The sequence below is a fragment of the Novosphingobium sp. B 225 genome, from assembly GCF_002198665.1.
Taxonomy (GTDB): Bacteria; Pseudomonadota; Alphaproteobacteria; order Sphingomonadales; family Sphingomonadaceae; genus Novosphingobium.
On sequence record NZ_MWLM01000053.1, the window covers coordinates 1 to 55,710 of the forward strand.

A 55,710-nucleotide genomic window follows, 5' to 3' on the forward strand; every position below is an offset into this window, starting at 1 on the left:
CACCCCCATGCAGGCCCCCAGCCGCAGCACGGCACCCACATTTCCGGCGATTTCGGGTTCAAACAAGGCGATCCGCATCGCGCGTGATTGGCGCGTGGCGGCGGCGGATGCAAGGGGCAGGAACGCTCTTTCAGATCAGACTGGCGCCGCCGATCCCGTTCATTCCTTGCGCGCCCAGCGCGGTGATCAGGCCGGGCAAGTCCAGCGCCTGCACCGGCACAGCCTGTGCCAGCGCCTGGGCAGCGGCAGTGCCCACCGCCTGGCCCATCGCCATGCATTGCGGCATGCCCCGCACCGATGCAAAAGCCACCGGATCGGCGCAGACCAGCCGCCCGGCAAACAGCAGGTTTTCCAGCTTGCGCGGCACCAGCGCGCGGAACGGGATGGTATAGTAATCCCCCGGCCCAACGATCGCATCGTGGATCATCGCGCCCTGCCCGCGCATCACATCGTCGATCGGATTGTCGCAGGCGACCACGCCATCGGCAAATTTGGTGGCACCGGCCAGATCATCGGCAGTGATCCGGTAGAGCGCCTCAAGCCGCCGGGTTTCGCGCACCCCCACTGTGGGGCCCAGATCGCTCATCCGCGCCTGTTCGAACCCGGGGACGGACTGACGCAGGAAATCAGCCAGCTGGTGGCAGCGGCGGCGGCCTTCCTGGGTGGCGCGGCTGACCTGCCCGGGGTCGGTCCCGTCCACCCCCCGGATATGGACCGAATTGCAGAACACACTGCCCGGATGCAGCCCGCGCATTAGATAGAGCTTGGCCAGATCGGGATGGAGCCGCCCCGCCGCAATCCCCTCGGCCGCCTCGCGCCGGAAATAGGGATCGTCATGCGCAAACACCTGCGCCCAATCCGCCCCGGTCATCATGAATGACAGGGTCACTCCCATCATGTTGCCCTGCGCATCGCCCAGCGTATAGGGCACCCCGGCCTTGGCAGCGATATCCCCATCGCCCGAACAATCGATCACCATGGCGGCGCGGATCGTGAAGGGGCCGCGCCGATCCGTGCATTCCACCGCTGCAATCCGCGCGCCGTCCATCACCGGGCTGGTTGCAATCGTGCCCAAATGCACATCCACTCCGGCATCTTCCAGCATCTGGAACATGGTGAAGACTGCTGTTTCGTGATCATAGATCACTTCGATCCCAAAGTTTTCCAGTACGCTGGGGCGCAGTTCCGCCGCAGGCGGCTCCATCGCGCTCAGCCGCGCGGTCAGCTCGCCAAAGATCCCGCCGATTGACCGCCCCACCGGCAGCCCTGCCCCCCACGGCATGCCGGGGCAAAAGGCCATCACCCCGCCAATCTTGCTCCCCGCCTCAATCAGCCGCACCTGCAGCCCCGCCCGGCCCGACGCCAGCGCCGCCCCGAACCCGGCAGTGCCGCCGCCGATCACCAGTACGTCAGCTGTCAGTTCGCGGTTCATTTCTGGCCTGATTGGTGGAGGATTACAGGACTTGGCTAACGCGAAAGTCGTCCCCCGGATAGCCGCAGCGGCGCGGCATTAGCAGGATTGATTCGGAGGATTGGCTGACCGCTGTGCGGGGGTTGGTGGCGCTGAGAAGAACAGCTGGACCCCGAGTCAAGCCCGGGGTGACGGGGATAGGGGGTTAGCGCACCTGTCAACGGAACTCTGGCCCCACAAGACCGGATGGAACTTTAACCCAACCAATGGTATTCAATCCACATGCAACGTCAGGAAGCCATCGATCGCATTCGCGCCCACGAGGGTGAACTGCGTGCGCTTGGCATCGCGGGTTGCGCGCTGTTCGGATCGGTCGCGCGGGATGCTGCGGGGCCGGAATCGGACGTTGATGTGGTGGTGCGGCTCGATCCGGCAAGGCGCGTAACCCTGTTCGATCTTGCCGAAGCCAGTCAGCGGCTTGAAACCTTGCTTGGCCACAAGGTCGATCTCGTGAGCGAAGGCGGCCTGCGACCGCGCTTTAGGGAACGGATCGCAACGGACCGCACGCATGTCTTCTGACGATCCGCGCGTGGGCGATTGGCTGCGCGACATCATCGACAATGCGATCGCTGCCGAAAACTATGTCGGTTCGATGAACGCAGAACAATTCAGCGCTGACCGCATGCGGATCGATGCCGTTGAACGCTGCCTGATGCGCCTGACCGAAGCCGCGATCAGACTGGGCGAAGAACGCCTGGCGCAAATCGTACCGGACATACCCATGCACCAGATTCGCGGATTGGGTAACATGCTCCGCCACGCCTACGACGGGATTGATCCGGCGGTTGTGTGGGCGACAGTGGTGGAGGATTTGCCGAAGCTGCGAGCGGCCTGTGAAAAGGCAGTCAAGGGTTGATCTGGACAGGGCAGAATACAACACTGCACCCGTTACTCACGTCGGCCCGGACTTGATCCGGGCCTGGGCTGCCTTTTTCCTGACGTTTACGGATCGCGGATTGCCTTGCGCAGAATAGCCAAGCACCGGGTCAAGCCCAGGGTGACGGGGTGGATTGGCGGTTTTGGCGCGCCGCCGCCGTATTCACGGCTCAATCCCCACTTCGTCACCCTGAACTTGTTTGTGCTCCGCACGTCTGTGACTCCAGGGTCCATCATGCCGGTAGCCCCGCCGCCCTTCGGCAAAGCGAGCCGCTCGGCCTGACGTGTCAACAACGCCTTGGGATGTGTCGGGAAATGGACCCTGAAACGCGTTCAGGGAGACGCGGCTTGGTGCAACTGTCACATCGGCCAAAAATTGAGCACTGTCTCCGGAAGCCTCGGAACCCCGGGAACCCCGCTAGACCAGAGTGACCAGAACAGGCCCACGCCTCCAATCGATTTTCATCTTAATTGCTCGTCCAAGGATTCCAGTTCGCTGTTCAGACTCTTGATCCGGCTCACCAGTTCAACCGCGCGATGGCGATCAATCACCAAGTCCTCGAACGGAAGGTTCAGCGCGTCTTGCAGGTCGCGCCGTAACGACAACTTTCCATACGCCGCAGCCTGTAGTGACGAGCGCAGGCGGAGCGGAAAGTGTGCAGCCGGCAAGGCATCAAAGTCTAACGATTGGGCAGCATTTTGAACTGCCCATTCGCCATCGTTGAACTCGATCAAAGCCGCACTCAGAAGGTCATGATCGGGTTTTTCTCCGTCCGCAATACACTTCAATACGCCTAGAATGCCATTGGGAGTGAAGTATAGCTTTTCCAAAGAATGCAGAACCGGCCTAATTCCGCGCTTGTCTACTCTGCCGGAATCAATCAGGTCCTTTACACCTTTGGTAACTCCGATGAACTCTCCAACGGTTGCCAAGGATGCAGCAAAAACCACCGGATAGGACCCTCAATAAACCCGCTTCTTCGGCTTGATGTACTCCACATCGTCGGTCAGCGTGAACTCATGCACCGGGCGGTAGTCGATCTTGACTTCACCGCCCTTGCCGCCCCAGCCTTCGAACCAGGCGGCGGTGTGCTTCATCCAGGTCTTGTCGTCGCGCTCGGGGAAGTCCTCATGCGCATGGGCGCCGCGGCTTTCCTTGCGGTTGTGGGCGCCGTGGAGGGTGACGCTGGCCTGTGAGATCAGGTTGTCGAGTTCCATCGTCTCGATCAGGTCGCTGTTCCAGATCAGCGAGCTGTCCGAAACGTGGATGTCTTGCATCCGCTGGTACGTGGCGGCGAGCTTGACCTTTCCTTCGGCCATCAGTTCGTCGGTGCGGAACACGGCTGCGTGGAGGCTCATCGTGCGCTGCATTTCGGTGCGGACTTCGGCGGTGGGCGATCCGCCCTTGGCATTGCGGAAATGGTCAAGCCGGGTCAGCGCGAGGTCGGCGCTGTCGGCCGGAAGCTCATTATGCGCGGTGCCGGGCTTGATCAGTTCCTTGAGCCGCAGGCCGGTGGCGCGGCCGAACACGACCAGGTCGGTCAGCGAGTTCGAGCCGAGGCGGTTGGCGCCGTGGACCGAAACGCAGGCCGCTTCGCCCACCGCGAACAGGCCGGAGACGACCGTTTCGGGATTGCCGTCCGCGCCGATCGTCACGACTTCGCCGTGATAATTGGTCGGGATGCCGCCCATGTTGTAATGCACGGTCGGCACCACTGGCAGCGGCTGGCGGGTCAGGTCCACCCCGGCAAAGATCTTGCCGCTTTCGGTGATCCCCGGCAGGCGCTGGGCCAGCACCTTGGGATCGATGTGATCGAGGTGCAGGAAGATGTGGTCCTTGTGCGGGCCAACCCCGCGCCCTTCGCGGATTTCCAGCGCCATCGAGCGCGACACCACGTCGCGGCTGGCCAGATCCTTGGCGCTGGGGGCATAGCGTTCCATGAACCGCTCGCCCTCGGAATTGGTGAGGTACCCGCCCTCCCCGCGCGCGCCTTCGGTGATCAGCACGCCCGCGCCGTAGATGCCGGTGGGGTGGAACTGCACGAATTCCATGTCCTGCAGCGGCAGCCCCGCGCGCAGCACCATCCCGCCGCCGTCGCCGGTGCAGGTGTGGGCCGACGTGCAGGTGTAGTACGAACGGCCATAACCGCCCGTCGCCAGCACGACTGCGTGGCTTTTGAAGCGATGGATCGAGCCATCGTCCATGCACATGGCGATCACGCCGCGGCACTGGCCGTCTTCCATGATCAGGTCGATCGCGAAGTATTCGATGAAGAAGTCCGCGTCGTACTTCAGGCTCTGCTGGTAGAGCGTGTGGAGCAATGCGTGGCCGGTGCGGTCCGCCGCAGCGCAAGTGCGCTGGACCGGAGGCCCCTCGCCCATGTTCTGCATGTGCCCGCCGAACGGGCGCTGATAGATCGTGCCGTCATCGTTGCGCGAAAACGGCATCCCGGCATGTTCCAGCTCAAGGATCGCTTGCGGCGCTTCGCGCACCAGATATTCGATCGCGTCCTGATCGCCCAGCCAGTCCGACCCCTTGACGGTGTCGTACATGTGCCAGGTCCAGTGATCGGGCGTGTTGTTCTTCAGGCTCGCCGCGATCCCGCCCTGCGCCGCCACGGTGTGGCTGCGGGTCGGGAACACCTTGGTGATGCAGGCGGTTTTGAGGCCAGCCTCGGCGCTGCCCATCGTGGCGCGCAGGCCCGAACCGCCCGCGCCGACGACCACGGTGTCATAAGTGTGGTCGATGATCTTGTAAGCAGGGGCAGTCATCTCAATTGGCTCCCAGCGCGATGCGCAGAATGCAGAACAGGCCGAACACCGATCCGGCCACGACAGCAAGGTTGAGCAGGATCATGCCGCCGACCCTGTTGGCTTCATTGGAAAGATAGTCTTCGACCACCACCTGCAGCCCCAGCCGGGCGTGCCAGAAGCTGGAAATCACCAGCAGGGCCAGGCAGGTGGCCGGCACCGGGCGCGCGGCCCAATCGTGCACCGTGGCGAAATCGTATTGCTTCAGCCCGACCAGCGAGAACACCAGCCACAGCCCCAGCACCAGGTTGCCGATCGCGGTATAGCGCTGCGACAGCCAGTGGTGTGCGCCCGAATGCGCCGAACCCAGCGCGCGGACGCGGCCGATGGAAGTTCCGTTACCCATCTTGTTGTTCCCTTCAGCGCAGCAGGATCGTCGCCCAGACGGCGATCGTAAGGGCAATCGCGGCGAGCGGCGCGATCACCGACCACACCGCATTGACCCGCAGTTCATAACCCGCGCCAATGTCCAGCACGAAGTGGCGCAGCCCGCTCATCATGTGGGAGAAGAACGCCCAGGTCAGCCCGATCAGCACCACCTGGCCATACCATTCGCCCATGTGGCGGGTGAAGGTCAGATAGCTTGCATCCCCACCAGCCAGCGCTCCCAGCCACCACAGCAGCACACCCAGGCCCACCATGGCCAGCCCATCACCCGTGATGCGGTGCAGGATCGAAACGGCCATGGCCGGACCCCAGCGCCAGATCTGCAGGTGCGGTGAAAGCGGACGGTTCTTCGCTCCGGCCATGCGGCACTTCCCCTTGGTCAACTTGCGCGGCCCATGCCGCCCTTGCCAAGACCCCTTACTCAAAAAAGGGGGGCTTGCAAGCGGGCGACGCCCCAAATTTGGCTCCATGTGCGCTTGTCTAGCGGCCAGTGCTGGGCCTAGAGCCGTTGCATGAGTCAAATCACTGCCCTCGTCACCGGATCATCGCGCGGAATTGGCGCGGCGATTGCTGCGCAGCTGCGCGCGCGCGGTCTGTCCGTCATTGGTCATGCCAGCCGCGCGGTGGATGACGCGACGATTGGGGCGGATCTGACTGATCCCACCGCCCCGGCCCGGATCTGGGAGCAAGCGCTGGAGCGCGGCGGCGGGCGGATCGATGTGTTGGTCAACAACGCCGGGCTGTTCGCAGCCAATCCGCTGGCCCTGTCGGACATCGCCTGGCTGGACAACTGGGAAGACACGCTGCGGATCAACCTGACCGCGGCGGCAGAGCTTTCTCGTTATGCGGTCAAGCACTGGCTGGATCGCGGCGCGGCCGGGCGGATCGTCCATGTGGCGAGCCGTGCTGGCTACCGGGGCGATTCGCCCGATCACTGGCACTATGCCGCAGCGAAAGGCGGCATGATTGCAATGCATAAGACGATCGCGCGGCAATATGCCAACAAGGGCATCATGAGCTATGCGATCTGCCCCGGATTCACCGATACGGCCATGGCCGGGGATTACCTCGCCAGCCGGGGCGGCCCGGCATTGCTGGCGGATATCCCGCTTGGCCGCGTCGCCAGTCCTGATGAAATCGCCACAATCGCCACCTTCTGCGCGCTCGACGCGCCTGAAAGCATGACCGGCGCGGTGCTGGATGCCAACGGGGCAAGTTATGTCCGCTAATACCCGCGCTGGAACCCACCACCCCCAAACCCCCGCCTCTAAGGAAGAGGGGGCTTACCCGGCTAATCCCTGGCTCCTCCTCTTTAGAGGCGGGGGTCGGGGGGTGGTGGCGGCAAAGCTCAACCCATGACCCAAAGCTGGAAAGTCACTCTCCACGCCCCGCGCCCGGTGATCGAAGCCGCGCTGCTGGCGCATGAGGATGCGTGGGACTGGGATCCGGACATGGTCCTGTCGGGCAGCGAAGTGGCCGAAGACCGGCCCGATGACTGGCGGCTGGAAGTGTGGCTGCCGCGCAAGCCGACCAAGGCTGACACGGCCGCGATTCTGGCGCTGTTCGCCGGCCCCGCGCCCAAGCTGGAAATTGAACAATTGCCCGAAGTTGACTGGCTGACCCAAAGCCAGCACGGGCTGGAACCGATCCGCGCGGGCCGGTTCCATGTTCACACGCCGGACCATCCGCCGCTTCACGCAGCGGGCGTGCGCGATTTCGAAATTCCGGCCAGTCAGGCCTTTGGCACCGGCCAGCACGCCACCACCGCTGGCTGCCTGACCATGCTGGACCATATGAAAGCGCAAGGGCTGGTGGTGCGCAATTGCGCTGATATCGGCACTGGCACTGGCCTGCTCGCCTTTGCCGCGCTGGAACTGTGGCCGCGCGCGCTGGCGACGCTCAGCGATATCGATCAGGTCTGCGTCGATGTGGTCCACGACAACGCCCAGCGCAACCACGTGCCGCTGGGCGCCGGGCCGGGGCAAGTGACCATGCTGGTGGCTGACGGGATGGACCACCCGCTGCTGCAGGCGCGCGGGCCCTATGATCTGGTGATCGCCAATATCCTGGCCGGACCGCTGATCCACCTGGCCCCGCATTTCGGCAAAAGTCTGATTCCGGGCGGGCACCTGCTGCTGGCGGGCTTGCTCGAAACGCAGGAAGCGCAGGTCCGCCGCGCCTGCCGCCGCGCCGGGCTGCGGCTCGCCGCGCGGCTGGTCAATGGTGACTGGTCGATCCTCTGGCTGAGAAAGCGCCTGACCAAATGACCTTGCGCGATTTCCTGATTCTGGTGGCGATCTGTCTGGTCTGGGCGGTCAACAATGTGGTCAGCAAGGTTGTGGTCGGCATGTGGCACGTGCCGCCGCTGTTCTATGCGGGCCTGCGTTTTGCCATCGTGCTGCTGTTTACCCTGCCCTGGCTGCGCCCCGTGCCGCGGCCAGTCTGGCGGGTAATGCTGATCGGTGTGCTGCTGGGCGGCGGCAGTTTCGCGCTGATGTTCATCGGGCTGACCACGGTCTCGCCCTCTGCGGCTGCTGTGGTCAGCCAGAGCGGGATTCCGATTACCACGCTGCTGTCGATACTGTTGCTGGGTGAACGGATCCGCTGGCGCCGCGCGCTGGGGATTGCGCTCAGCCTGATCGGCACACTGCTGGTGGTGTGGAAGCCCGGCTTCGCGGTGTCCACGGGCATGCTCTATGTCCTGGCCGCTTCGTTTGCCGGAGCGCTGGGCGCAGTGCTGATGAAGCAGATGGACGTGATCGCACCGCTGCGGTTTCAGGCCTGGGTCGGCATGATGGGCCTTGTCCTGCTTGCCCCGATCAGCGTGGCGACCGAGCTGCCGCAATGGCACTATGCCGCGGCGGCAGGCTGGCCCTTTGTCATCGCGGTGCTGTTTTCCGCGCTGATCGTATCGGTGGTGGCGCATACCGCCTATTTCGTGCTGGTGCAGCGCTATGAAGCCAATCTGCTGACCCCGCTGACCCTGATCACGCCGCTCGGCACGATCGCGCTGGGGGTGATGTTTACCGGCGACCAGTTCGACACACAGATGATCGTCGGCACCGGGATAGCGCTGCTGGGCGTGTTGATCGTCGCGGTGCGGCGGACGGGTGCGCCAACCTCGCTGGCGCAGGAGCATAGCTGACCGGAAAAGCTCTCTCCCCTTGAGGGGATAGATACGCAGGCTTGGCAGCATGCTGCCTAGCCGAAGTTGACGAGGGGCGAGGCTGCGCACTCCCCTCTCTGGGCCCTCTCCCCTCAAGGGGAAAGGGCTTAGCCCAACGCTTCCTCCAGCAGAGCCAACGCGGCCTTGGTAAAGTCCAGCATATTCCCGATCCGGTCATCGCTGTCCGTTTCAGTCACCCGGGTCAGTTCCACGCCCGGCCCGACCACCGCACAGCAGCTAATCCCAGAGGCAACCTGCATTGGATGCTTGCTGCCCCCGGCCGAACCGCTTTCCGCAATCCCCCATTGCGCGCCAAACTGTTCCCGCACTGCCCGCGCCTGCAGCAAGGCATAGTCCGCCGTGGCTGATCGCATCCCCTCGTAAGCTTCCGCCGGCAGGCCGAACAACACGTCGCGCGCCCGCAGCGAATAGACCACCCCGCCCCCGACATAGAATTTCAGCGCCCCCGGCACGGTCAGCAAGGCCGCACCAATCAGCCCGCCGGTCGCGCCATCGGCCACCGCGATTTTCTCACGCCGGGCTTTCAACGCCTCTGCAATCCGCAGCGCCTGGGGGTGGAGGGTGTGGAGCATCGCCCTATCCCGCCGCCTGCACGATCGCGGCCCAGTCCGCTTCGTCGATTACCGGAATGCCCAGCTCCTGCGCTTTTTTGAGCTTGCTGCCCGCACCAGGCCCGGCCACCACCAGATCGGTCTTGGCACTGACTGTCCCGGCCGCCCGCGCGCCAAGCCGTTCGGCCTGGGCCTTGGCCTCGTCGCGGCTCATCGTTTCAAGCGCCCCGGTGAACACCACAGTCTTGCCCGCGACTTCGCTGTCTTTGGTTTCGACCACGTAGGGCGGCGGGCTGACTTCGCTCAGCAGATCATCCCATACGATCAGGTTGTGCGGCTCGTGGAGGAAATCACCCAGCGCCTCAACCACGGCGGGGCCGATGCCGTCGATGGAAACGAGTTCCGCAAGCGCTGCTTGAGCCCCCTCCTCTTCAGAGGAGGGGGTTGGGGGTGGTGGCGGCACGACAGGTAGCTCTGTGTCGCCACCACCTCCCGGCCCGCCCTTCTGAAAAGGAGGGGGAGTATGGGCATGCGCTGCCACCGCCACTTCACGCAGCCGCTCCAAAGTCTCAAATCGCTTGAGCAAATCCCGCGCTGTCACCGCGCCGACATGCCTGATCCCCAGCCCGAACAGCAGCCGCGCGGCATCAGGTGCGCGTTTGGCCTCGATCGCTGCCAACAGGTTGTCCACAGACTTGTCCTTCCAGCCCTCGCGGCCCAGAATCTCCTCACGCCGCGCTTTCAGGCGGAAAATATCCGCCGGACTTTCCAGCCAGCCAAGGGCGAAGAATTCGTCGATGGTCTTCTCCCCCAGCCCTTCAATATCCAGCGCGGCGCGGCTGACGAAGTGCTTGAGCCGTTCGGTCCGCTGCGCCGGGCAGATCAGCCCGCCGGTGCAGCGCACATCGACTTCGCCTTCCTCGGCCACGGCTTCGCTCTGGCATTCGGGGCAATGATCGGGGAATTGGTAGGCCGTCCGCTCCTCCGCGCGGGTCAGGTTTTCGACCACTTGCGGGATCACATCGCCCGCGCGCTGCACCACCACGCGGTCACCGATCCGCACGCCGAGCCGGGCGATCTCATCGCGGTTGTGGAGCGTGACGTTGGACACCACCACCCCGCCAACCGTGACCGGGGTCAGCCGCCCGACCGGGGTCAGCTTGCCGGTACGGCCAACCTGGATATCGATCGCTTCAAGCGTGGTTTCGGCGCGTTCGGCGGGGAATTTATGCGCCATGCCCCAGCGCGGCGCTTTGGCGACAAAGCCCAGCCGCTCCTGCCAGTCGAGCCGGTCAACCTTATAGACCACGCCGTCGATGTCATAAGGCAGGTCCGCGCGGCCATGCTCAATGCTGCGGTAATGCTGCAGCATCTGCTCCAGCGTTGTGCAGCGGAGCAGCAGCGGCGAAACCGGCACGCCCCATGCGGCAATCCGCTGCATCATCGCAAACTGGCTCTGTTCCGGCACCCCGCTTGCTGCGCCCCACCCGTGCGCCAGAAAGCGCAAGGGCCGCGCGGCAGTGACGCTCGCATCCTTTTGCCGCAGCGATCCGGCTGCAGCATTGCGGGGGTTGGCGAACAGCTTGTCACCGCGTTGTTCTTGTGCAGCATTGAGTGCGGTAAAGTCCTGTTTGGACATGTAAACTTCACCGCGAATTTCGAACAGGTCGGGAGGCGTTGGAACGGCACCACCCCCAACCCCCTCCTCTGAAGAGGAGGGGGCTTTCAGGCCAAGCCCAAGCTGCCCCCCCTCCTCTTCAGAGGAGGGGGCCGGGGGGTGGTGGCCCCACAGCAATACCTGCGGGATGTCGGTGATGGTTGCGACGTTCGGCGTTACGTCCTCCCCCACCTGCCCGTCACCGCGCGTGGCGGCGCGGACCAGTCGTCCATGTTCATAGCGCAGCGAACACGACAGCCCGTCAATCTTGTCCTCCGCCGTCATCGCCACTTCGGCATCATCCGGCAGCGCCAGAAAGCGCCGCACCCGCGCGACGAAATCGGCCACGTCTTCATCGCTGAAGGCGTTGTCGAGGCTCATCATTCTGACTTCGTGCGCCACTTTGGACAGCGGCGAGGCGGCGACTTCGTGCCCGACCGTGCGGCTGGGGCTGTCAGCGCGGATCAGGTGCGGGAACGCCGCTTCCAGCGCGGCATTGCGCCGCACCAGCGCATCATATTCCGCATCCGAAATCTCGGGCGCGTCCTCCGCGTGGTACAGCCGGTTGTGATGCGCGATCTGCCTGGCCAGACGCATCAATTCATTGGCGGCTTCGGCTTCGCTAAGGTTGGCTGGATCTATCATGGCTCTCACTCCCCCTCCTCTTCAGAGGAGGGGGTCGGGGGGTGGTGTGCGCGGCGGTTCGGCCAGCGCTCGGGTTGCTGCTCAAGTGCCATTTTCAGGCTAAGCAGTACGCCGTCAAGGTTGGACATGACATCGTGATTGGAGAAACGGACCACGCGGAACCCGGATAACCGGAGAAGCGCAAGATCGCGGCGCGCATCCCGTTCTGGATCATGCGTATCGCCATCAATTTCGATGGCCAGCCCCCGCGCCGGACAGAAGAAATCGACGATGCGATTGCCGATCACATACTGTCGGCGAAACTTGAGTCCCATGAAGCGGCTGTCGCGCAGTTCCATCCACAGGCGGCGTTCGGGTTCCGGCAGATTGCGGCGCATGGCCGCTGCGCGTTTCAACATGACGTCGCGTGTGGGGCCACCACCCCCAACCCCCTCCTCTGAAGAGGAGGGGGCTTTCATTCTGGCTTCTCCAAAATCGTCGCCACCATCGTCCGGCGCGGGTTGAACCCGAGCGACTGGTAAAGCCCGATCGCCCGCGTGTTGCCTGCATAGGAGTGCAGGAAGGGCACTTCGCCGCGCGCGGTGATCCCGGCCATGACGCGGCGGATCAGGCGGGCAGCCAGCCTTCGTCCCTGAAATTCGGGCCAGGTGCAGACCCCCGACACCTCACACAGCCCTGCGCCGGGCAGCATCCGTTCCCCGGCCATCGCCATCAGCCGCCCGTCTGCATCGCGCAGGCCATAGAACGCGCCATAGCGCTGGGTCAGTTCGGCCCAGGGACCCGGTTCGGTGGCGAGCGCCAGCGCGGTCATCTCCGCCGCATCGCCGTCACCCAACAGCAGGGCAGTGTCATCCCCCGGCTGCATCAGCTGCGGATTGGGCGCGATCATCTGTAGCAGGGGCGCAGTGTGCAGCACGCGCATGTTTGGCGGGGCGGGCCATTCCTCAGCCTCGACCACCCAGACTTGCCCGCCCGGCCCGGCCAGCGCCGCCAGCGCCGCCTGCGCCTCGTCCCCGGCATCGCGCGCAGCCCCGAACGGGCCATACCGCGGATCGATCCGCAGCGCCGCGCCCTGCCCCTGGGCAAGGTGCTGCTGGCGGCCGGTCAGCATGTTCCAGACCGGGCGATCGAGCGCCTGCGCGGTCAATGCGTTCCCGCGACCGGGCGGATCTTGGCGCTGGTGCCGAACCCGGCGATCAGCGGCCGCCCCTTGGCAATCGCAGCCTTGACTGTGGGGAGCGAGAGGCTGGCCTGATGGCTGGCCTGATCTTTCCACATTTCGACAATCCAGATCGAATCCGGATCGTCGCGGTCCTCGTTGATCATATAGGCAAGGTTGCCGGGCATCTGGCCGGTCCCTTCCTTGAGAATCGCGATCAGATCAGCCCGTTTGCCCGGCTGCGCCTTCATCTGCCCGATCAGACCGAACAGATCATCAGGGTTTTCCAGTTCTTCCATATGTTTACCGCATCCTTGCAAGAGCAGCAGCGCCATCGCCCCGCCCAGAATTTCACGCCGTGCGAACATCACACCCCCTCCAGCAGCCGGTCAGCCTGCGCGCGGGCCTCGGCCGTGACTTCCGCGCCGGACAGCATCCGGGCGATTTCTTCCTGGCGCCCGGCGGCATCCAGCAGGTGGACCGAGGTGCGGGTGACCGTGCCCTCGCTGCTCTTGGCGATGACATAGTGCTGCTGCCCGCGCGCCGCGACTTGCGGGCTGTGGGTGACGGCAAGCAATTGCCCGCCCTCGGCCAGCCGGCTCAGCCGCTCACCAATCGCAGAGGCGACCGCCCCACCAACCCCGCGATCGATTTCGTCAAAGATCACCGTTGCCGCCCCGCCCTGTTCCGCCAAGGCAACCTTGAGCGCGAGAATGAAGCGCGACAGTTCCCCGCCCGATGCGATCTTGGCCAGCGGCGCGAACGGTGCGCCGGGGTTGGTGGAGATCAGGAATTCGACCGCGTCCATTCCCGCTGGCCCCCACCGATCATCGGGCAGGCGCGTAACCGAGGTGCGGAACTTCGCGGCATCGAGCTTGAGCGGAGCCAGTTCTCCCGCCACAGCCGCATCAAGCCGCACCGCCGCTTCGCTGCGCAAGGCAGACAGCGCCGCGGCCTTGGCGCGATAGCGTTCGCCCGCCGCCGCAGCGGCTGCTTCCAGTTCGGCCAGCCCGGCTTCTCCGCCTTCGATCAGGTCCAGCTCGGCCCGCATCTCACGCATCCGGCGCGGCAGGTCATCGACTTGGCACTGGTGCTTGCGGGCCATGGCGCGCAGTTCGAACAGGCGGGTTTCGATGCCATCGAGCGCGGCGGGATCGTGGCTGAGCGCTTCGCCCGCGCGCCCCAGCTTGTCCTCTGCCTCGCTCGCCTCAATCACCGCGCGGTCCAGCGCGGCCAGCGCATCGGCCAGCAGGGGGTGTTCGCCCGCAATCCGGTCCAGCCGCCGCGCTGCGCTGCGCAGGCCAGCCAGCGCCGAATCCGATCCGGTCCACAAATGCTGCAATTCGGCCAGATCGCCCGACAGCCGCTCACCCTTCTGCATCGTCGCGCGGGCCTCGGCCAATTGCTCTTCCTCGCCCTCGGCGGGTTCAAGCGCGGTCAGTTCGGCCAGATGCGCCAGCAGCAGATCGCGGTCCGCGCCCGCTTTGGTCACGGCAGCGCGGGCTTCATCCAGCGCGTCAGCCGCGCTGCGCCAGCCCTTCCACGCCGCTTCCAGCCCGGCAGCGTCGGCCCCGGCATAGCGATCAAGCAGCAAGCGATGCCCGCGCGGGTTGACCAGACCGCGATCGTCGTGCTGGCCGTGCAATTCCACCAGATGCCCGGCCAGTTCGCGCAGCAGGCCCGCGCTGACGGGTTGATCGTTGACGAACGCCTTGGACCCGCCATCGGCCTTGACCCGGCGTTTGACGATCAGCGGCTCGCCCGGTTCAACGTCCACTGCCGCTTCGCCCAGCACGGCCTGAATGCCCCCGGGCAGCCGCGCGAATTCAAAACTGGCGGTAACGCTGGCCTGATCTTCCCCGCTGCGCACCAGCCCGCTGTCAGCCCGGTTACCCAGCACCAACCCCAGCGCATCAAGCAGGATCGACTTGCCCGCCCCGGTCTCCCCCGTGAGCACGCCCAGCCCATGGCTGAAATCGAGGTCCAGCGCCTCGATCAGGACCACATTGCGGATGGAGAGTCGGGTCAGCATGTTCGCGTGGTGTTCTAACGAACAAGAAGACGCAAGTCACCAAGACTTGCACCTTGTTCTCCCCGACCGTTTACGGGAGGGGTTGCCGGCCAGCAGTTAGCCCGTGAGTTCAACCCCCGCGAACGGCGGTTCCAGCGTAATCTTGTCAGCCAGGCTGACCTTGTCGAGCATCGCTGCCATTTCATCGCGCAAGGTCAGCATCAGGCCGCGCAGGCGGCAATTGGCTTCGGGCAGGCAGTTCTGGCAGTGTTCGTGGGCGTTGCGGCTGGCGCAGGGGACCAGCGCCAGGCTGCCGCGGGTCAGCCGGATGATGTCGCCATAGCGGATATCGACCGGGGGCAGACCCAATTCATACCCGCCATCGCGGCCGCGCGTGGAAATCACCAGCCCTTCGCGGACCATTTCCGAAAGGATCACAGTCAGGAATTTGCGCGGAATGTTCTGCGCTTCGGCAATCGCGTCCAGCCGCACCGGCCCCTGCCGCCAGGTGTCGGCCAGGTGCTGCAGCGCGCGGATCGAATAGCGGGTTTTCTGCGAAAGCATGGCGCGGGCATTACAGCCCTGCCCTGAACGAAATGTCAACTTGGGGAGTAGAAATCGCTTTCCCGCCCCGGCCTGTGCCGGGCTGGATCAGCTGGCGCTGATGCCCGGCGCGTGCTTTTGCATCAGCTGATAGGCTTTGTCATACCATTCGCTACCGGGATAGTTCCGGCCCAGCACCGCCGCGGCCTTTTGCGCTTCTTCCGGAATTCCCAGCACCAGATTGGTTTCAACCATCCGGAACAGGGCCTCGGGGGCGTGGCTGGTGGTCTGGTAACGTTCGATCACGTTGCGGAACCGCAGCTGCGCGGCCAGCCATTTGCCTTGCCGTTCATAAGCGCGGCCGATGGTCATTTCCTTGCCCGCCAGGTGATCGGCGACCAGGTCCAGCTTGAGCCGGGCATCGGCGGCATAGCGGGTGTTGGGATAGCGCCGGGTCACTTCGGTCAGCGCGTCTTGCGCCAGCTTGGTGTTCTTCTGATCGCGGCTGACATCGCTGATCTGCTCATAATAATTGAGTCCGATCAGGTAATAGGCATAGGGCGCATCGCGGTTGCCGGGGTGGATTTCCAGAAAGCGCTGCGCGGCCTGCGTGCTCTTGGTATAATCCTTGGCGACGTAATAGCTGAACGCGCTCATCAACTGGGCGCGGCGGGCCCAGGGGGAATAGGGGTGCTGGCGCTCCACCTCGTCAAACAGGGCGGCGGCGACCTTTGTATCGCCATTATCCAGCTTGTCCTTGGCGGCGCGATACAGCGTATCAACGTCGCGCGCGACGAAGGCAGTATCCTTCACCTTGCCGCGTCCGCCGCAACCGGCAGTAAGCGAAATGGCCACGGTAGCAGTGGCGAGCAGGGCGAGCTTGATCGGCGAACGGGTCAGCATGGTGACACGCCTATAGCCAGCCCCAGCCTGAACGCCAAGTGAAGTTGGCAAGGCGGCGGTGGGCAAGCCCGGCAAGCGGCCCTTGCTTAACCAATATTTCAGCATGACTGGGTAGATTCCGCTAATGACCGGGCTTGGCCATGCCATTCGCACATTCTTTGTGCCGCACATCCCGGAAGCGATCCGGGATGAATTCACGGTGATGGCGGCCACACAGATGCAGCGCCATGCGCGGTTGCTGTTCCTGGCCTTGATGCTGACCACGCCGACGGCACTGCTCGCCATGGCCCCCAAAGCTGACTGGTGGGTTGCCCGCGCCACGCCGATTGCCATGGCGCTGTTCTGTCTGGCTGGCTTCCTCAATCTCAGTCGTGATCTGCGCCTTGCAACCAGCGTGCGGCGCGCCCGGCGATTCGTGCGCGAATCGACAATCGGTTCCTGCGCTATCGCGGTGATGTGCAGCGCCTGGTGCGTCTATTCATGGCTGGGAGCACCGCCGCACGAGCGGGTCTATTATCCGATCATTATCGCCCTGGGGGCCTTTTCAACCGCCTATTGCCTGTCCGCAGCCCGCGGCGCGGCAGTTGCCAATCTGGTGATCAATCTGGTGCCGATGCAGGTGCTGCTGTTTACATCGGGCAACCGGATGGATCTGGCCGTTGGTGTCAGCCTGGCGGTTGCGGCGCTGTTCCAGTTGCATATGATCGATACCTATCAGGCCCGCATTGTCGATCTGCTGAAAGTGCAGCGGCATTCACGGGAACTGGCGCTGACTGATCCTTTGACCGGACTGCTTAATCGCCGGGCGCTGCTGGATAATGCACTGGCGCTGGCGGATCAGGCTCCGCTGCGGCTGATGCTGCTCGACATCGATCATTTCAAGGCGATCAACGACAGCCATGGCCATGACATGGGTGATGCAGTGCTGATCCGCATCGCGGCACTTCTGGCCGAACGCGCCGAAATCCGTGCAAGCGTGGCCAGGATCGGCGGCGAGGAATTCGCCATCCTGGGCACGGCGGATGAACTGCCCGAAGCGCTGGCGCTGGCACTGCTTACCGACATCCGCACCGCCGTGATGCCGCACGGTGCGCAAGTGACCGTCAGCATCGGAGTTGCCGAAGCCCGGATCACCGATGAACCCGCATGGCGCGAGCTGTTCAACCGGGCTGACAGGGCGCTCTATTGCGCTAAGCAGTCTGGTCGCAACCAGTTCGCACTTGCCCGGCCCGCCATCGACTCAGAAGCCCGCGCTGCCGCGTAAAGCAGCGCTTGCGCGGGCCTGCGAACCGCCCCGGACAGGCCCGATCAGACTTGTTTAACCATCCCGCCTAAGCCGGGATTAGGGATATTCGGGCACAAGACTGCGATGATGTTCCGGGGGGCCAATCCTGCAACAGTGCTGCGGCGCGCCTTGCTGCGCGTGCTGGCGGTGTTGTGGTTGTGCGGACTGCCGGTTGCTGCACAGGCCGCTGCTTCGGCTCCGCCTGTCGCGGATCTGACGCCCTGCGTCACTCCGGTCAGGCCGGGAGACAATGCCGCCACGCTGTGGCGCGATGTGGCACGGTTCGATTGTACTACCCCGCAGTCCGCTTTTGGTCCGGGCGATTATTGGGTCCGCATCACTCTGCCCCCGGCGCAGTTACAGGCGCTCGATGGACCGCCACTGCTGACTTTCATGCCAGCCTGGCAACAGGATGCGCGGCTTTACCTGCATTACCGCGATGGCTCGATCAGCCAGCAAGCGCTCGACAACGTCAGCCTGTCCCGCTTTGGCCGGATCGGGGCGCATGTCGCGATCCCGCTCGACCGTATTGCCATGCCGCCTGATGGCGTGCTGCTGCGGATTGACGGAGCGATCAATGCCAGCGGCCTGCTGCAGGTGCCGCGCCTGCAAAGCGAGCGTCAGGCCGATCGTCAGCACCTGACCGAAGCCGTGATCTATGCCGCATTCGCCGGAGTGGCGATTGCGCTGCTCGCCTATAACCTGCTGATGTGGCTGGCTATGCGCGAACGGTTTCAGGTGTTCTATTGCCTGACCCTGGCGGCAATGCTGGCCTATGCCTTTTCGCACTCCGGCGCCCTGGACATGGCCTTTCCGCAACTGGGGGCTGAAACGCGGTTTCGTTTCTCCTATTTTGCACTCGCCGGGATTGCGGCAAGTGCGGTGGCGTTCCTGATCGATTGCATTGAACCGGGCATACTTTCGCGGCGATTGCGCCGGTTGGGCCACGCGGCCTGCTGGCTGGTGCTGGTGACCGGGCTGGCGGTAATGCTTGCGCCCGACAAATGGGCCCACACCATCGACCGGCTCTATGTCGCGTCATTCGTGCCGATCCCGGTTGTCGCTGTTCTGTTGGCCGCGCAGGCCTGGCGGCGGGGCAGCCGGATCGTTCGTCTGCTGGTGCTGGCCTGGAGCTTTCCCACCGTCATGGCCCTGACCCGGATCGCCCACGCCGGAAATCTGATCGGTTACAGCCTGTGGGTGGAACATTCCGCGATCGTGGCGCTGGGGGTAGAAGCCCTGCTTTCGGCGCTGGCCATGTCGTTCCGGATCAAGCGCATCGCGCGTGAGCGGGACGAGGCCCGTGCGGAAGAACGGGTTGCCCGGCGGCTCGCCGAAATTGACCCGCTGACCGGGCTCTACAACCGCCGTGCGCTGCTGGCAGGGGTGCTCGGTTGGGGTTCGGACGAGGACTTGCGGCTAGTGCTGATTGACATCGATCATTTCAAGGCGATCAACGATCACAGCGGTCATGACACCGGCGATGACGTGCTGCGTGAAGTGGCTGCTGTACTTGCCGCCACGGCAGAAATCCGCGCCACAGTCGCCCGGCTAGGTGGCGAGGAGTTCGCCCTGTTTGGCCCGGCGGACGAGATCGACGATGCGCTGGCTCAGTCCCTGCTGGATGCGGTGCGCAGCCATCCCATGCCCCATGGCTTGCGCGTCACCGTCAGCGCAGGAAGCGCCTGTGGGCGGATCGGCTGCGAGGCGGATTGGCGGGCGCTTTACCGCCGCGCCGACCAGGCCCTTTACCAGGCCAAGGAAAGCGGCCGCGACCGGCTTGTGCTCGCCGCCCCTGCCCTGGCCCGCGCTGCAGCCTAAGCGCTACTCCCAGAACGCCACGCAGCGCACTTCGATCGATTCGCGCACTTGTGTGCCGGGCAGACTGGTGTCGTGAAACGCGGTGTGCGGGCAGCGCCAGGTGACGGAGTGGTCGCTGTCATAGAATTTGAACAGCAGCACATCGTCACGGGTCATGTTGGAGAAATACCACCAGCGGTGTTCGTCGCGCTGGCGCAGGATCGTTGCGGCGATCATCTGGTCCTCACCCGCGACCGGGGCGGTCAAGGCATCGCCGGTCGGGAATTCGTCAACCACGAACAGCGTGTTGCTGGCCAGTTCATTCCCCTGAATTGAGCGTCCGTCCATCAAGGCCAGCGGCCAGTCCTGCGGCCCCGGACTGAAGGTGCGCCAAAAGCTGAAGCAGCAATGCCGCTTGAATCCCGGACCCTCCGGCCGCTGCGCCGCATAGATCCGCGCGCCCGCCGCCTCACCGGTGCGGGGATTATAGTCGATATGCGCTTCCCCCGCCTGCGGTTGCAGCCCGCCGGAATGCTGATAACCCGCTACTTTCTGCTGCGCCCGTTCGGTCAGATCGGCAGTGGTGCGCCGCATCCAGCCCTGCACCGCAACAAAGCTTGCACCCGAAAGCGCACAGACCGCCGCGGCGACTTCGGCATTGTACTTGGCGTCAACTTCGTCCCGGTCGGTAAAATCCGTCACGCCGGACGCGTGCTTTCCCAGCACAAAGCCGTGGGTATCGAGCGTAAAGTGATCGCGCAGCGGCATCCCATCGCGCATCGGCATCACGTGGTCGGTATAGACCCCCGTATTGATCTCTGCCCCCTGGCTGACATAGCGCCGGGTGACATAATCCCCTTCCCCCAGATAGCGAATCAACGCCTCAGACCGACGCGCGCGTTCTTCTATTCCATCGTCAGCCATGGTTGCCATCGGCCCTCTCCTTTGGTCCGGATGGTAACGATCGTTAGAATTGAGGCAAGGGTCTATTCCCCTTACTTCTTCCGCATTTTCCGCGCCGCATAACGTTCATCGCGCGCGGCCTTGCGTTCAGCCTCGGTGAGGACCGGGGTCGTAGCCGCTTCGGCGGCGGCCTGAGCCTTGGCTTGCTTCTCGGCCTTGGCAGCCGCAAGCTCAGCCTTGCGGGCGGCGCTCTTTTCGGCCTGGGCCTGTTCGCGGGCGAGGCGGGCGGCGGCGAGCTTGGCCAGTTCGGCCGGATCGGGGGCGGGTTTGGCGGCAAGCTTCTTGAGGGCGCGCTCACGGGCCTGCTGAGCCAGAGCAGCGCGCTCTTGAAAGCTCGGTTCCTTGTATGATGCCATGGTTGGGATGTTCTCTTTTCGCTGGGTAAAGAAGGGTTGCGAGAGGCCGTAGCACTCCTGCTGCTGTTCGTCGCCCCGGACTTGATGCGGGGTCAGGCCTGGTTTGAACGCCGGGCTGGAAGAGGTTGATAGCGCGGCGAAACCACTCAGCCACACTGCGCGCGGTCCCCCTCCCCCGGTCTGCTTCGAAAAAGAACGGGAGAATCGTGCGGAGTTATTCCTCACCCATCCGCAATGCTGCGATAAATGCTTCCTGCGGGATGCTGACGTTGCCGTACTCGCGCATCTTGGCTTTGCCCTTCTTCTGCTTTTCCAGCAGCTTCTTCTTGCGGGTGATATCGCCGCCATAGCATTTGGCGGTAACGTCCTTGCGCATGGCACTGATGGTTTCTCGCGCTACTACCTTACCGCCAATGGCGGCCTGGATCGGGATCTTGAACAAGTGGCGCGGGATCAGGTCTTTCAGGCGTTCGCACATGTGGCGGCCGCGGGCTTCGGCGGCGTTGCGGTGCACAATCATCGAAAGTGCATCAACCGGCTCGTTATTGACGAGGATGGCCATTTTGACGAGGTCGCCCTCGCGCAGACCGATCTGCTCGTAATCGAAGCTGGCATAGCCGCGGCTGATGCTTTTCAGGCGGTCATAGAAATCGAACACCACTTCGTTGAGCGGCAATTCGTATTGCACCTGCGCGCGGCCGCCAACGTAGGTCAGCCCGGTCTGGATCCCGCGGCGGTCCTGGCAGAGTTTGAGGATCGAGCCGAGGTATTCATCGGGCGTGTAGATCGTGGCTTTGATCCACGGTTCGTCGATTTGTTCGATCCGGCTGGGATCGGGGTAATCGGCCGGATTGTGGAGCAGAATCTCGCGCGCATCATCCGTGCGGCTGGCGCGCAACTGGATGCGGTAAACCACTGATGGCGCGGTGGTGATCAGGTCCAGATCATATTCGCGGGTCAGGCGTTCCTGGATGATTTCGAGGTGCAGCAGGCCGAGGAAACCCGCGCGGAAACCAAAGCCGAGCGCGGCGCTGCTTTCCATTTCGAAGCTGAAGCTGGCATCGTTGAGCCGCAGCTTGGCGATGCTTTCGCGCAATTTCTCAAAGTCCGCCGCGTCAACCGGGAACAGGCCGCAGAACACCACCGGCTGGACTTCCTTGAAGCCGGGCAGCGGCTCAAGCGCGCCCTGCTTGGTGGTGGTGATGGTATCGCCGACGCGGGCCTGGGCAACTTCCTTGATCTGGGCGGTGATGAAGCCGATTTCGCCGGGGCCCAATTCATCCAGTTGCTCGATCTTGGGGGTGAAGCAGCCGACGCGGTCAATCAGGTGTTCGGTGCCGCCGGCCATGAATTTGACCGAGAGGCCCTTTTTGATCACCCCGTCGATGATCCGCACGAGGATCACCACGCCAAGGTAGGGATCGTACCAGGAATCGACCAGCATGGCCTTCAAGGGCGCGGTGCGGTCGCCCTTGGGCGGGGGAATCTTGGTGACGATCGCTTCAAGCACTTCGGCAATGCCGATCCCCGATTTGGCGCTGGCGAGCACGGCTTCGCTGGCATCGAGGCCGATCACTTCCTCAATTTCGGCGCGGACCTTTTCGGGTTCAGCGGCGGGAAGATCGATCTTGTTGATGACGGGCACGATTTCGTGGTCGTGCTCGATCGATTGGTAAACGTTGGCAAGCGTCTGCGCCTCAACCCCTTGTGCCGCGTCGACCACCAGCAGCGCGCCTTCGCAGGCGGCGAGGCTGCGGCTGACTTCATAGGCGAAATCGACGTGGCCGGGGGTATCCATGAGGTTCAGCTCATAGTCCTTGCCATCCTTGGCGCGGTATTTGAGCCGGACCGTCTGGGCCTTGATCGTGATCCCGCGCTCTTTCTCAATGTCCATATTGTCAAGGACTTGTGCGCTCATCTCGCGCTCAGAAAGGCCGCCGGTGAACTGGATCAGCCGGTCGGCAAGCGTGCTCTTGCCGTGGTCGATGTGGGCAATAATCGAAAAATTGCGGATAGAAGCCAATTCAGTCATCGCGCGCCGTTAGCAGCGCAGCGCCATGCTGTCACCGCAGAACGTAGTCTTGGCGCGACGGGCTCAGGCCACCTTGTTCTTTGGCTTCATGTCGGCAGTAGAACCGAATTTGGGCAAGCTCATCGGGGCCCCGGCCTGCTGCATCAACTGCATCGGATACTGTCCCGGCGGCAACGCCTGCAACGGCATGCCGGCCTGGGCCATGATATAGGGTGAAATGCGGTGGCGGGTGCACAGCCCGCCTGCGCCGTCATCCACCAGATGCTGTTCGAATTCGAGCCCCTGCATCGCTCCGGCCGAGCGGCGGACCATCGCGACAGCCAGCTGCCCTTCCCCGAAATCAACCACAAACGGAGTGCCGATCGGCACATCGAGCAGCCCTTCGACCATGCAGCCAGTGCGCGACAGGTTGCGCATGGTGGCCTCATAGCGGTGATCCTCATGGATCAGGCCAACCTTGCGCAGCACGGTGCGGCGTTCCTGGCGGTATTTGCTGGGGCCGCTGGGTTCAATCACCCAGGTGCCGCTCAGCATGGCTTCGGTCACATCTTCGCAGCTGATCGCCGGGGCATAGATGTAGCCCTGAATCTGGCTCACACCCAGCTTCTGCATCGCCTGCAGTTCATCCAGGGCTTCGATCCCCTCGGCCGTGGTCTCCATGCCAAGGGCAATGGCCAGGCTGACGATCGCGGCGATGATCGCGTTGTTGCGATTGCCCGGCTGGGTCACGCCGGCAATAAAGCCCTTGTCGATCTTGATCTTGTCAAACGGGGCGTGCTGCAGATAGCCGAGTGAGGAATAGCCGGTGCCGAAATCGTCCAGCGCCAGCCGCACACCCAGCAATTTCAGCGAATTGAACATATCCGCCGTGCTCGATTCATCCCCCAGGAAGATCGATTCCGTCAGTTCAAGCTCAAGCCGTTCAGGCGCAAGTTCGGCATGGGCCAGCGCTTGGGCCACCACGGAAGTGAAGCCGGGGTTGGCAAATTGCGATGCCGATACGTTAACCGCCACCCGCACTTCGCCGGGCCAGGTTGCCGCATCCATGCAGGCCTGCTTCATCACCCAATCGCCCAGCGCGCCGATCAGGTTCGCTTCTTCGGCTACGGGGATAAACACGCTGGGCGGGATCGGGCCCATTTCCGGGTGGTCCCAGCGGCTGAAGGCCTCAAGCGTGACGACCTTGTTGGTCTTGGTATCGACAATCGGTTGATAGGCGACGCGCAGTTCACCGTTGCTAAGAGCATCGCGCAGATCGTCCTCGATCCGCTTGCGCCGCTCTGCCTCGCTGTGGAGATCACTGGAATAGAACCGGAACTGGCCGCGCCCGCCGCCTTTCGAAGCATAGAGCGCAAGGTCCGCGCTGCGAATCAGTTCTTCGCTGTCGAGCCCGTCATAAGGCGCAATCGCGATCCCGATCGAAGCACCGATGACACAACGGCTGCCTTCGATCTGATAGGGCTGCGATACCATGGTGATGATGGTCTTGGCGATTTCGCCCAGCCGCCCGCGATCATCAACATCGGGCAGCATGATCTGGAATTCGTCCCCGCCCAGGCGGCCGATCTCGCAGCCCTTTTCAGTGACCACGCGCTGCAGGCGCTGCGCCACCTGCTTGAGCAATTCATCGCCTGCCGGATGGCCCAGCGTATCGTTGACCTGTTTGAACCGGTCCAGATCGATCATCATCACCGCACAGGCGCGCTTGGCGGCCTTGTAGGCGGTCAGCGTCGCCGTGAGCCGCTTGCCCATGCGGTGGCGGTTGGCAAGGCCAGTCAGCGAATCGTACTGGGCGAGGCGCGATGCGTCTTTCTGACTCTGGCGGGTTGCGGTGACATCGGTTCCGTTGCCGTTATAGCCGCAGAAGTCGCCCTGGGCATTGAACTGTGGGCGCCCGGAAATTGACCACCAGACCTCGGTTCCTTCCAGCGCGGCGCGCACGGCCAGTTCAACAAAGGTCTTGCGGGCTGACAGCATCAGCGGAAGCGTGCGTTCAACCGTATCGTCTTCATCCCGGTCCAGGATGAACAGCGACTGGATCGGCTGCCCAACCAGTTCGCCACGCTCGCGGCCCAGGCTTTTGGCAACGCAATCCGAAATGTAGGTCAGATGGCCTTCGCTATTGCTGGCCCAGAACCAACCGATGCCGCTCTGTTCATAATCGCGCAGCAGCGAAATCGCGCGGTTGAGCTCTTCACCCTTGGGCATTGGGCCAGTTTCAGGCACACGCGGGCCTGCGTCACCCTTGCCGTTACCCAGCAGGTTGCGCAGCATTCCCAAACCTGAACCTTTTGCTTCAGCCATGCCGGTGGTTCCGTGGTGCTCCGTAAAGTTGCCGATCAAGCAGCAGGCTATAACTAAACGTAGTTGCCAAACCGCTAAGATTACCGCGGACGCAACTATCTGAACTTGCGGGAAATGCACTTATCAAGCGGCTTCTCCCGTCTGGCGCAGCAGGCCGCTTCGCGGCTTTGCGGCACCCGTGCCGAGCACTGCGATCCGGCCCGATTCGTCAAGCAGCAGCGGCGCGGCGAATTCAACGCCCATCCGGTCTTCCTGGCACCAGCGCGCGGTGGCCGTAACCACTCCGCCTTCGGCCAGCATGATCCGGAAGATCGTCCCCGGCGGGACATTCCACAGCCCTTCGACCATGGCCCCGGTGGTAGAGATATTGCGGATCGTGCCCTGATATTGCTGCGCGCCATGCTCCAGCGTGATCTTGCGTAGCATGGTCTGGCGCACGGCGCGGGCCGCGCGCGGCCCTTTGGCAATCGCGGTCAGCCCGGTCAGCAGGCGCTGGGTAGCCGCGGCGACGGTCAGCGGCTTCTCATAGATATAGCCCTGCACGTGGCTGCAGCCCAGCATGCGCACCAGATCCAGTTCGTCCAGCGTTTCCACGCCTTCAGCGGTGGTTTCCATGCCCAAGGCCTCGGCCAGGCTGACGATCGAGGAGATAATCGCGCCGTTGCGGCTGCCGACAATGGTGGCACCGCGCACGAACGACTGGTCGATCTTGATCTTGTCGAACGGCGCCTTCTTGAGATAGCCGAGCGAGGAATAGCCGGTCCCGAAATCGTCCAGCGAAAGGCGCACGCCCACCCGCTTGAGCGCGGCAAACATGGCGTCAGTGCCAGCATCGTCGTTCAGGAACACGCTCTCGGTGATTTCCAGTTCCAGCCGTTGCGGGCTGATCTGGGCACTGGCCAGCGCATTGGTGATGATCGCGGGCAAAGCCGGATTGGAGAACTGCAGCGGCGAAACGTTCACCGCCACGCGCACGCTTTCCGGCCACTGGCTCAGGTCGCGGCAGGCGGTGCGTAGCGCCCATTCACCGATCGGCGCAATCAGGCCAGTGTCTTCGGCAATCGGAATGAATTTGGCCGGCGACATCATCCCCCGGGTCGGATGGTTCCAGCGCAGCAGCGCCTCGAACCCGGTGATCCGCTCGGTCGAGGTATGAACCACCGGCTGGTAATAGAGCTCAAGCCCATCATGGGCGAGCGCATCGCGCAGATCCTGTTCCAGCTGCCGGCGTTCCTCGGCATCGCTGTGCAGGTCTGCGGCATAGAAGTGGTGCCGACCGCGCCCGCCATCCTTGGCGGCATAAAGCGCCAGGTCCGCGTTGCGGATGATGGCTTCGGCTGTCACGCCGTCAGCCGGAGACAGCGCGATCCCCACCGAAGCGCCGATCACGACCCGGTGGCCTTCGATCGTATAGGGTTCCGACAGGTCATGGATGACCCGTCGCGCCAGTTCGGCCAGATCCTCGCGGCGGTGATGTCCGGCCAGCACGACCTGGAATTCATCCCCGCCCAAGCGCCCCACCCGGCCTGCTTCGCCTACGGTGCGCTCCAGCCGGCTCGAAACCATCTTGAGCAGGGCATCCCCGGCGGGGTGGCCCATGGTATCGTTGACCTGTTTGAACCGGTCGAGATCGAGCAAGAACACCGAGCAGGCCCGGTGTTCGATGTGCGGCGCGGCCAGGATCTTCTCGAGCGTCTGCGCCATCTGCAACCGGTTGGCGAGGCCGGTGAGTGAATCGTAATGCGCCAGGCGGGTCGCGTTCTCTTCGGACCGGCGCTTTTCAGTCAGGTCATGGCCCGAGCCGCGAAAGCCCAGGAAGTTGCCGAAACTGTCATAGATCGGTCGTCCACTGATCGACCACCAGCGTTCCTCGTGCCCGATGGCGGCCCGGATCCCCAGTTCGCTGAACGCTGATCGCGCATTGAGGTGGAAGGCCAGGGTCCGCTCGCTGTCCTGCCCGGCTGGGTCGTTGACAAACAATTCGGTAAAGGGCCGCCCGGTCAGTGATTTGCTCCCCAGCAACTGCGCAACCGTGGGCGATACGTAAACGATCACCCCGCGGCGGTCGCTTTCCCAGAACCAGCCCTGGCCGGTCTGTTCGAAATCGTTGAGGATTTCCTCGGCGCGCAGTTGGGCGCGTTCCCGGTCAATCTGGGCGCGGATCGCGGCGGCGTTTGCCTTGGATTCGCGCTGACCGACGAAGATCCCGACCGCGACACCCAGGGCAAGCCCTGCCCAGGTCTCGATAGTCCCGGCCATCACGGTGACCCCGATCCACAGCCCGATCTGGCTGACGATCAGCGCGATCACCCGGCGATTGAGGATCACCGCAGCCAGAGCCGCGCAAATGATCAGCAGGCCCAGCGAATCGCTCCAGTCGACATCGCTGCCGACCTTCCACCGGGCGATGGCCAGGCCGAACAACAGCATCGGCAGGCCGACAACGGCCAGCAGCATGCCAAAATGCTTGGTCCCGGTATCGCAATGGTCACGTTCAATCCGCACCGCAATCGGGGTGAACGCGGCGACGGCAACAGCCATGATCCCGAGCAAGGCCGTGCCCAGTGGCGGCGTGGACCACGAAGCGACACCGTTGAGCAGCAGCGCGATCCCCAGGACCGGCGCCATCACCGTCCAATTGCGATCGAGCATATGGACGAGAGTGGCGTGATCCTTGGTCTGACGATGGCGCGCGGCACGGTCGGTGCGGGCGGCCTGTTGGCGCAACTGGCCAGGCGAACCGGTGGTGCTGACAGCAGTCCGGGGCGCTCCGCGCGGGGCAGCTTCCGCAGCCGCGCTGGTGGGCGCGGTCGGTCGGGGCGCGGGCTGCGCCTCGGGTAGCTGCCTGGCAGGCTGGGCCGTCATGGTGCTGCAAATGCCTGAAAACCGTTTGAGAAATGGTTAAATTTACCATTATGACTGGCAGAAATTCGCGCTCGGTAAGTCCACGGGGTCTGTGCTTGAATTGCCTCGCCGGGCAGTGCATGTTTCACCGCAATGACAGACCCAGGCGGGTTCGCACCACGCCTGCGGCACAACGATTGGGGATCCGGGATGGCCAAAGGCAACACCACGCTGGAAAACGAAGCTGCGCAATCGACCACTGCATTGGGCCCGCTGGTGGGTTTGGCGCGGGAAGACTTTGTCGGCGCCGTTGCGCTGCTGCTGCGTGAAACCGCCAGCGATCCGCAGCGATCGATGCGCCACATGCAAAGCTTTGGCGAAGACGTGGTCAAAATCCTGTCCGGCAAAAGCGATCTGGCGCCCGAGCCAAAAGACAAGCGCTTCATGGACCCGGCCTGGCGCTATAACCCGTTCTTCCGCGCCGGTGCGCAGTATTACCTGGCGATTCAGAAGGGGATGAAAAACTGGGTTGAAGAGCTTGAGCTGGACGAACTGGAACGGGACCGCGCCAATTTCATCTCGCAGATCATCATCGATGGCCTGGCCCCTACCAACACCCTGATCGGCAATCCCACCGCGCAAAAACGCCTGATCGACAGCGGCGGGCTTTCGCTGATCAAGGGCCTCAAGAACGCCTATAACGACATTGTCCATAACAAGGGCATGGTCAGCCAGGTCGATACCAAACCGTTCAAGCTGGGGGAGAATGTCGCCACGGCAAAAGGCAGCGTGGTCTACCGCGATGCGATGTTCGAGCTGATCCATTATGCCCCGACCACGGACACGGTTTACGAAATCCCGCAGCTGACAATTCCGCCGCAAATCAACAAGATGTACATCAACGATCTGTCCCCGGAAAAGTCGGTGGTCAAATGGCAGACTGATAACGGCATCCAGTGCTTCGTGATTTCGTGGAAGAACCCCACGAAGGAAGAAGGCGTCTGGGGGATGGACGATTACATCGCCAGCTGCATGAAGGCGGTGGACGTGGTCTGCGAGATTACTGGCGCGCCGCGCGTCAATATCTCAAGCGCCTGTTCGGGCGGCCAGACCGGCGCGATCCTGGCCAGCAAGATGTCTGCGGCCGGCGACAAGCGGCTGGGTGCCCTGACTTATATGGTCACCGTGCTGCACCCCAAGCAGAATGATATCGAGGCCGGTTCCTTGATGACCGCCAACGGACTGGAACTGGCCAAGAAGCGCGCCGCCAAGGCCGGGGTGATCGAAGGACACTCGCTGGCTCGCGGCTTTGCCTGGCTGCGGCCGAACGACCTGATCTGGAACTATGTGATCAACAATTACCTGATGGGCGATGATCCTCCGGCGTTTGACGTGCTGTTCTGGAATGCCGACGCCACCAACTTGTCGGCCACTTTGATGGGTGATTTCCTGCACTTGTTTGAAACCCTGGCCTTCACCAAGCAAGGTGAGGTCGAAATGGCCGGCCACGGGATCGACCTGAGCAAGGTCAAGAGTGACCTGTTCATTCTGGGCGGGACCACCGATCACATCACTCCGTGGCGTGCCTGTTATCGGTCCACCCAGCTGTTCGGATCGAAGGACGTGACCTTCGTGCTCAGCCAGGCCGGGCACATGCAGGCGATCCTCAACCCGCCGGGCAACCCCAAGGCCAAGTATTATGTGTCGAAAAAGGCGGGCCATCCCCCGGCTGACGTTGACGAATGGCTCAAGGGGACCGAGGAACAGGCGGGAAGCTGGTGGCCTTACTGGATGCAATGGCTGCAACAGCGCGCGGGGAAGCAGGTTCCGGCCCCTAAAGCGCTGGGCAGCAAGAAGCATCCGCCGATGGAAAATGCCCCCGGCTTGTATGTATTGACCTGAGCCGAAAGGGCGCGCGTGCAAGAACTGACCTGTGAATTTTCGATGGAAGTGGTCGGCGGCCGCACCCTGCGTGTCGCGCGCTGGCGTTGGGACATGGCCAGCGAGCATCTGCCGATCCTGTTCTTCAACGGCATCGGCGCCAACATCGAAGCAGTCGCCCCGCTGGCCGAAGCACTGACCGAGCGGCCGTTCATCATGTTCGACATGCCTGGCGTGGGCGGCAGCCCCGATCCGCTGGTGCCCTACAACACCTTCACCATGAGCTGGACCGCCAAGGAACTGCTCCGCCGCTTCAACTGCGATCAGGTGGACGTGATGGGCATTTCGTGGGGCGGCGGGATGGCACAGCACTTCACGCTGCAACACCCCGATTACGTCCGCCGCCTGATCCTGTGTGCCACCAGCGCAGGCATGTTCATGGTCCCCGGCAATCCCGGCGCGTTGACGAAGATGGTCAACCCGCGCCGCTATGTCGACGCGGCCTTCATGGAAGAGCATTTCCGCACGCTCTATGGCGGGCTGACCGGCGGCAAAGCAGAACATATCAGCCGCCTGACCCCGCCCAGCCCGCGCGGCTATGTCTATCAGCTGCTCGCCATGCTTGGCTGGACCAGTGCCCCTGCCCTGCCCTTCCTCAAGAAGGACACGCTGATCATGATGGGGGATGAGGACCAGATCGTCCCGCTCGCCAACGGCAAGATCCTGGAGACGCTGATCCCCAACAGCCGGCTCGAGATATTCGAGCAGGGAGGGCACTTGTTCATGCTGACCCACCGTGAACAGACCATCTCCTGTATCCGGGGCTTTCTGGACGGGCCGGAGCGTACGGACACGAAACGAAAGGCTGCCTAGAAACTATGCGCCACATTGCGATCATCGGCTCGGGACCAGCAGGGTATTACACGGCCGAGGCCGCGCAAAAGCAATTTGGCGAGGATGTGCGGGTCGACATATTCGACATGTTGCCCGTCCCCTATGGCCTGATCCGCACCGGGGTGGCGCCCGATCACCAGTCGATCAAGGGTGTGTCGCGGCGTTATGAAAGCACCGCCTTGTCCGAAAACGTCCGCTTTGTGGGCAACGTCATGGTCGGCAAGGACGTGACGGTAGAGGAATTGCAAGGCCTCTATGACGCAGTAGTACTCGCCACGGGTGCGCCACACGACCGCAAGATGGACCTGCCGGGAGAGGAACTGCCCGGCGTCTATGGCAGCGCCGCCTTTGTTGGCTGGTACAATGGCCACCCGATGTTCGCCAACCTCGATCCCGATCTGACCGGCGATACAGCCGTGGTGATTGGCATGGGCAACGTCGCGCTCGACGTCGCCCGGATCCTGTCCAAGACGCGCGAGGAATTCGCCGGGAGCGATATTGTCGCCCACGCGCTCGACGTGCTGCAGACCTCACGGCTCAGGCGGATCGTGGTGCTGGGGCGGCGCGGGCCGCACCAGATCATGATGACGCCCAAGGAACTGGGCGAACTGTCCCACCTGACCCGTGCCGCACCGCGCGTCGATCCGCAGGACCTGCCGGACGAAGGCGACGACGCCCTGCTGGAACCCGGCCTGCGCAAATCGGTCACCCACCTGCGCAGCTTCGCCGCGATCCCCGCCAGCCACTATGCCGACATGGGCATCGAGGTGGAGTTCGATTTCTTTGCCAGCCCCAAGGCGATCCTGGGCACCGACAAGGTCACCGGGATCGAGGTTGAACGCACCGTCGTCGAAGCCGGCCGCGCGGTTGGTACGGGTGAGGTTTACACCATTCCCGCCAGCCTGGTGGTGTGCTGCATCGGCTATCAGACCAGCCGCATCCCCGGTGTGCCGTTCGATGAGCGTGCCGGGCGCTTCCCCAACGATGAAGGCCGCATCTTGCCAGGCCTGTACTGCGTCGGCTGGGCCCGGCGAGGCCCGTCGGGCACGATTGGCACCAACCGTCCGGACGGCTTCAGCGTGGTTGAAAAGATCGCTGAAGATATTGGCCTTGGCAGTGGCAAGCGCGGCCGCGCCGGGTTTGACGAACTGGCAGCGGCACGCAGTCTGGATGTGGTAACCTTCCGCGACTGGCAGAAGATCGACGAACAGGAAGTTGCCCGCGCCCGTGACGGCGCCCCGCGGGAAAAGTTTGTCCATGTGGGGGATATGATCGCGGCGCGGGGGAATTCATAGGCAGAGGCCGCGCAAGGGGCTTCGGCAAGCTCAGCCTGGTCGGCGCTTGGCTCAGACCTGGTTCCGTTCGGGCTGAGCTTGCCGAAGCCCGCCCGCTACCCCGGCACCTAAACGCAACCCGCTTGCCCCTCCCCCTAATCCATGGCTTAATCGCCCGGTTAAGGCGCCGCGTGAGTCGGCTGCTGCGGGAGAGAAACCATGCCCACCTATGACCTGATCATTCGCAACGGTACGATTGTCGATGGTACCGGCGCACCGCGCTTTGCCGGCGATGTTGCCGTAAAGGACGGGCTGATAGCCGCCGTCGGAACCGTTCACGGCGATGCCGCGCGGGAAATCGATGCGGGCGGCAAAGTGGTCGCGCCCGGCTGGGTCGATATTCACACCCATTACGATGGCCAGGCCACCTGGGACGCGGAAATGGCACCGTCGAGCTGGCACGGGGTCACCACTGTGGTGATGGGGAACTGCGGCGTCGGCTTTGCCCCCGCCGCGCCGAACCGGCATGACTGGCTGATCGGGCTGATGGAAGGGGTAGAGGATATTCCCGGCACTGCCCTGGCCGAAGGGATGAAGTGGGATTGGGAAACCTTCCCTGAATACCTCGACGCGCTTGAGCGTATGCCGCGCGCAATCGATGTCGGCACTCATGTGCCGCACGGTGCGGTTCGGGCCTATGTACTGGGTGACCGTGAAATGCCCGGCGCGGTGCCTACCGCCGAAGATATCCAGCAGATGTCGACCATCGTGGAAGAAGGCGTGCGCGCCGGGGCGCTTGGCTTTTCCACCAGCCGCACCATCCTGCACCGCTCGATCGATGGCGAACTGGTGCCCGGAACCACTGCCACTGCCGAAGAGCTGGTTGAAATCGGCAAGGCGATGGGCCGGGTTGGCCACGGCGTGTTCGAAATGGCGAGCGACCTGCGCCGCGAATGGAATGAGTTTGAATGGATGGGCAAGCTCAGCCGCGAAACCGGCCTGCCAGTGACTTTTGCCGCGCTGCAGTCCATCGCCAAGGAGCTGCCACTGGATGAGCAGATCGCGACGATGCGCGCGGAGAACGACAACGGTGCCAATATCGTCGCCCAGATCGCGCTGCGCGGTAACGGCATCGTGATGGCCTGGCAGGGCACAATCCATCCGTTCCGTCTGCGCCCCAGCTACATGGCCATCGCCGAGCTGCCTTGGGCAGAGCAGCAGGCCAAGCTGCTTGATCCCGCTTTCAAGGCTCAGCTTCTGTCCGAACCCAGCGACTTTTCCGAGGTCAACAAGGACATTCTCCCGCTGATCATGGCAGTCTGCGGCGGTTGGATGTTGCAGTTCGAAATGGGGCCGGACTTCAATTATGAGCCTCAGGCTGATGAAAGCATCGCCGCACGCGCTGCGGCGGCGGGCAAATCGGGCGATGAATATGCTTATGATCTGCTTTGTCAGAACGAAGGCAAGGGCTTCATCTATTACCCGATCCTCAACTATGCCGATGGCAACCTTGACTTCCTTGAAGCGCTGCAGAACAGCGACGACTGCGTCAACTCGCTGAGCGACGGCGGGGCACACTGCGGCACGATCTGTGATGCCGCCAGCCCGACTTTCATGTTGCAGCACTGGGTCCGTGATCGCCAGCGCGGCGGCAAGATCAGCCTGGAAAATGCCGTCAAGCGCCAGTGCCACGATACCGCGCGACTCTATGGCCTCGATGATCGCGGTATTCTCGCGCCGGGATACCTGGCTGATATCAATGTGATTGATATGGACGCGGTCAAGCTTGGCAAGCCCTGGTTGGCGTTTGACCTTCCCGCTGGCGGTAAGCGCCTGCTGCAAAAGGCCGATGGATACATCGCCACGATCAAGGGCGGTACAGTGACGTTTGAAAACGGCACCTGGACCGGGGCCACCCCCGGCGGCCTGATCCGCGGGCCGCAGCGCGCGGCCATGCTGGAAGCTGCTGAATGAGCATCGCGCTGGTCCGCTGCGGATCACCTGCCAGTCTGGACAGCCTGACCCCCGGCACCGGAGACGATCCCGGCCAGCCGGGGCCGGGCCAGATCAGAGTGCGGCTGCAGGCCAGCTCGCTCAATTTCCACGACTATGCCGTGGTCGCCGGGATGATCCCGACCGCCGCCGGCCGCATCCCGATGTCCGATGGGGCGGGTGTGGTCGAGGCGGTGGGTGATGGGGTCAGCGAGTTCAAGCCAGGCGATCTGGTCATGTCGACCTTCTTCACCGACTGGCTTGATGGCCACACACCCGGCACCGGCTTTGCCAGCACGCCGGGTGACGGGATCGATGGTTATGCCCGCGAAGCAGTGGTGACACCGCAAGACTGGTTTACCCACGCCCCTGCTGGCTATTCGGCCGCAGAAGCGGCCACATTGACTTGCGCCGGGCTGACCGCCTGGCGTGCGCTGTTCGTTGATAATGCGATCCGGCCGGGATCGACCGTACTGGTTCAGGGCAGCGGCGGAGTTTCGGTTTTTGCGCTGCAATTCGCCAAGGCGGCAGGCGCGCGGGTAGTGGCCACTTCATCTTCTGACGAAAAACTTGAACGGCTTAAGGCGCTGGGGGCAGATCATCTGATCAACTACAAGGCCGTGCCGGAATGGGGCAAGCAGGCGCTGGAACTGACCGACGGCAAAGGGGTGGATTGCGTTGTCGAAATCGGCGGTGCGGGCACACTTGACCAGTCGATGCTGGCCACTCGGGTTGGCGGGCACGTCGCGCTGATCGGGGTGCTGACGGGACGTGGCGGCCCGGTTGAAACCGCTCTGCTGATGGGCAAGAGCCTGCGGGTGCAGGGTCTGGTCGTCGGCAGCCGCCAGCACCAGTTGGAAATGATCCGAGGCGTGGAAGCGAGCGGGCTGAAACCGGTTATCTCGGATTACTTTCCCCTCGCCCAGCTTGCCGATGCCTTCCGCCACCAGATCGCGGGCAAGCATTTCGGCAAGATCGTGGTTGATATTTAGAGCCTGATGACAAAAGGTTGACCCGCCCCGCAGGGGTTGGACGCATCAATCTTATGTCATCAGGCTCTAAGGCCGGATCACCACCCCCACCGCAGGATCGGCATCACCCTTGGCTGCGGAGACGAATGCTTCGGCTGCCGCCTCCAGCCCTTCGCGCGTATCGACTGTCAGCGCGCCGCTGGTCTCATCCAGGAAGGTCAGCCAGCTTGCCGCCACGGCCGCACCGAATGCTTTGGGGCCTTGCTCCTTGATCGCGGCGACCGCATGGTCGGGGGCGAAGAACAGGGTGGGTGTCGGTCCGGGGATCGGGCCGTTGTTCTGCCCAAACCCGGCCCCGACATGGGTCGCGCCGACGGTGCAGCTGTACTTCAGGTGATCGCCCAGCCGGGTATGGACTGCGTGCAGCAGTGCGGCGTTGCCCGCGAAATCGACCGAAACGCTGGCTTCCAGCGGCAATTCGCCCACCGCGTCATAGGCCAGAACTATATCGTAAAACCCGCCGCGCCTTACGAAATCGACGTTTCCGGCCGATGTCAGCCCGATCCGCTTGACCTGGGGCGAAAGCGCACGGGCGACACTGGCAAGGCCCATCGCCGTCTTGGATGAGGCAGAGGTAATCACCACCGTGCCCGCGCCGAACCACGCGTTTCGGCGGAAGAAGTTTTCAATCAGAAATCCGGTCTTGAACAGCGGGCCAAAGATCATCCGCTCCGCCTCGCGCGCGGGATCGTGTTCGGGATCGGCAGCAAGGCGGCTGTACTGGTTGTAGATCGGGCTCATCGGCTGGCGGTGGGCCGCAGCATCGCTGAATCCGCCGGCTGAGACATTGTCAGGCAGCACATCCAGCCATTCGGCCATTGGCAGATACCCATAGACGCGCTCACCCACGGCAATGTCCGGATGGCGCGATTCGGTCACCACGGCATGCCCCCACATCGGCACGACGCCCCAGTCCCTCTCCCCCGGGAAAAAGTTCCAATAGCCAAACGCATCCCCCGCGACGGCATAAGTGACGTTGTTGGCGGTGACCGAGAAGCTTTCTACCTGCAGCCGCACTTCTCCATCGCCCAGCGCGGGCAGTGCGTGGCCCATGATCCGGGTTTCGGTGATCGTATTGCGGCGGACCTGGACGGTGCGGCTCATTGGTTCTCTCCCTGATGTTGCGGAGGAATCTAAGCCCGGTTTGGATTTGGGCAAGAGCCGATCGAAGCTACACCAAAGGCACGCTTGCGCCGCCCAGGGCCAGCCGGGGATCGTCCTGGTGGACTTTGGCCGCGCCCCAGCTGCCGTCAGGGCGCAGGCCAGTCAGCACCACTTCGTCATCCGCGACAACGCCAAGATCGCAGTCACGATCGGGCAGCATGACGATCACCTTGCGTCCGATCCGCACCAGCACTTGCCTCTGCTCGGCAAAGGCCATTACGGCCATTGCCTTCACTTCACCGAACCAGGGCTGGTCGCGCCAGCGCGCGGGCGATGCGGGATCGATGGTAAAGGTGATGCGCGAACCATCGCTCACCACCACAATTCGGGACTTGGCCGGGAACCAGTGCTCGGGGACTTTGCCCCACACCAGCCAGCCGCACTGGAAATCGCGGCAACGCTGGGGCCGGTCAGCATAAATGCGGCAGCCCTGCCCTACATGGCAGTGCTGGCACCATTCGCCAGCCGGGCTTTCGGTTTCGGGCACGATCAGCAGCTTGCAGCACATCGTGCAGCTGCCGCAGGCGCGGCCTGCTACCGGATTGACGGGCCCTTCGCTCAAACCCGCATCGGCATCAGCACGTAGAGTGCCGGGCTCTTGTCATCCTGCCGGATCAGGGTCGGCGCGCCGGCATCAGCGAGATGCAATTCCACCGTGTCGCCTTCGATCTGGCTGAGGATGTCTTTGAGGTAATTGGCGTTGAAGCCAATTTCGAACCCGGCCGACTTGTAGTCCGCCGGAACCTCTTCCGCCGCGGTGCCATTGTCTGGCGAGGTGACCGAGAGCGTCACCCGATCCGGCTCCAGCGCCATCTTGACCGCGCGGGTCTTTTCGGTGGCGATGGTGGCAACGCGGTCGACGCCTTCGTAAAAGCTTTTGGGATCAAGCCGCAGCAACTTGTCATTCCCGGTCGGGATCACGCGGCTGTAATCAGGGAAGGTTCCGTCGATCAGCTTGCTGGTCAGCACAACCCCGTTCGCACCGCCCAGGGTGAAGCGGATCTTGCTGGCCGAAAGATCGATCAGCGCGTTCGTATCAAGCGATTCTTCCAGCAGCTTGCGCAGTTCGGCCACACATTTGCGCGGCACGATCACATCGGGCATCCCTTCTGCCCCGGCAGGCCGGGCAATGGTATAGCGCGCCAGGCGGTGGCCATCGGTGGCGGCGGCCTTAAGATCTTCGTCCGTGACGTGGAAAAAGATCCCGTTGAGATAGTAACGCGTTTCTTCGGTGCTGATTGCAAACCGGGTGCGGTCGATGATCTGGGCCAGCGTGGCAGCGGGCAGTTCAAAGCTGGTTGGCAGATCGCCTTCAACGATCACCGGAAAGTCATCGCGCGGCAGAGTGGGCAGCGAGAAGCGGCTGCGCCCGGCCTTTACCGCCATGCGGTTGTCCGCGGTTTCCAGGCTCACCTGACTGCCATCGGGCAACTTGCGGGCAATATCGAACAGCAAGTGCGCTGAAACGGTAATTGCGCCCGGCGCTTCAACCGAAACCGCGCTCATGGTTTCAACCACTTGCAGGTCAAGGTCGGTCGCCATCACCTTTAACGTCCCGTCCCCCGCGGCTTCGATCAGCACGTTGGAGAGGATCGGAATGGTGTTGCGCCGTTCAACAACGGACTGCACGTGCGACAGGCACTTGAGCAGCGTCGCGCGTTCGATGGTGGCCTTCATGGTCTTAACACGTCCCCTGCGGATCGCAGGCAGCCTGAATCGGCGCTGCGCCGTCGTTTCGGACTGTCTTTCTTAACGCCCGACCTGCCAGCGGCAAGGCTGGCAGGTCGGAAATGGCGCGAAACTGGGGATAAATGCGCAGGTTTTCCTGCCGTTTTACCGCGCCCGGCTGGCCCGGCTGGTCGCCTCGAGATAGCCGCCCACCAGTTGCCAGACATCCTCGCCCAGCGTTTCGACCTCGATCCCGCGGGCTTTGAGGGCCACCATCAACTGGGTAACCTGATCATCGCTCAGCTTTTCGAAGCTGGGGTTGGCCCGGCCAGGTCCGACATTCATGGCGCTGGCGAGCTGTTGCGGATCGATGCCGCGCGCTTTCACCTGCCGGCCAAGGCCAATGCTCGTCAGCTGCCAGGTTGCAAATTCAATATAGGGTTCAAGGCGGGCCTTGGCGACCTTGGTTTGCTTCGCGCAGCCCAGCGCCAGATTGGCCAGCTGTTCAGCGGTTTCATCGCTAATGTTTTCCTCGGTCGCACCGGGGAGCATCGACTTGACCAATTCGTCAGGCAAATTCTCGGCAGTCTGGTTCGCGGGGCATGAACGCTGCTGAGCGGTCCAGCCAGTCGGCTTGGCCGCGGCGGTGCTGGCCAAGGCAATCAGAATCATCGAAATACGGTGCATTGTTCCCCCGGGGTATGGTTGCTGCCCCAGCTAGACAGCCCCCGTGCGTGTCAGACTTGTAAAAATGCGACACGGGGGCCAACAAAGATCAGGAAATCATCGCCATCCCGCCGTTGACGTGCAACGTCTGCCCAGTGACATAACCCGCCTCACGACTGGCGAGATAGGCGACGGCGGCACCGATGTCCTCGCCCTCACCCATCCGGCCCATCGGAATCCGCGCATTCAGCGCGTCTTTCTGGCCATCGGGCAACACGTCGGTCATCGCGGTGCGAATGAAGCCGGGGGCGACGCAGTTGACGGTGATCCCGCGGCTCGCCACTTCCTGGCCAAGTGACTTGGACATGCCGACCAGCCCGGCCTTGGCGGCGGCATAGTTGACCTGACCGGGGTTGCCGGTGGCCCCAACCACGCTGGTGATGGTGATGATCCGCCCGTGCCGCGCTTTCATCATCGGCTTGCAGGCGGCGCGCATCAGGCGGAAGGCGGCTTCAAGATTGACCTTGATCACCGCATCCCATTCCTCATCCTTCATTCGCATCGCCAGGTTATCGCGGGTGATTCCGGCGTTGTTCACCAGAATATCGATCTTGCCCAAAGTATCGACCGTCGCAGGGACCAGGTGTTCCACCTGCTCGCTATTCGACAGGTCGCAAGTGATCTCGATGTGATCATGCCCATAGGTATCGTTCAGCTCCTCCCGGAACGAACGCAATTTGCCCGGATTGGTCCCGGACAGCGCCAACCGTGCGCCCTGCCGGGCCAAGGCATGACTGATCGCAGAACCAATTCCTCCGGCGGCGCCGGTAACGAGGGCGGTCATTCCGGTGAGGTCGAACAGGCGGTTTTCCATGGCTCAAAGTTCCTTGATGAGCGCTTCGATGTCGGCCATGCCGACCACGCTGGTTACAGAGACATCGCTCACGCAGCGGCCGATCATCGGGCCGAGGACTTTGCCGCCGAGTTCGACGAAGCTTTCCACGCCCACGCCCTGCATCGCGATTACGCTTTCGCGCCAACGAACGCGGCCGCAGACTTGTTCTACCAGCAAACGCTGCACTTCGGCCGGATCGATCACGACGTCAGCGGTGACATTGGCATAGAGCGGGACGGACAAAGCACCCGGCGGCGTTTGCCCCAGTGCCTGCGCCATGGCATCGGCGGCGCCCTGCATCAGCGGGCAGTGGAACGGGGCAGAGACTGGTAGCAGCACGCCGCGCTTGATCCCGTGGTCCTTGACCAGACCAATCGCCCGTTCGATCGCACCCTTATGGCCGGAAAGGACGACCTGGCCGGGATCGTTATCATTGGCGACGGTGCACACTTCGCCCTCGGCAGCTGCATCGGCCAGCGCCTGCGCCTTGTCGATATCCGCGCCGAGCAGCGCGCACATTGCGCCAACACCGACCGGCACCGCGGCCTGCATCGCCTGCCCGCGCAGCTTGAGCAGGCGCGCAGTGTCGGCCAGTCTGAAAGCCCCGGCGGCGCACAGTGCGGTATATTCGCCCAGACTGTGCCCAGCGACGAACTGCGCCTTGTCGGCCAGTGAAATCCCGCCTTCCCGTTCCAGCACCCGCAGCACGGCAATGGCATTAGCCATGATCGCAGGCTGCGCGTTTTCGGTGAGAGTCAGCGCATCGTCCGGACCGTCGCGCATGATGGCTGACAGATTCTGCCCCAGCGCATCGTCCACTTCCTGAAACACTTCGCGGGCCGCGGCGCTGGCTTCGGCCAGTTCAACCCCCATGCCTACTTTCTGGCTGCCTTGTCCGGGAAAAACGAATGCGCGCATGTGAATGACTCCTTCTGTCCGCATGTCCCCTGCCTGCCTGCGCATGGGGAGAAGAATGAGCCGCCTCTAAGGGCGGCTAGTCTTGTCCTGCAAGCCCGAACGGTACGATCCTGTTGGCAATATCATGCCCGATATCGGCAGCGCCCAGGAACGGGATCGCGTGGCGTGCGCACCAATGCCGGGCGATCTCCTCGGCTGTATGTCCGAACGGTGCGTCGTTTTCCGGCACTGCGCTTACCCTGCCCAGCCGCAGTCCGGCAATTCCGCCAAGATGTGCGGTGAGATGAAAGAACAGCCGATCCACGGCGTAAAGGTACTCGGCCACTTCCTCGACCAGTATCACATGGCCGGCCAGCCCTGGCATCATCGGCGTCCCGCACAACATGGCAAGCGTCATCAGGTTGAACGCGGCGCGTGGGTGGCCATCATCATTGAGCTCGATCCCCGACCGGTCACCTGAAAGGTAGGCCAGTGTCCGCCGAACCGCGGCTTCACCGCCATCGCGGCGAATATCGGTGGGCATCGGCGCATGGATCGGGTGCCCGATCCGTGCCCGGTAGAGCCCACCAAGCAGGATTCCGGCATCTGAATAGCCCAGAAACAGCTTGTCCTGCGCGGCGTGATCCAGCCGTGCCAAAGCATCCTGCGCAACCCGCGCTGCGCCATATCCGCCACGTGCATACCACACCGCATCGAAAGCGGGATCGTTGGCGCATTCAACCAGTGCGTCGCACCGCGCCTTATCGCTACCGGCAAAATGCCCTTCGCTGAGGAAACATTGCGGGTGGAACTGCAGCTCTACACCAGGAAACTCTTCCGCCAGAGCGAGGACGCGCGCAGCGTCCTCGTGCGTGAGGTTGCGGGACGGGGCACAGATCGCGACGCGGGGCATAGGCTTTCCTAACCCGGTTGCGCTGGCGCGCAAGGCCGCATACCGGAGAGCGGATGAATGAGCTGACGACACACCCCTGGTTCTTCTGCGGCATCGGCGGATCCGGCATGCTGCCGCTGGCGCTGATCCTCAAGGGTCAAGGCGCAGTTGTGGCGGGATCGGACCGCAGCCGCGACCAAGGCCGCACACCGGAAAAGTTCGCCTGGCTGGAAGAGCTTGGCTTCACCCTGTTCCCACAAGACGGCAGCGGGATCAGCAGTGCCAATCAGGTGCTGGTTGCCAGCGCGGCAGTGGAAGATACCGTCCCGGAAATGGTCCGCGCCCGCGAACTGGGGTGCGCGCGGATGAGCCGGGCGGAACTGCTTGCGCGGCTGTTCAATGCCGATACTTGCGGGATCGCGATTGGCGGGACCAGCGGCAAGAGCACGGTCACCGGAATGACCGGCTGGATCATGACCCAGGCCGGCCGCGATCCCACGATCATGAACGGCGCGGTGATGAAGAATTTCGTCTCCGATAGCGCACCTTTCGCCAGCGCCCGCGTGGGGCAAGGCGGAGTGTTCGTCTCAGAAGTCGATGAAAGCGATGGCTCGATCGCGCTCTATCGTCCCCGGGTAGCGGTGCTGCTCAACGTCAGTCTCGATCACAAATCGATGGAGGAACTGCGCGAACTGTTCGGCGATTTCCTGGGGATTGCCGATATCTGCGCGGTCAACCTTGATGATCCGGAAGCGGCTGCGCTGCTGCCCGATTCCACCCCGCACGTGACTTTCGCCGTAAGCAACCCCGCCGCGCAAATCGGGGTGTTCGCGGACAGCATCAGCGAAGGTGCGTTCCACATCTCTGCCACGGTGATCGACCGGCGCGATGGCTATTCGCATCCCCTGGTGCTCGATGTGCCAGGGCGGCATAACCTGTCCAACGCGCTTGCCGCGATTGCCGCTGCCAATGCCGCCGGAGTGCCGGTTCGCGATGCGGTTGATGCTTTGTCGAGCTATGCCGGACTGGCCCGGCGCTTCGATGTCATCGGCACCAGTGCCTCAGGCATCACGGTGATCGACGATTTCGGTCACAATCCCGAAAAGTGCGCGGCAACGCTGGCCACGCTGAAGGCAAATCCGGGCCGCGTGATCGCCTTTTTTCAGCCCCACGGCTATGGTCCGCTGCGCCAGATGGGGCGCGAATTGGCCGAAGTCTTTGCGCGATTGCTGGGACCGGAAGATGTCACCATCCTGTGCGATCCAGTCTATTTCGGCGGCACGGTGGACCGCAGCGAAGGCAGCGAACGGATCATCAAGCTGATCGCCGAAGCAGGCGGGCGGGCCGAATATGTCCCCTTGCGCGAGGTCTGCGCCGACCGGATCGTCCAGATTGCCCGGCCGGGGGACCGGATCGTGGTGATGGGTGCCCGCGATGATACATTGACGCAGTTTGCGCGGGACTTGCTGAACCGGCTTGGATGATCGGGCGCGGGCAGCCGCTTTTCGCTTGCAATCATGCCGTAAATGGCTAAGGGCCGCCACTTCCCGCGCTATGGCACGGGATACGAAGAAAGCCGGAGGGGCCCCGCAATGGTGCGGATCAGCCAGCGATCGGTTAGAAAGATAAAGGAAGCTGCCGTGGCTCTATATGAGCACGTGTTCCTGGCACGCCAGGACCTCAGCCAGGCGCAAGTTGATGCGCTTGCTGCCACCGCGACGGAAATCGTCGAAGCCAACAATGGCAAGGTGACCAAGACCGAGACCTGGGGTCTCAAGAACCTGGCATACAAGATCAAGCGCAACCGCAAGGCGCACTTTGTCATGCTCAACATCGAAGCCCCCGCCGGCACCGTTGCCGAGCTGGAACGTCAGACCGCGATCAACGAAGACGTGATCCGCTGGCTGACCGTGCGCGTTGATGAGCATGAAGCCGGCCCTTCGGTGCAGATGCGCAAGCAAGACCGTGAGCGCACCAAGCGCCGTGAACGCGAGGAGTTCTAAGAGATGGCCCGCGCATTTTTCCGCCGCCGCAAGAGCTGCCCCTTCTCGGGCAAGAACGCTCCGAAGATCGATTACAAGGACACGCGCCTGCTTCAGAACTATATGTCTGAACGTGGCAAGATCGTGCCGAGCCGGATCACCGCCGTTTCTGCCAAGAAGCAGCGCGAACTGGGCCAGGCGATCAAGCGTGCCCGCCACCTGGGCCTGCTGCCCTACCTCGTCAAGTAAGGGAGAGACGACATGCAAATCATCCTCCTCGAACGCATCGAGAAGCTGGGCACCATTGGCGATGTCGTAACCGTCAAGGACGGCTATGCTCGCAACTTCCTGCTGCCCAACAAGAAGGCGCTGCGCGCCAACGACGCCAATCGCAAGGTCTTCGAAGCCAATCGTTCGAAGATCGAAGCCGATAACGCCGCCCGCCGCAGCGATGCCGAAGCCCATTCGACCAACGTTGAAGGCAAGTCGGTGGTGCTGATCCGCGCATCGTCGAACGCCGGCCATCTGTATGGTTCGGTTTCGGTGCGTGACATCGTCGATGCGCTGAACGCTGATGGCGCCAACCTGTCGAAGTCGATGATCGTGCTGGAACGCCCGATCAAGACCATCGGCGTGTTCGACGTCAAGGTTGCACTGCACCCCGAAGTCGTCGTGACGGTCAAGGTCAACGTTGCCCGCTCGCCCGACGAAGCCGAGCAGCAGGCACAAGGCGTCGACGTTATCGCCGCGATGTTCGAAGACGAAGCTGCAGCTGCCGCTGCGACCGACTTCGAAGCCGGCAATGGCGAAGAACTCGAAGCGGAAGCCCCGGCTGCCGCTCCGGCCGAGGAAGCCGACGAAGCCTAAGCTTCCGGCCACCTTGCCAAACGATCAGGGGGTGCTTCGGCGCCCCCTTTTCGTTGGTGAACCAGAGGGGCAAGGGCACAATCCTTCCCCGTCATTGAAATTTCACGCAAGTCCCGCTATAGGCCTGCGATGGAAAGAACAGAAAACGTCATTGCGGAATTGGTCCGCATCTATGAAACCGCCGTCTCCACCCTGCGCAGCGACATCGCCGCTTTCGCCGCAGACGGCACCATCCCACCCCCCAGCCGCCGCGCCAATCGCGAATGGTGTTACCCTGAAGTTCGGGTTCACTATCAGGGCGAGGAGACCCGACCGGATCTTGCCCGCGCTTTTGGCCGCCTGGGCCAGCCTGGTACATTCGCCACCACGGTAACCCGCCCGGCGCTATTCGCAGATTATCTTACTGAACAGCTCGGGCTGCTGGGTGACGACTATGCGATCCAGATCGAGGTTGGACCTTCGGCGCAGGAAATTCCATTTCCCTACGTGATCGACGCCAGCAGCGGGCTTGGCGCGGTCAGTCCGCTGGAATTGTCCCGCCACTTCCCGGCGACCGAACTGGCCAAGATCGGCGATGAACTGGCCGACGGGATCGAAGTGCCTGATGCAGATGAAGCCAACCCGCTGGCCCTGTTCGATGGACTGCGCACTGATTTCAGTCTTGCGCGCCTGGCCCACTATACCGGTACCGCCCCCGAACATTTCCAGCGCTTCATCCTGTTCACCAACTATCACCGCTATGTGGATGAATTCGTTGATTGGGCAGCCCAGCAGCTGGGCAAGGATGACTATACCTTGCTGTCCGGCGCGGGTGGACTGCTGGTCGAAGAGCCGGTGGCGAACGCGCGGGCGATCCTTTCAGACACGGCCTGGCGGCGGCACCAGATGCCGGCTTACCATCTGGTTCGCCCCGATCGGTCAGGGATCACGCTGGTCAATATCGGCGTCGGCCCGAGCAACGCCAAGACAATCTGCGATCACCTCGCCGTGCTGCGGCCGGAAGCCTGGCTGATGATCGGGCACTGTGGGGGTCTGCGTGATACCCAGAAGATCGGTGACTATGTGCTGGCCCACGCTTACCTGCGCGACGATCACGTGCTGGACGCGGTCTTGCCGCCGGAAATTCCGATCCCGGCAATTGGCGAAGTTCAGATTGCTCTCGCCAAGGCGGCCGAAATGGTCAGTGGCGATGCCGGAGCGAACCTCAAGAAGCGGATGCGCACCGGCACGGTCGCCACGACTGACGATCGCAACTGGGAACTGCGCTATACCCATTCGGCCCAGCGCCTGTCACTAAGCCGGGCAATCGGGATCGATATGGAAAGCGCGACCATCGCTGCACAAGGCTATCGCTTTCGCGTGCCTTATGGAACGTTGCTGTGCGTTTCGGACAAGCCGCTGCACGGCGAACTGAAGCTGCCGGGCCAGGCCAACCGCTTTTACGAAGAAGCCATCGCCGCACACTTATTGATCGGCACCACCACTTGCGACCTGCTGCGCGCCGAAGGAGCCCGACTGCACAGCCGCAAGCTGCGCGCCTTCAAGGAGCCGCCGTTCCGTTAATGCCCCTGCAAAAGCCGCAACGCTGTCCACGGCTTCTGGCCGTCCAACCCCCTGCGGGCAGGTCAATCTTTTGTCATCAGGCTCTAAAGGAGATCAGGCGCTGCGGCGCGTGTTCCGGGCCAGGGTCTTGAACCGCGCGCCGTCTGGCTCGCGCACAGTGATCGTGGCGTGGCCGGTCTTGGACAGGTTCCAGTCCTCAACCGTGCCGCGCCGCCCTTTGTGCGTTCCGGCGATCACTTCGCAGTGATCGCCGTTTCGCACTTCATCTGACGGGCTCACCATCCCGGCTTCTGGCCCTTGTTCTGCTGGTCGAGCCACTTCTTGAGCGGCGCGAAGTAAGCCATCATCGCTTTGCCGCTGATTTCGCGGCTGCCAGTGAAAGCCTGCAATGCATCGGGCCAGGGCTTGCTTGCGCCCATTTCCAGCATGGCACTCAGGTTCTTGCCGACGGTCTTGTCGCCATAGAAGCTGCAGCGATGCAACGGGCCTTTCCAGCCAGATTGCTTGCAGGCAGCTTCAAGGAACTGGAACTGCAGGATCCGCGCCAGGAAGTAGCGGGTATAGGGCACCACCGCCGGGATGTGATACTTCGCTCCGGGATCAAAGGCATCGGCGCTGCGCGGCCCGGGCGGGATGATCCCTTGGTACTTGAGCCGCATATCGGTCCAAGCCTGGCCATAGTTTTCGGGCTTCACTTCGCCAGCGAACACCTGCCAGCGCCAACGGTCAATCAGCAGGCCGAACGGCAGGAATGCTACCTTGTCCATCGCCTGGCGCAGCAACAGTCCGGTATCCTTGTCCGCCGAAGGGACCTTGGCCGGATCGAGCAGGCCGATCTGGACGAGGTATTGCGGGGTGATAGACAGCGCGATGGTATCGCCAATCGCCTCGTGGAAGCCATCGTTCGCGCCATCGAGGTAATAGGCCGGCTGCTTGTTGTAAGCGCGCTGGTAAAAGTTGTGGCCCAGCTCGTGATGGATCGTGGTGAAATCGTCGCCGTTCACCTTGATGCACATCTTGATGCGGAGATCCTCTACATTGTCGAGATCCCAGGCCGAGGCGTGGCACACAACTTCACGGTCCCGGGGCTTCACAAATTGCGAACGCTCCCAGAAGGTCTTGGGCAGCGGGGCAATCCCCAACGAGGTGAAGAACCCTTCCCCGCCCTGCACCATCTTGATCGGATCATAGCCCTTGGCGGTCAGCAGTTCGGTGGTGTCAAAGCCGACATCGCCGGCGCCGGCAGGTGCGACAAGATCGTAAATGTTGCCCCATTCCTGCGCCCACATGTTGCCCAGCAGGTCGGCCCGGATCGGCCCGGTCTTGGCCTGAACCTTGTCACCATACTTCTGGTTAAGCTTCATCCGGACATAGGTGTGCAGCGAATCGTAGAGCGGCTTTACCTCGGTCCACAACTTCTCCGTCAGTGCGGCAAACTGTTCGGGCGGCATGTCATAGTTTGAGCGCCACAGCGCCCCCGTATCGGCATAGCCCAGCTCCTGCGCGCCCTTGTTCGCGGCGGCGACCAGCTTTGCGTAATCACCCTTCATCGGTTTGCCGACATTGTCATGCCAGCTGAGCCACATTTCCTTCAGCTCATCCGGATTGCGGTTGGTGCCCATTTCGGCTTCGATGTCGCTACCGTTGATCGGTGCCCCGCGCAGCGAACCCTTGCCCTTGCCATAAATGCCCTGCAGCTTGGCGTTGAGCGTCGCCACTTCCTCTGCCGCTCCTGGCGTGGTTGCAGCGGGCAGCACGATCAAAGTGCGCATCCGGTTCAGCTTGCGCGCCGTGTCATAGTCCAGCCCCGGAGCACTGGCGTGCTTGGCGGCTTCGATCGCGGTCTTCACATTGAATTCGGTCGCTGCGGCCCCGGCCCGCGCGGTCAGCGCTTCGGTGTCCTGGTTGATGTAGGTCTGATAGACCCATTCAGCCTGGCCGCCTTCAATACCGAGCCGAAAGAATTCCGCTTCCGCCTTGGCCACGAAATCCTTGGCTGCCTGTTGCGGCGTGGCCTCTTCGGCAAAGGCCGGAACGGCAGAAAGCGCCGTGGCCAGCGCGGCGAGTGAAACCAGTCTTTTCATCAGCTTGTCCCCTTGGGAATGTCCCGGACCCGAAAGTCGCTGGGGCAAGGCTGGAACCGGGTCGGTCCAGCGTCAAGGGATGATCGGCAAATGGCGTTCGTCGATCAGGAAATCGCGGATCGCCAGGCCCAGATCGGGTTTGGCCACGCAGCTCATGTGGGTGCCAGGGATGATGGCCTGCACGGCATTGGGCAAAGCGCGGGTCAAGGCAGCAGGATCGCCATTGTCGCGGTCCTGATCGCCGTTGACCACCAGGGTGGGCATGGACAGGGCTGACAGGGCTTCGGGCGGCGTATCGGCGAAGGTCTGCAACAGCAGCCGCGCTGCAATCCGGTCAACCTTCATGGTCTTCATGAACGACACGGCCGGGAAAGCCGGATCACCATGCTTCACCTGGTCAAACCGGTCGATGGCGTCGATGAAGAAGGCCCCGCGACCGGTCCATCCGGCCAGCCCTTCCAGTCCCATTCCCCCCAACACCAGCCGCGCCGGTTTAAGCCCGCTGATCACCCCCCGCACGGCAGTGCGCGCGCCCAGCGAAAAGCCGCAGAGGTCGTAATCCTCAAACCCAAGCCCACGAACCAGCGCAGCCAGATCGAGTGCGAGCACATCGTCGGGATAGGCAAGCGGATCATGCGGTGCGGCACTGGCCCCATGCCCCCGCAGGTCCGGCATGATCACTTCAAACCCGGCATCGGCCAACAATGCAGCATGGCCCCATTTGATCCAGTTCATCTCTGCGCTGGAGAAAAGGCCATGAAGCAGGATCAACGACCGCCCGCTGCCGATGCGATGCACGGCCAGTGGGGCACCGTCGAAGCCGGGGTAGATCGTGCTCATATGCCTGCTCCAGCACCGGGTGAGGTATTGGAGGAGAGTTCACTTCCTTCCATGATGTGCTGCAACGCACTGAATTGGCCGGTCAGCATCACTATCTGATGAATCGCACCCGGATGACGCTCAAATTTCACCAATGACCCCGCGCAAGTCGACCGAGCGCGAGCGCGCTCAAACAATTCATCTTCACGGCGACTTTCCAGGCCGATGGTAACGAACAAGGCAGATTTAGTCTCGCAGATCCGTGCCAGCCTTTCAATCATCCCAAGATCATGGCTGAACGTAGGAGAAAACGCGGCGTAACCTGTGAACCCATCGCTGGATCCAATTCGACTTGCCAGATCAACCAGATAGAGCCCAGCCAGTGAATGGCCAAAAACGTATTCCTTTTCGATCCCGGAAAATCGCTCCCGCACCAACGGGCGGACTTCATCAAGGAGGAACCGATCAAATGCAGCCGCGCGCCCGGATATTGATGGGCGCCATGGCGCGGGACGTGAACTCGCGTTCCGGAAGTCCTTCTCACGCTGCCCGTTGCTGTCAACTGCAACCACCAACGGCACATCGGTTCCGGTTAAAACTGACAGTAGTCGTGCTTGCACCGCAGTTGCCAGACCCAATCGAGCACGTTCGCCATCAAGAACATAGATCGCAACCTGTCTTTGATCTGCTTGGTGAATTGGCGAATTGAAGTACCGCAAACTTCGAGCTTCACCCAAATGCGCCGAGGCAATGATAGTGGACCTGCTTGTATACCATGAGTGCCAGGCCAATACCCCTAACAAGGCAAGTCCGATCGCAGCAACCAGCAGCGAATACCTTACCCATCGCCGAAGCATCGCTGCAACCTCACCCCTTTTTTAGGTGCCGCCGCCCGAGCAGTTCCGCGATCTGCACTGCGTTGAGTGCCGCGCCCTTGCGCAGGTTGTCAGAAACACACCACAGCGTCAGGCCGCTGTCCACGGTGGGGTCTTCCCGCACGCGGCTGACGAAGGTGGCTCCGTCACCCACGCATTCAACCGGGGTAACGTATCCGCCGTCCTCGCGCTTGTCGATCAGCATAACGCCGGGTGCTTCGCGCAGCAGATCCATCGCCTGTTCCGCGCTCAGCTCGTCCTCGAACTCGATGTTGATCGATTCGCTGTGGCCAACAAAAACCGGCACGCGCACGCAGGTGGCGGTGACTTTGACTTTGGGGTCCAGGATCTTCTTGGTTTCGACCACCATCTTCCATTCTTCCTTGGTCGATCCGTCGTCCAGGAAGCTGTCGATATGGGGGATCACATTGAAGGCGATCTGCTTGGTGAACTTGGTAGGCACCGCGGGATCGCCGACGAAGATGTTGCGGCTCTGCTCGAACAATTCATCCATGCCCTGCTTGCCCGCGCCACTGACCGACTGATAGGTTGAAACAACCACGCGCTTGATCCGCGCGGCATCGTGCAGGGGCTTGAGCACCACCACCATTTGCGCGGTTGAGCAGTTGGGATTGGCGATGATATTCTTGGCCTTGTACCCATCGATTGCATCGGGGTTCACTTCTGGCACAACCAGCGGCACGTCGGGGTCCATGCGGTAGAGCGAGCTGTTGTCGATCACCGCGCAGCCTGCCGCAGCCGCTTTGGGCGCATAAGTGGCGGCGACATCCGATCCAGCGGCGAACAGCGCGATATCCCATCCGGCAAAGTCGAAGTGCTCGATATTGCGGACCTTGAGCATCCGGCCGGTTTCGCCAAATTCGATCTCATCCCCTTGCGACCGCGCCGAGGCGACGGCGGCCAGCTCGTCAATCGGGAACTCACGCTCGGCCAGAACGTTGAGCATTTCCCGCCCGACATTCCCGGTCGCGCCGACCACTACTACCCGATAACCCATGCTTCAGCCTCCGCTTGCTTCAGCGCGCCCTAGCGGTTCAGACCCGCCAGCGAAAGCGGCCAGTTAGGCGATATGCATAAAGGGCATCTTCTTCGCGGGTGCCGGAACCGATATTGTGGATCACCAAGGGATGACCACTGGTACCAAGCCGATCGGAAACGATCCCGGTGTGCGGCAGGCGGCTGTCGATCAGCATCGTGAAGACGTCACCCGGCTGCCACTCTGCCTCCCGGGCAGGGATCGGCAGGCGCGCCGCCGCGCGGGTCCAGAACGTCTCGAGATTGGGCACCCGGCGGTGATCGATATTAGCATCGGGCCGGGTCAGCCCCCAGCGGCGCGGATAGGCGGAGAAATGCCCGGCCATGTCCCGGTGAACGACCTGCTGAAGATCAATCCCCAGTGCATCGCGATAGGCGCGGATCACCACATCGGTGCAGACCCCTTTGGCCCGGTCGACATCGCCGCCCGGATAGGCCAGCGCCGAATAGGCGGGATCATAGGCCAGGGTCACCCCCACCTGCTGCCGCGCCGCCGCGATCAGGCGGCGGGCAGCGGGGGTTGCCACACGCGGCTCTGCCTGAGCACGCGAACAGCCAAGCAGCGCGGCCGCCGCTGCCCCGCCCAGCACCGCACGGCGACTCAGCGCGGCGGTGTCACTCCGTGCCGCTCCAGGAAAGCAAGGATCGATTCCCACAGATGTCTCCCAACCTTGGGGCCGGAAACGCGGTGGGTATAGCCCGGATAGAGCATCATCTCGAACGGCACTGCCTCGGCCTGCATCTTGGCAATCAGGGCAGAACTGTTTTCAAACACCACGTTATCATCGGCCATCCCGTGGATGATGAGCAAGGGATCCTTGACCTTGGCTGAATCGGTCAACGCGCTGCTTTTCGCATAGGCTGCGCCATCCGCCTGGGGGGTGCCCATATAGCGTTCGGTGTAATGGGTATCATAGAGTTCCCATTTGGTGACCGGTGCCCCGGCAATCCCGGCGGCATAGAGCCCAGGATCGGCCTGCAGCATCTTGAGAGTCATGTAACCACCGTAGGACCAGCCATAAGTCGCAATCTTGGCCGGATCGACGAAGGGAAGCGACTTAAGGTATTCAGCACCGGCTTTCTGGTCCTGCACCTCGATGCCTCCCATCGCGCGGTAGAGCGCAGAAGCAAAGGCCACACCGCGGTTTTCGCTGCCACGGTTGTCCAGTTCGAAATAGATGTATCCCTTGTCGACCAGCGCCTGTTCAAGCGCCCCGGTCCAGCTGCGCGTGACTTTCTGAGCAGTCGGCCCGCCATAATGCTCGAAAAACACCGGATACCGCTTTCCAGGTTCCATCACCGGAGAAATCATCTTCCAGTGCAAAACAGTGCCGTCAGAAGCCTTGACGGTCCCAAACTGCGGCGCGCGGTGGCTGGCGAGGTGTGGGTAATAGGGATGCTTCGGATCGAGCCGGTTTTCCTCCACCCAGGCCAGCCGCTTGCCGGCCGGATCGGCGATATAGGTTTGCGGTGGTTGGCCAGGGCTTGAGCGGGTGACCAGCATGGTCTTGCCATCCTTGTCCATGCTCGCGGTGTGGCTGAAACCAGACTCGCCCAGCGCGGTAATCGTGCCCGGCTTGGCCAAGTCCATCGCATAGATCTGCATGGCTAGCGGATCGTCATGATTGCCAAGGAAGAACAATTTGCCCTTCGTTTCATCCACTCCGACCAGTTTGGAAACCACCCACGCACCTTTGGTCAACTGGGTCCATTGGCCAGCCTTGAAATGCCACAGGTGCCCGAAACCATCGCGTTCTGACCACCAGATCAAGCTCCCATCCTTCAGCAGGCGATAGCTGTCGCTGAGGTTGATCCAGCTCTGCGGTGCAGAATCTTCCGCGAACAGCACCCGCGACTTGCCGGTGACGGGATCGACACTGAGTATGTCCAGACGGGTCTGCGCCCGGTTCTGGCGCTGCACAAACAGGGTTTTGCCATCCGGTGCCCAATCGACCCGGGCAAGGTAGATGTCCTGGTCTGGCCCCAGATCGACTTCGACCCGGTCCGAGCCATCGGGCAGCATCACATGCAGCGAAACGAGCGAATTGGGCGAACCGGCAACCGGATAGCGTTGCTGGAAAGTCCGCGTCCCATCCGCACCGATTGCCGCGCGGGTGACCACACCAACCGGTGCATCATCAAACCGCTGCACCGCGATACGGCCGTCATCCGGGGCCCACCAATACCCGGTGAACCGGGCCATTTCCTCTTGCGCGACGAATTCCGCTTCGCCCCAATGGACCGTTTCACGCGTGTCCGCCGGTGTGATCGGGGCAACCTTGCCGCCGGGCTGGCCGACCCACAACTGCCGATCGCGCACAAAGGAAACATAGCCACCCTTGGGGCTGAGTGCAGGGTTTAGTTCATCCGCGCTGCTATCAGACAGCTTGCGGACGGTTCCATCCAGCCCGGCCAGGAACAGATCGCCATCAAGCGGGACCAGGACCGCCTTGCCGTCAGCCGCCCATTCATAGCTGACAATGCCTTTGAGATCGCCGATCCGCTGGCGTTCGCGCTGCATTTTCTCCGCCTCGGACAGATTTTTGCCAGAGCCGAGCTTCAGGCTGTCAACCAGCATCGACCATTTGCTGCTCTTTCGGTCGAACCCCCACAAATCATATCGTTCCCGGTCATCCGGTCGGTTACGGAGCACGGTCAGGTAGCGGCCGTCGGGCGAGAGCTTTACCCCGCGCGGGACCGGCCCGTTGAGGCCTGGGCTCGCAAAAACACGCTCTAGCGTCAACACGCTGGGGGCGGCGTCGGGCACAGCGGCTTCAGCGCTCACCTGGGCCTCCTGCGTGTAAGCCAATGGTGACAGGGCGAGCAGCGGTAAAAACAAGGCATGGCGCAGATGCATGGCAAGATGGTGATCCCGAACAGAAAAGGGCGCCCCGACCGATGCCGGGACGCCCCTTCTTAATTCGCTCTACGCGAAGCGCTAGGCGCTTATGCGTCGTTGCGCACGTCGCGACGTTCGGCGATGCGCGCGCGCTTGCCGGTGCGGCCGCGCAGATAATACAGCTTCGCACGACGCACCACGCCGCGGCGGACCACGGTGATGCTGTCGATGTTCGGCGAATAGAGCGGGAATACGCGCTCCACGCCTTCGCCGAAGCTCATCTTGCGCACGGTGAAGTTGCTGCCGATGCCCTTGTTGGCGCGGGCGATGCACACACCTTCATAGGCCTGAACGCGGGTGCGTTCGCCTTCGATCACCTTCACGCCGACGCGGACGGTGTCACCGGGACGGAATTCCGGGATAGTCTTTTCGCCGGAAGTCGCCTTGGCGATTTCTTCGGCTTCGATCTGCTGGATCAGGTTCACTGGTCCTCAGTCCTTCTTTTCGCGCCGCGCGCCAGAGGCAGGCTGGACCCGAGCCCCCTCATGGAGCTCCCAAAGGTCTGGCCTGCGTAACCGTGTATCGACCTCGGACTGCAGCTTTCGCCACGCCGCGATCTTCGCATGATCCCCCGATCGCAGCACTTCAGGGATCGTGCGCCCTTCCCATTCAGCGGGTCGGGTAAAGTGGGGATATTCGAGCAGGCCGTTTTCAAACGACTCCTCGGTCCCACTGGAAGGGGCGCCCATTACGCCGGGAAGCAGGCGAATGCAAGCATCGAGTAGCATCAGCGCCGCCGGTTCCCCGCCGGACAGGACAATGTCGCCCACCGACACTTCCTCTACGCCGCGACCCTCAAAAATTCGTTCATCGAACCCTTCGAACCGCCCGCACAGCACGATCACCCCCGGCCCGGCCGCCAGCTCGCGCACGCGGGCCTGGCTGAGCGGTTTCCCGCGCGGGGTCATGGCCAGGATCGGCGCGGCGGGATTGGCAGCGCGCGCATGGTCGATCGCCGCGGCCAGCACGTCCACCCGCAGCACCATCCCGGCCCCGCCGCCAGCGGGCGTGTCATCCACGGTCTTGTGCTTATCGATCGCAAAATCGCGGATCTGGACGGTATCGAGCGCCCACTTCCCCTCCTCCCGCGCGCGGTTCGCGAGGCTAAGCCCGAGCGGGCCAGGGAACATTTCCGGATAGAGGGTGAGGACGGTGGCGTGGAAGGTCATGGGCGAACGAGATGGATACGCTTGATCCGGGTGACCATCCAGTATGCTACTGGCAGGCCAACCATCACGGCAACGCCGAAAATTCCGACCATGGCGATTCCGACAATCCCGTAGGCATCTTGATTCAGCAGCACATCACGCGGCAATTTGTCGCCATAAAGCTCGTGCATTTGTCTGTTCTCGGCGATCGCGGAAACCACCAGCCACAACAATGCGGCAGCAAACGCAGTGAGCGAGGTGATCGCTGATATCGCGATCACCACACGCCGTTCAAGCGCGGGGAAGCGAGCGCAAATAATCATCGCACAAAATCCGGGCCAAATTGACGCGAGCAACGCAGTAATGACAAGCAAGGGAATAAACATCACACCGTCCAATTCTCAACCTTCAGCCCCGGCACATCCGCAAAATCGGCTTCGTTGTTGGTCACCACCGTCGCACCAATGCTCAACGCATGCGCGGCCAGCAGCCGGTCAAAGCGCGCACGCTTGAAGGGCAGGCGGGCATAGGCCTCGGCTGCGGCCTGATCGAAGGGCACCAGCGGAACGACCGCCACGAACGCATCGAGCAGGGCCTCGGAAGGCGGCTTGCCTACATAAGTCCCGTAAGCCACCTCGGCATAGCTGATCGCGGAAATGGCAATGTCGCCCGGCTCACAGGCGATCATGCGTTCACGCAAAGAAGGATAGTTGCCGTCCATCGCGTAAACAGCGATGTTGGCGTCGATCAGGTATCGGATGGGGTCTCTCCCGCCGCCTTGCGCGCGGCTTCACGCGCGGCAATGGTGCTGGGCCGTTCATCGAAATCCCGGCGCGGCGCAAGCTTCAATCCGGGCGCCTTGCCCCAGAACCCGCTGATATCCAGCCCCCGCTTCAGCGGTGCAGGTTTGCGCAGGACCAGCGCCCCATCGGGCTGAACAGTGACTTCCAGTTCCATCCCCGCCTCCAATCCCAAAGCCTTGGGCATCCGCACCGCCAGCGAATTGCCCGATTTAAACACCTTAACCCGCTGCACCTTTGCCTTTGAAACAAGGCTATTGCCCGCAGGCGCAGCCCCGGTAAGGTCAAAGCTCTGCCGCATGTCGCGGACCAGATCGGGTTCGGGCTTGTTCATGGTCAACTCCGTATATACATAATGTATATACATACGTCGGAGCCCTGTCAATTGCGCCTTGCTCTCCTTGCATCCATTTTCGTACTAACCCTCAGCGCGCCTGCTCCGGCCGATGAGATCGGTGAATGCCGGTTCGATCGCGAGACGCTGACTTTCGCCGGAACCCCGCTGGACCAGGCCACCTGTCTGCTGCGCAAGGTCAAGCTGCTGGGAGAGAAAGAGCCGCAGCCCCTGCCTCCAGTGA

Annotated in this window: 55 protein-coding genes and 1 pseudogene (1 of these 56 only partly in view); 18 read left to right on the forward strand and 38 right to left on the reverse strand. The window is 62.8% G+C overall.

Going from position 1 to position 55,710, the window contains the following annotated elements:
• Both MNBBLIKP_RS18265 and MNBBLIKP_RS08765 read right to left on the reverse strand, forming a co-directional pair.
• Nucleotides 1-78, reverse strand: a pseudogene (locus MNBBLIKP_RS18265) (tRNA methyltransferase); the annotation flags it as partial.
• Between the two features lie 52 nt (nt 79-130).
• The gene (locus MNBBLIKP_RS08765; RefSeq protein WP_088309564.1) at nt 131-1,432 is read right to left on the reverse strand and encodes an FAD-dependent oxidoreductase; all 1,302 of its coding nucleotides are present in this window, start codon (nt 1,430-1,432) and stop codon (nt 131-133) included.
• Nucleotides 1,433-1,693: 261 nt separating this feature from the next.
• On the opposite strand from MNBBLIKP_RS08765, the gene MNBBLIKP_RS08770 reads away from it, so the two are divergent.
• Together MNBBLIKP_RS08770 and MNBBLIKP_RS08775 are read left to right on the forward strand one after the other, a co-directional pair.
• Complete coding sequence (locus MNBBLIKP_RS08770; RefSeq protein ID WP_088309567.1) at nt 1,694-1,990, forward strand: nucleotidyltransferase family protein; 297 nt, start codon at nt 1,694-1,696, stop codon at nt 1,988-1,990.
• A complete protein-coding gene (locus tag MNBBLIKP_RS08775) occupies nt 1,980-2,327 on the forward strand; it encodes a HepT-like ribonuclease domain-containing protein (RefSeq protein ID WP_088309570.1) in 348 nt (115 codons plus the stop codon). The genes MNBBLIKP_RS08770 and MNBBLIKP_RS08775 overlap by 11 nt, the downstream gene beginning before the upstream one ends.
• A gap of 482 nt (nt 2,328-2,809) precedes the next feature.
• On the opposite strand, the gene MNBBLIKP_RS08780 is transcribed toward MNBBLIKP_RS08775, so the two are convergent.
• From MNBBLIKP_RS08780 to sdhC, 4 genes are read right to left on the reverse strand one after another with little or no spacing between them, the layout of a single operon-like run.
• The gene (locus MNBBLIKP_RS08780) at nt 2,810-3,298 is read right to left on the reverse strand and encodes a hypothetical protein (RefSeq protein WP_140420562.1); all 489 of its coding nucleotides are present in this window, start codon (nt 3,296-3,298) and stop codon (nt 2,810-2,812) included.
• Between the two features lie 12 nt (nt 3,299-3,310).
• Nucleotides 3,311-5,119, reverse strand: coding sequence for a succinate dehydrogenase flavoprotein subunit (gene sdhA, locus MNBBLIKP_RS08785; RefSeq protein WP_088309574.1), 1,809 nt, complete (start codon nt 5,117-5,119; stop codon nt 3,311-3,313).
• A 1-nt stretch (nt 5,120) separates the two neighbouring features.
• Complete coding sequence (gene sdhD / locus MNBBLIKP_RS08790) at nt 5,121-5,504, reverse strand: succinate dehydrogenase, hydrophobic membrane anchor protein (RefSeq protein ID WP_088309576.1); 384 nt, start codon at nt 5,502-5,504, stop codon at nt 5,121-5,123.
• A 13-nt stretch (nt 5,505-5,517) separates the two neighbouring features.
• Nucleotides 5,518-5,907 carry a succinate dehydrogenase, cytochrome b556 subunit gene (gene sdhC, locus MNBBLIKP_RS08795; RefSeq protein ID WP_088309578.1) on the reverse strand — a complete coding sequence of 130 codons (390 nt, stop codon included), beginning with the start codon at nt 5,905-5,907 and terminating at the stop codon, nt 5,518-5,520.
• Nucleotides 5,908-6,057: 150 nt separating this feature from the next.
• On the opposite strand from sdhC, the gene MNBBLIKP_RS08800 reads away from it, so the two are divergent.
• From MNBBLIKP_RS08800 to MNBBLIKP_RS08810, 3 genes are all read left to right on the forward strand, one after another.
• Entirely contained in the window at nt 6,058-6,774 is a 717-nt protein-coding gene (locus MNBBLIKP_RS08800) for an SDR family NAD(P)-dependent oxidoreductase (RefSeq protein ID WP_088309580.1), read from the forward strand.
• A gap of 126 nt (nt 6,775-6,900) precedes the next feature.
• A complete protein-coding gene (locus tag MNBBLIKP_RS08805; protein WP_088309582.1) occupies nt 6,901-7,812 on the forward strand; it encodes a 50S ribosomal protein L11 methyltransferase in 912 nt (303 codons plus the stop codon).
• Complete coding sequence (locus MNBBLIKP_RS08810) at nt 7,809-8,690, forward strand: DMT family transporter (protein WP_088309584.1); 882 nt, start codon at nt 7,809-7,811, stop codon at nt 8,688-8,690. Before MNBBLIKP_RS08805 ends, MNBBLIKP_RS08810 begins: the two co-directional genes overlap by 4 nt.
• Before the next feature lie 128 nt (nt 8,691-8,818).
• Here MNBBLIKP_RS08810 and MNBBLIKP_RS08815 read toward each other — a convergent pair whose 3' ends face one another.
• From MNBBLIKP_RS08815 to MNBBLIKP_RS08850, 8 genes are all read right to left on the reverse strand, one after another.
• Entirely contained in the window at nt 8,819-9,304 is a 486-nt protein-coding gene (locus tag MNBBLIKP_RS08815; protein WP_088309586.1) for a CinA family protein, read from the reverse strand.
• A 4-nt stretch (nt 9,305-9,308) separates the two neighbouring features.
• Nucleotides 9,309-11,585 (reverse strand): NAD-dependent DNA ligase LigA, encoded by a 2,277-nt coding sequence (gene ligA / locus MNBBLIKP_RS08820; RefSeq protein WP_088309588.1) that lies wholly within the window; start codon nt 11,583-11,585, stop codon nt 9,309-9,311.
• A gap of 5 nt (nt 11,586-11,590) precedes the next feature.
• On the reverse strand, nt 11,591-12,043 hold the full coding sequence (locus MNBBLIKP_RS08825; RefSeq protein WP_369678912.1) for an endonuclease domain-containing protein: 453 nt from the start codon (nt 12,041-12,043) through the stop codon (nt 11,591-11,593).
• On the reverse strand, nt 12,040-12,732 hold the full coding sequence (locus tag MNBBLIKP_RS08830) for a GNAT family N-acetyltransferase (RefSeq protein WP_254912976.1): 693 nt from the start codon (nt 12,730-12,732) through the stop codon (nt 12,040-12,042). The genes MNBBLIKP_RS08825 and MNBBLIKP_RS08830 overlap by 4 nt, the downstream gene beginning before the upstream one ends.
• The gene (locus tag MNBBLIKP_RS08835; RefSeq protein ID WP_088309592.1) at nt 12,729-13,112 is read right to left on the reverse strand and encodes a putative quinol monooxygenase; all 384 of its coding nucleotides are present in this window, start codon (nt 13,110-13,112) and stop codon (nt 12,729-12,731) included. The genes MNBBLIKP_RS08830 and MNBBLIKP_RS08835 overlap by 4 nt, the downstream gene beginning before the upstream one ends.
• Nucleotides 13,112-14,776, reverse strand: coding sequence for a DNA repair protein RecN (recN, locus tag MNBBLIKP_RS08840; RefSeq protein ID WP_088309594.1), 1,665 nt, complete (start codon nt 14,774-14,776; stop codon nt 13,112-13,114). Before recN ends, MNBBLIKP_RS08835 begins: the two co-directional genes overlap by 1 nt.
• Before the next feature lie 96 nt (nt 14,777-14,872).
• Nucleotides 14,873-15,319, reverse strand: a complete 447-nt coding sequence (locus MNBBLIKP_RS08845; protein WP_088309596.1) for an RrF2 family transcriptional regulator — start codon at nt 15,317-15,319, stop codon at nt 14,873-14,875.
• A gap of 87 nt (nt 15,320-15,406) precedes the next feature.
• A complete protein-coding gene (locus MNBBLIKP_RS08850) occupies nt 15,407-16,201 on the reverse strand; it encodes an outer membrane protein assembly factor BamD (protein ID WP_088309598.1) in 795 nt (264 codons plus the stop codon).
• A 124-nt stretch (nt 16,202-16,325) separates the two neighbouring features.
• On the opposite strand from MNBBLIKP_RS08850, the gene MNBBLIKP_RS08855 reads away from it, so the two are divergent.
• Complete coding sequence (locus tag MNBBLIKP_RS08855) at nt 16,326-17,465, forward strand: GGDEF domain-containing protein (RefSeq protein ID WP_088309600.1); 1,140 nt, start codon at nt 16,326-16,328, stop codon at nt 17,463-17,465.
• Between the two features lie 105 nt (nt 17,466-17,570).
• Nucleotides 17,571-19,307: a GGDEF domain-containing protein gene (locus tag MNBBLIKP_RS08860; protein WP_088309602.1), complete on the forward strand. Its 1,737-nt coding sequence runs from the start codon at nt 17,571-17,573 to the stop codon at nt 19,305-19,307.
• 3 nt (nt 19,308-19,310) lie between these two features.
• On the opposite strand, the gene MNBBLIKP_RS08865 is transcribed toward MNBBLIKP_RS08860, so the two are convergent.
• The 5 genes from MNBBLIKP_RS08865 to MNBBLIKP_RS08885 form a co-directional block, all read right to left on the reverse strand.
• Nucleotides 19,311-20,219: a CmcJ/NvfI family oxidoreductase gene (locus tag MNBBLIKP_RS08865; RefSeq protein WP_088309604.1), complete on the reverse strand. Its 909-nt coding sequence runs from the start codon at nt 20,217-20,219 to the stop codon at nt 19,311-19,313.
• Nucleotides 20,220-20,281: 62 nt separating this feature from the next.
• Nucleotides 20,282-20,605, reverse strand: a complete 324-nt coding sequence (locus MNBBLIKP_RS08870) for a DUF6481 family protein (RefSeq protein ID WP_088309606.1) — start codon at nt 20,603-20,605, stop codon at nt 20,282-20,284.
• A 214-nt stretch (nt 20,606-20,819) separates the two neighbouring features.
• Entirely contained in the window at nt 20,820-22,637 is a 1,818-nt protein-coding gene (lepA, locus tag MNBBLIKP_RS08875; protein WP_088309608.1) for a translation elongation factor 4, read from the reverse strand.
• Nucleotides 22,638-22,700: 63 nt separating this feature from the next.
• Nucleotides 22,701-24,941: an EAL domain-containing protein gene (locus MNBBLIKP_RS08880; protein WP_254912977.1), complete on the reverse strand. Its 2,241-nt coding sequence runs from the start codon at nt 24,939-24,941 to the stop codon at nt 22,701-22,703.
• 123 nt (nt 24,942-25,064) lie between these two features.
• Nucleotides 25,065-27,806, reverse strand: coding sequence for an EAL domain-containing protein (locus tag MNBBLIKP_RS08885; protein ID WP_088309610.1), 2,742 nt, complete (start codon nt 27,804-27,806; stop codon nt 25,065-25,067).
• Nucleotides 27,807-27,938: 132 nt separating this feature from the next.
• Here MNBBLIKP_RS08885 and MNBBLIKP_RS08890 point away from each other — a divergent pair, with 132 nt between their 5' ends.
• From MNBBLIKP_RS08890 to MNBBLIKP_RS08910, 5 genes are all read left to right on the forward strand, one after another.
• A complete protein-coding gene (locus MNBBLIKP_RS08890; protein ID WP_254912978.1) occupies nt 27,939-29,687 on the forward strand; it encodes a PHA/PHB synthase family protein in 1,749 nt (582 codons plus the stop codon).
• A 15-nt stretch (nt 29,688-29,702) separates the two neighbouring features.
• Nucleotides 29,703-30,539 (forward strand): alpha/beta fold hydrolase, encoded by an 837-nt coding sequence (locus tag MNBBLIKP_RS08895; protein WP_254912979.1) that lies wholly within the window; start codon nt 29,703-29,705, stop codon nt 30,537-30,539.
• Between the two features lie 5 nt (nt 30,540-30,544).
• Nucleotides 30,545-31,855 carry an FAD-dependent oxidoreductase gene (locus MNBBLIKP_RS08900; protein ID WP_088309614.1) on the forward strand — a complete coding sequence of 437 codons (1,311 nt, stop codon included), beginning with the start codon at nt 30,545-30,547 and terminating at the stop codon, nt 31,853-31,855.
• 198 nt (nt 31,856-32,053) lie between these two features.
• Nucleotides 32,054-33,808: an N-acyl-D-amino-acid deacylase family protein gene (locus tag MNBBLIKP_RS08905; RefSeq protein WP_088309616.1), complete on the forward strand. Its 1,755-nt coding sequence runs from the start codon at nt 32,054-32,056 to the stop codon at nt 33,806-33,808.
• Nucleotides 33,805-34,818, forward strand: coding sequence for a zinc-dependent alcohol dehydrogenase family protein (locus MNBBLIKP_RS08910; protein WP_217896670.1), 1,014 nt, complete (start codon nt 33,805-33,807; stop codon nt 34,816-34,818). The genes MNBBLIKP_RS08905 and MNBBLIKP_RS08910 overlap by 4 nt, the downstream gene beginning before the upstream one ends.
• A 66-nt stretch (nt 34,819-34,884) precedes the next feature.
• On the opposite strand, the gene MNBBLIKP_RS08915 is transcribed toward MNBBLIKP_RS08910, so the two are convergent.
• The 7 genes from MNBBLIKP_RS08915 to MNBBLIKP_RS08945 all read right to left on the reverse strand — a co-directional run bounded on the left by MNBBLIKP_RS08915 (nt 34,885) and on the right by MNBBLIKP_RS08945 (nt 41,060).
• Complete coding sequence (locus tag MNBBLIKP_RS08915) at nt 34,885-35,961, reverse strand: DUF2855 family protein (protein WP_088309618.1); 1,077 nt, start codon at nt 35,959-35,961, stop codon at nt 34,885-34,887.
• A 67-nt stretch (nt 35,962-36,028) separates the two neighbouring features.
• Nucleotides 36,029-36,583, reverse strand: a complete 555-nt coding sequence (locus MNBBLIKP_RS08920) for a hypothetical protein (RefSeq protein ID WP_088309620.1) — start codon at nt 36,581-36,583, stop codon at nt 36,029-36,031.
• A complete protein-coding gene (dnaN, locus tag MNBBLIKP_RS08925; RefSeq protein ID WP_088309622.1) occupies nt 36,580-37,698 on the reverse strand; it encodes a DNA polymerase III subunit beta in 1,119 nt (372 codons plus the stop codon). The genes MNBBLIKP_RS08920 and dnaN overlap by 4 nt, the downstream gene beginning before the upstream one ends.
• A gap of 156 nt (nt 37,699-37,854) precedes the next feature.
• Nucleotides 37,855-38,361, reverse strand: a complete 507-nt coding sequence (locus MNBBLIKP_RS08930; protein WP_088309624.1) for a hypothetical protein — start codon at nt 38,359-38,361, stop codon at nt 37,855-37,857.
• Nucleotides 38,362-38,464: 103 nt separating this feature from the next.
• On the reverse strand, nt 38,465-39,217 hold the full coding sequence (gene fabG / locus MNBBLIKP_RS08935) for a 3-oxoacyl-[acyl-carrier-protein] reductase (protein WP_176399721.1): 753 nt from the start codon (nt 39,215-39,217) through the stop codon (nt 38,465-38,467).
• A gap of 15 nt (nt 39,218-39,232) precedes the next feature.
• On the reverse strand, nt 39,233-40,168 hold the full coding sequence (gene fabD, locus MNBBLIKP_RS08940) for an ACP S-malonyltransferase (RefSeq protein WP_088309628.1): 936 nt from the start codon (nt 40,166-40,168) through the stop codon (nt 39,233-39,235).
• Between the two features lie 76 nt (nt 40,169-40,244).
• Nucleotides 40,245-41,060, reverse strand: a complete 816-nt coding sequence (locus tag MNBBLIKP_RS08945) for an LD-carboxypeptidase (RefSeq protein ID WP_088309630.1) — start codon at nt 41,058-41,060, stop codon at nt 40,245-40,247.
• Between the two features lie 53 nt (nt 41,061-41,113).
• Here MNBBLIKP_RS08945 and MNBBLIKP_RS08950 point away from each other — a divergent pair, with 53 nt between their 5' ends.
• The 5 genes from MNBBLIKP_RS08950 (at nt 41,114) to MNBBLIKP_RS08970 (ending at nt 45,451) form a co-directional block, all read left to right on the forward strand.
• Entirely contained in the window at nt 41,114-42,523 is a 1,410-nt protein-coding gene (locus MNBBLIKP_RS08950) for a glutamate ligase domain-containing protein (protein WP_088309632.1), read from the forward strand.
• A 156-nt stretch (nt 42,524-42,679) separates the two neighbouring features.
• Complete coding sequence (rpsF, locus tag MNBBLIKP_RS08955; protein ID WP_088309683.1) at nt 42,680-43,042, forward strand: 30S ribosomal protein S6; 363 nt, start codon at nt 42,680-42,682, stop codon at nt 43,040-43,042.
• 3 nt (nt 43,043-43,045) lie between these two features.
• Nucleotides 43,046-43,270: a 30S ribosomal protein S18 gene (gene rpsR, locus MNBBLIKP_RS08960; RefSeq protein WP_088309634.1), complete on the forward strand. Its 225-nt coding sequence runs from the start codon at nt 43,046-43,048 to the stop codon at nt 43,268-43,270.
• 12 nt (nt 43,271-43,282) lie between these two features.
• On the forward strand, nt 43,283-43,888 hold the full coding sequence (gene rplI, locus MNBBLIKP_RS08965) for a 50S ribosomal protein L9 (protein WP_088309636.1): 606 nt from the start codon (nt 43,283-43,285) through the stop codon (nt 43,886-43,888).
• A 129-nt stretch (nt 43,889-44,017) separates the two neighbouring features.
• Entirely contained in the window at nt 44,018-45,451 is a 1,434-nt protein-coding gene (locus tag MNBBLIKP_RS08970; RefSeq protein ID WP_088309638.1) for an AMP nucleosidase, read from the forward strand.
• A gap of 93 nt (nt 45,452-45,544) precedes the next feature.
• Here MNBBLIKP_RS08970 and MNBBLIKP_RS08975 read toward each other — a convergent pair whose 3' ends face one another.
• The 12 genes from MNBBLIKP_RS08975 to MNBBLIKP_RS09025 all read right to left on the reverse strand — a co-directional run bounded on the left by MNBBLIKP_RS08975 (nt 45,545) and on the right by MNBBLIKP_RS09025 (nt 55,466).
• A complete protein-coding gene (locus MNBBLIKP_RS08975; protein ID WP_088309640.1) occupies nt 45,545-45,733 on the reverse strand; it encodes a KOW motif-containing protein in 189 nt (62 codons plus the stop codon).
• Nucleotides 45,727-47,535, reverse strand: a complete 1,809-nt coding sequence (locus MNBBLIKP_RS08980) for a M2 family metallopeptidase (RefSeq protein WP_088309642.1) — start codon at nt 47,533-47,535, stop codon at nt 45,727-45,729. The genes MNBBLIKP_RS08975 and MNBBLIKP_RS08980 overlap by 7 nt, the downstream gene beginning before the upstream one ends.
• Before the next feature lie 72 nt (nt 47,536-47,607).
• Nucleotides 47,608-48,375 (reverse strand): alpha/beta fold hydrolase, encoded by a 768-nt coding sequence (locus tag MNBBLIKP_RS08985; RefSeq protein ID WP_088309644.1) that lies wholly within the window; start codon nt 48,373-48,375, stop codon nt 47,608-47,610.
• The gene (locus MNBBLIKP_RS17755) at nt 48,372-49,091 is read right to left on the reverse strand and encodes an alpha/beta hydrolase-fold protein (RefSeq protein ID WP_176399720.1); all 720 of its coding nucleotides are present in this window, start codon (nt 49,089-49,091) and stop codon (nt 48,372-48,374) included. The genes MNBBLIKP_RS08985 and MNBBLIKP_RS17755 overlap by 4 nt, the downstream gene beginning before the upstream one ends.
• A 130-nt stretch (nt 49,092-49,221) precedes the next feature.
• The gene (locus MNBBLIKP_RS08990; protein ID WP_088309646.1) at nt 49,222-50,247 is read right to left on the reverse strand and encodes an aspartate-semialdehyde dehydrogenase; all 1,026 of its coding nucleotides are present in this window, start codon (nt 50,245-50,247) and stop codon (nt 49,222-49,224) included.
• A gap of 37 nt (nt 50,248-50,284) precedes the next feature.
• Nucleotides 50,285-50,941, reverse strand: a complete 657-nt coding sequence (locus MNBBLIKP_RS08995) for a DUF1287 domain-containing protein (protein ID WP_217896671.1) — start codon at nt 50,939-50,941, stop codon at nt 50,285-50,287.
• Nucleotides 50,887-53,142, reverse strand: a complete 2,256-nt coding sequence (locus MNBBLIKP_RS09000; protein ID WP_088309647.1) for a S9 family peptidase — start codon at nt 53,140-53,142, stop codon at nt 50,887-50,889. The genes MNBBLIKP_RS08995 and MNBBLIKP_RS09000 overlap by 55 nt, the downstream gene beginning before the upstream one ends.
• An 89-nt stretch (nt 53,143-53,231) precedes the next feature.
• The gene (gene rplS, locus MNBBLIKP_RS09005) at nt 53,232-53,609 is read right to left on the reverse strand and encodes a 50S ribosomal protein L19 (protein ID WP_088309649.1); all 378 of its coding nucleotides are present in this window, start codon (nt 53,607-53,609) and stop codon (nt 53,232-53,234) included.
• Between the two features lie 6 nt (nt 53,610-53,615).
• Entirely contained in the window at nt 53,616-54,353 is a 738-nt protein-coding gene (trmD, locus tag MNBBLIKP_RS09010) for a tRNA (guanosine(37)-N1)-methyltransferase TrmD (RefSeq protein ID WP_088309650.1), read from the reverse strand.
• A complete protein-coding gene (locus tag MNBBLIKP_RS09015) occupies nt 54,350-54,730 on the reverse strand; it encodes a hypothetical protein (RefSeq protein ID WP_140420564.1) in 381 nt (126 codons plus the stop codon). Before MNBBLIKP_RS09015 ends, trmD begins: the two co-directional genes overlap by 4 nt.
• Nucleotides 54,718-55,053 carry a type II toxin-antitoxin system VapC family toxin gene (locus tag MNBBLIKP_RS09020; protein WP_254912980.1) on the reverse strand — a complete coding sequence of 112 codons (336 nt, stop codon included), beginning with the start codon at nt 55,051-55,053 and terminating at the stop codon, nt 54,718-54,720. Before MNBBLIKP_RS09020 ends, MNBBLIKP_RS09015 begins: the two co-directional genes overlap by 13 nt.
• A 26-nt stretch (nt 55,054-55,079) precedes the next feature.
• Nucleotides 55,080-55,466: an AbrB/MazE/SpoVT family DNA-binding domain-containing protein gene (locus MNBBLIKP_RS09025; RefSeq protein ID WP_254912981.1), complete on the reverse strand. Its 387-nt coding sequence runs from the start codon at nt 55,464-55,466 to the stop codon at nt 55,080-55,082.
• A 51-nt stretch (nt 55,467-55,517) separates the two neighbouring features.
• Between MNBBLIKP_RS09025 and MNBBLIKP_RS09030 the strand changes: the two genes are divergently transcribed.
• Nucleotides 55,518-55,710: the start of a hypothetical protein gene (locus MNBBLIKP_RS09030; RefSeq protein WP_088309656.1), read on the forward strand. Its footprint extends 659 nt past the window's final position; 193 of the gene's 852 nt are visible here — the first part of the coding sequence; the start codon lies at nt 55,518-55,520; its stop codon lies beyond the right edge, outside the window.

Excerpts from the sequence above, each read along its gene's own strand:
- trmD (WP_088309650.1), bottom strand. The coding sequence starts at position 54,353 with ATGACCTTCCACGCCACCGTCCTCACCCTCTATCCGGAAATGTTCCCT.
- MNBBLIKP_RS08805 (WP_088309582.1), top strand. The coding sequence starts at position 6,901 with ATGACCCAAAGCTGGAAAGTCACTCTCCACGCCCCGCGCCCGGTGATC.
- MNBBLIKP_RS08915 (WP_088309618.1), bottom strand. The coding sequence starts at position 35,961 with ATGAGCCGCACCGTCCAGGTCCGCCGCAATACGATCACCGAAACCCGG.
- MNBBLIKP_RS08800 (WP_088309580.1), top strand. The coding sequence starts at position 6,058 with ATGAGTCAAATCACTGCCCTCGTCACCGGATCATCGCGCGGAATTGGC.
- sdhD (WP_088309576.1), bottom strand. The coding sequence starts at position 5,504 with ATGGGTAACGGAACTTCCATCGGCCGCGTCCGCGCGCTGGGTTCGGCG.
- rplI (WP_088309636.1), top strand. The coding sequence starts at position 43,283 with ATGCAAATCATCCTCCTCGAACGCATCGAGAAGCTGGGCACCATTGGC.
- MNBBLIKP_RS08975 (WP_088309640.1), bottom strand. The coding sequence starts at position 45,733 with ATGGTGAGCCCGTCAGATGAAGTGCGAAACGGCGATCACTGCGAAGTG.
- MNBBLIKP_RS08850 (WP_088309598.1), bottom strand. The coding sequence starts at position 16,201 with ATGCTGACCCGTTCGCCGATCAAGCTCGCCCTGCTCGCCACTGCTACC.
- MNBBLIKP_RS08930 (WP_088309624.1), bottom strand. The coding sequence starts at position 38,361 with ATGATTCTGATTGCCTTGGCCAGCACCGCCGCGGCCAAGCCGACTGGC.
- MNBBLIKP_RS08985 (WP_088309644.1), bottom strand. The coding sequence starts at position 48,375 with ATGAGCACGATCTACCCCGGCTTCGACGGTGCCCCACTGGCCGTGCAT.
- lepA (WP_088309608.1), bottom strand. The coding sequence starts at position 22,637 with ATGACTGAATTGGCTTCTATCCGCAATTTTTCGATTATTGCCCACATC.
- MNBBLIKP_RS08900 (WP_088309614.1), top strand. The coding sequence starts at position 30,545 with ATGCGCCACATTGCGATCATCGGCTCGGGACCAGCAGGGTATTACACG.
- MNBBLIKP_RS08775 (WP_088309570.1), top strand. The coding sequence starts at position 1,980 with ATGTCTTCTGACGATCCGCGCGTGGGCGATTGGCTGCGCGACATCATC.
- MNBBLIKP_RS09020 (WP_254912980.1), bottom strand. The coding sequence starts at position 55,053 with ATGGACGGCAACTATCCTTCTTTGCGTGAACGCATGATCGCCTGTGAG.
- MNBBLIKP_RS08890 (WP_254912978.1), top strand. The coding sequence starts at position 27,939 with ATGACAGACCCAGGCGGGTTCGCACCACGCCTGCGGCACAACGATTGG.
- recN (WP_088309594.1), bottom strand. The coding sequence starts at position 14,776 with ATGCTGACCCGACTCTCCATCCGCAATGTGGTCCTGATCGAGGCGCTG.
- sdhA (WP_088309574.1), bottom strand. The coding sequence starts at position 5,119 with ATGACTGCCCCTGCTTACAAGATCATCGACCACACTTATGACACCGTG.
- MNBBLIKP_RS08910 (WP_217896670.1), top strand. The coding sequence starts at position 33,805 with ATGAGCATCGCGCTGGTCCGCTGCGGATCACCTGCCAGTCTGGACAGC.
- MNBBLIKP_RS09025 (WP_254912981.1), bottom strand. The coding sequence starts at position 55,466 with ATGAACAAGCCCGAACCCGATCTGGTCCGCGACATGCGGCAGAGCTTT.
- MNBBLIKP_RS08835 (WP_088309592.1), bottom strand. The coding sequence starts at position 13,112 with ATGTTCGCACGGCGTGAAATTCTGGGCGGGGCGATGGCGCTGCTGCTC.
- MNBBLIKP_RS08765 (WP_088309564.1), bottom strand. The coding sequence starts at position 1,432 with ATGAACCGCGAACTGACAGCTGACGTACTGGTGATCGGCGGCGGCACT.
- dnaN (WP_088309622.1), bottom strand. The coding sequence starts at position 37,698 with ATGAAGGCCACCATCGAACGCGCGACGCTGCTCAAGTGCCTGTCGCAC.
- MNBBLIKP_RS08885 (WP_088309610.1), bottom strand. The coding sequence starts at position 27,806 with ATGACGGCCCAGCCTGCCAGGCAGCTACCCGAGGCGCAGCCCGCGCCC.
- MNBBLIKP_RS08950 (WP_088309632.1), top strand. The coding sequence starts at position 41,114 with ATGAATGAGCTGACGACACACCCCTGGTTCTTCTGCGGCATCGGCGGA.
- MNBBLIKP_RS08980 (WP_088309642.1), bottom strand. The coding sequence starts at position 47,535 with ATGAAAAGACTGGTTTCACTCGCCGCGCTGGCCACGGCGCTTTCTGCC.
- MNBBLIKP_RS08770 (WP_088309567.1), top strand. The coding sequence starts at position 1,694 with ATGCAACGTCAGGAAGCCATCGATCGCATTCGCGCCCACGAGGGTGAA.
- MNBBLIKP_RS08905 (WP_088309616.1), top strand. The coding sequence starts at position 32,054 with ATGCCCACCTATGACCTGATCATTCGCAACGGTACGATTGTCGATGGT.
- ligA (WP_088309588.1), bottom strand. The coding sequence starts at position 11,585 with ATGATAGATCCAGCCAACCTTAGCGAAGCCGAAGCCGCCAATGAATTG.
- sdhC (WP_088309578.1), bottom strand. The coding sequence starts at position 5,907 with ATGGCCGGAGCGAAGAACCGTCCGCTTTCACCGCACCTGCAGATCTGG.
- MNBBLIKP_RS08945 (WP_088309630.1), bottom strand. The coding sequence starts at position 41,060 with ATGCCCCGCGTCGCGATCTGTGCCCCGTCCCGCAACCTCACGCACGAG.
- rpsR (WP_088309634.1), top strand. The coding sequence starts at position 43,046 with ATGGCCCGCGCATTTTTCCGCCGCCGCAAGAGCTGCCCCTTCTCGGGC.
- MNBBLIKP_RS08855 (WP_088309600.1), top strand. The coding sequence starts at position 16,326 with ATGACCGGGCTTGGCCATGCCATTCGCACATTCTTTGTGCCGCACATC.
- MNBBLIKP_RS08860 (WP_088309602.1), top strand. The coding sequence starts at position 17,571 with ATGATGTTCCGGGGGGCCAATCCTGCAACAGTGCTGCGGCGCGCCTTG.
- MNBBLIKP_RS08815 (WP_088309586.1), bottom strand. The coding sequence starts at position 9,304 with ATGCTCCACACCCTCCACCCCCAGGCGCTGCGGATTGCAGAGGCGTTG.
- MNBBLIKP_RS08810 (WP_088309584.1), top strand. The coding sequence starts at position 7,809 with ATGACCTTGCGCGATTTCCTGATTCTGGTGGCGATCTGTCTGGTCTGG.
- MNBBLIKP_RS08870 (WP_088309606.1), bottom strand. The coding sequence starts at position 20,605 with ATGGCATCATACAAGGAACCGAGCTTTCAAGAGCGCGCTGCTCTGGCT.
- MNBBLIKP_RS08990 (WP_088309646.1), bottom strand. The coding sequence starts at position 50,247 with ATGGGTTATCGGGTAGTAGTGGTCGGCGCGACCGGGAATGTCGGGCGG.
- MNBBLIKP_RS08865 (WP_088309604.1), bottom strand. The coding sequence starts at position 20,219 with ATGGCAACCATGGCTGACGATGGAATAGAAGAACGCGCGCGTCGGTCT.
- MNBBLIKP_RS08825 (WP_369678912.1), bottom strand. The coding sequence starts at position 12,043 with ATGAAAGCCCCCTCCTCTTCAGAGGAGGGGGTTGGGGGTGGTGGCCCC.
- MNBBLIKP_RS09000 (WP_088309647.1), bottom strand. The coding sequence starts at position 53,142 with ATGCATCTGCGCCATGCCTTGTTTTTACCGCTGCTCGCCCTGTCACCA.
- MNBBLIKP_RS08880 (WP_254912977.1), bottom strand. The coding sequence starts at position 24,941 with ATGGCTGAAGCAAAAGGTTCAGGTTTGGGAATGCTGCGCAACCTGCTG.
- fabD (WP_088309628.1), bottom strand. The coding sequence starts at position 40,168 with ATGCGCGCATTCGTTTTTCCCGGACAAGGCAGCCAGAAAGTAGGCATG.
- MNBBLIKP_RS08845 (WP_088309596.1), bottom strand. The coding sequence starts at position 15,319 with ATGCTTTCGCAGAAAACCCGCTATTCGATCCGCGCGCTGCAGCACCTG.
- MNBBLIKP_RS08970 (WP_088309638.1), top strand. The coding sequence starts at position 44,018 with ATGGAAAGAACAGAAAACGTCATTGCGGAATTGGTCCGCATCTATGAA.